Genomic DNA, 55,559 nt, shown 5'->3' with positions numbered 1-55,559 from the left:
CTGTGTCGGGGACCTGCCGCAGGGGGAGGTCAGGGACGTGGTGGTCAAGCCGTGCGATCAGCCCAACGGCGGCAGGGTGTTCGCCCGGTTCGCGGTGCCGGACGGTCCGTGGCTCGGCGACGAGGTGATGCGGAAACCTGCGGAGCAGGGGTGCTGGAATCGGTGGGTCGCCTCGAAGGAGCAGGTCAACCGGCCGTCACGCGTCTACGTCCTCCGGCCGAGCGAGGACGCTTGGCGACAGGACGACCGGACGGTCACGTGCCTGGTCGTGCCGCAGTGATCAGGTCGCGAAGAGCATGAGGAGCATGGCCGCGAAGAAGAGGATGACCAGGGCCAGGAGGGCGGTGCCGATGATGCCGCAGATCTGGCCGGCCTGGGCCATGCCGCGGTTGTTGTAGACGCCAGGGGAGGCGTCGATCTCGGCGAGGGCCTGGTTGCCGAGCCACCAGGCCACCGGCGAGAGGAACACGAAGCCGGTGCAGAGCGCGATCGCGCCGAGGACCAGCGAGACGGTGGCCTGCGAATGGTCCTGCAGGATGCCGTACGCCGGCCGGTCCGGGAAGCCAGGCTGGACCGGGTACGCCGGCCAGAAGGTGTGCGTGCGGTCCGTCGCGTCGGTGGGACGTTCGGCGAACGACATCATCGTGCTCCTCTACTCAGGGCCAGGCGCCGAGCAGAGGAGCAACGGCCGTCCTCAGCTCACGTCGATCAGTTCACCCAGGTCCAGCCCGGTGAGCTGGGGACGAACTTCCTTGGCTTCCCCTACGACGACGACCAGTAGCCCGTCGGTTCCCACATACCGCCGGTACGCCTCGGTGGCCTCGGCCGCGGTGGTGGCGGCGATCTGGGTCAGGTAGGTGTCGGCGAAGTCGATCGGTACGCCGTTCGCGATGTTGCTGCCGACCTGCTGGGCGACGGAATCGGCCTGCTCGTACCGCAGCGGGGCGGTCCGGATCAGGCTGTCCTTCGCCTCCTGGACCTCCTGCTCGGTCAGCCCGTCGCGGGCCTCCCGCAGGATCCGCAGCGCGTCACCGATCGCGGCACCGGTCACCTCGGTGCGGACGGCGCCTCCGAGGCTGAAGGTCCCACCCTTGCGCGGCGCCGCGAAGCTGGTCCGCGTGCCGTAGGTGTAGCCCTTCTCCTCGCGCAGCACGGTGTCCACCCGGGAGGTGATCGTGCCGCCGACGACGTGGTTCGCGACCGCGGCCGCACCCCACGCGGGGTCGCGACGGTCCGGTCCGGCGCAGCCGATCAGCAGCTGACTCTGGACCGATCCAGGCCGGTCGACCAGCACGACCCGGTTGCCCACGAGGTAAAGCGGCTCCGGCGTGTCCAGTGCGGTACTGGCGGTCGACGTCCAGCCACCGAAGGCCTCGTCGATGATGCCGGCCACGTCGACGCCGGTGGCGTCTCCCGCGAACAGCATCTGCGCGCGTTCCGGACCGATGTTGCGCCGGTAGAAGTCGGCGACCTGCGTGTTGGTCAGCGGGCGGATCGTGTCCGGGGTGCCCGCCGTCGGCCGGGACCGCCGCGTCGACGGGTCGAACAGGTGGCCCGAGAAGGCCTCGCGGGCCCGGTAGGCGGCATTCGCGCGCTCCTGGTTGATCTCGCCGAGCCGGATCGTCACGTGCCGGCCGACGTCGGCCTGGTTGAACGCGGGCCGGGTGACCGCCTCCGCGAGCAGTTGCACCGCCGGCGCCAGGTGCGACACCGGGACCGAGATCTCCACGTGCAAGGCGTCCGAGCTGACATCGACGCCGTACGCCGCTCCGTGCCGCTCCAGGGCCGCCGCGAACTCGTTGGCCGAATGCAGTTCGGTGCCCTCGTCGAGGGTGCGGGACATGATCGTGGCGACGCCCTCGAGCTCCCGCGGTTCGGCGATCAGCGGCATCGCGATCGTCACGCGGACCGTGGCGACGTACTGGCCGGGGCGATCGAAGACGTGCACCGGCGAGCCGGAGCTGGTCGTCGTCGTGGTGGCCTCGGGGAACGTCCACGGGCGCGGCGCACCGACGGCCGGTGGGGTGGTCAGAACCTGGTTCATGCCTGCTCTCCTGCGTTCTCCGACCGGCGGTAAGCGACCTGCACACGTCCGGCGGCGCGGATCCACTGCGCCGCGGCCGCCTGCACCTGCTCCACGGTCACTGCACGGACTTGATCGATCCGGGTGTTGATCCGGTTCGGATCGCCGAACAGCAGCGCGTGGTGGGAGATCTCGTCGGCCCGCCCGGCGCAGGTGGACAACTGCTCCAGCCAGTCCCGCTCCGCCTGTGCCTGCACGGTCGCCAGTTCGTCCTCGGTGACGCCGTTCTCGGCGAGCTTCTCGACCTCCTCGAGCAGCGCGTCCTCGACCTTCTGCAGGTCCACGCCGTCGGAGGCGATGCCGGTCAGCGTGCCGAACGACACCCCGCCGATCAGCGGCAGCGCACCGCCCGAGACCGACTGCGCGATCTGCTCGTCGCGGACGAGCCGCCGGTTCAGCCGGCCGCTCTGCCCGGCGGCGAGGACGTCGAGCGCGAGCCCGGCCGCGTCCAGCTCCGGCGTCCCGTCCATGGGCAGCCGGAACATCATCGTGATCAGGTCGGACGGTACGTCGGAGACGACGTCGTCGCGGTGGACTTCGGTGAGCGGCCCGATCGTGCCGTCCGGGGCGGCCGGCGGCTGCGGGATCGCCGGCAGGTGACCGAAGTACCGCTTGGCGGCGTCGAAGGCGTCCTCCACCGAGACGTCGCCGACGATGGTCAGGACCGCGTTGTTCGGGCCGTAGTACTTGCGGAAGAACGCGTGCACGTCCTCCACCGACGCCGCGTCCAGGTCGGCCATCGAGCCGATCGTCATGTGCGCGTACGGGTGGTCCGCCGGGAAAAGGAGCCGGACCAGCCGCTCGTACGAGTCGCCGTACGGGCGGTTGTCGTAGCTCTGCCGCTTCTCCTCCTTGACCACGTCGCGCTGGTTGTCCAGGTTCTCCTGGTTGACCGCGTCGAGCAGGTAGCCCATCCGGTCCGCCTCGAGCCACAGCGCGAGGTCCAGACCGCCGCTCGGCAGTGACTCGAAGTAGTTCGTCCGGTCGAAGAACGTGCTCGCGTTCAGACTGGCACCGGCGTTCTCCAGCAGGCTGAAGTGCTGACCGGAGGCGACGTTGCGCGATCCCTGGAACATCAGGTGCTCGAACAGGTGCGCGAACCCGGTCAGCCCTGTCGGCTCGTGGCGCGATCCGACGTCGTACCAGAGGTTCACCGCGACGATCGGGACGGCGCGGTCCGAGCTGACGACGACGCGTAAGCCGTTGTCCAGCGTCTGCTCCGCGATGGGGTAGGTCAAGGGCATGCCGCCACCCTACGTGGTCCGGAAATTCTCCGCCGGTGGTGTCGATCCGCGCCGGGGTCGCGCATCGGAGTGGTGAATGCTGGAACCGACAGACCATGAGAGAGGTGACATCAGTGGGCAAGTACCTGGTGATGATCTACGACGACGAGGCCAAGTGGGACGCGGCGGAGCCGTCGGTGACGGAGCAGAACCACAAGAACCACCAGGCCTTCGCGGAGGCCAACGGTCCGGCGCTGCGCGGCGGTGGGCAGCTGGACGGAAGCACCACGGCGACGTCGATCCGGTCCGACGGCAGCGGCGGGTACGTCGTCACCGACGGGACGTTCGCGGAGACCAAGGAGGTGATGGGCGGCTACTACATCATCGAGGCGGCCGACCTGGACGAGGCGCTCGCGATCGCCAAGCAGGTCCCGTCCCCGATGGGTGGCGTCGAGGTACGCCCGATCATCAACGGTGGCTGACTCGGTCTCCGCGGCGGTGGCGGAGGCCCACTCGAGCGAGTGGGCCTTCGTCCTCGCTGCCACCGCACGCGTCGCGGCCGATCTGGATCTGGCCGAGGACTGCGTGCAGGACGCATACGCCAAGGCGTTGGTGCATTGGCGCGAGCAGGGCGTGCCGCGGCGGCCGGGGGCGTGGCTGACGACAGTCGCGACGCGGCGCGCGCTCGAGTTGCGCAGGCGGGCCGACGTCGCGCAGAGGAAGCTCCCGCTGCTGATGCCGGATCCGGTCGAGGACTCCAACGGGGTGTTCCCCGACGATCGGTTGCGGCTCGTGTTCACCTGCTGCCACCCGGCGTTGGCTCAGGAGGCGCAGATCGCGTTGACGCTGCGGCTGGTGTGCGGGTTGTCGTCGGCTGAGATCGCGAGGGCGTTCCTGGTGAAGGAAGCCACGATGCAGGCCCGGATCACCCGGGCCAAGCACAAGATCTCGCGGTCGGGGATCCCATACCGCATCCCGCGGCGGCCGGACTTGCCGGAGCGCATCGACGCGGTGCTGGACGTCGTCCATCTGGTCTACACGGCCGGCCACACGGCAGCGGACGGGGAAGGGCTGACGCGGCCGGACCTCGCGCGGCGAGGGATTGATCTCGCTCGGATGATGCGGTTGCTGCTGCCGGACAGCGGGGAGGCGGCGGGTCTGCTCGCGCTGCTTGTGCTGACGGAGGCCAGGCAGGCTGCGCGGGTCGACGACGGCGGGCGGTTGGTGCTGATGGAGGACCAGGATCGCTCACTGTGGGACCGGGAGCTGATCGATGAGGGGCTGGCGCTGGTGCGGGAGGCGTTGAGCCGGTCGGTCGGACGGTTCGGGCTGATGGCGGCGATCGCTGCCGTCCATGCCGAGGCCGAGCGCTGGGAGGACACCGACTGGGCGGAGATCCTCGGGTTGTACGACGTGTTGCTGGCGCGCTGGCCGTCGCCGGTGGTCGCGCTGAACCGGGTGGTCGCGCTGAGCTATGTCGCCGGTCCCGAGGCGGCGTTGGCGGAGTTGACCGACGATCCGGCGCTGTCGACGTACCCGTATCTCGCCTCCACGCGGGCGGAGCTGTTGTGGCGGACCGGGCGGGTGGAGGAGGCGCGAGCGGCGTACGAGGAGGCGCTGGCGTTCACCAGCAACGCCGTGGAGGCGGAGTTCCTGCAACGGCGCATCACTCGAGGCGCTTGAGGACCTCGTCGTGCAGGCGGCCGTTGGTGGCGACGGCGTTCGCGCCGTTCGGGCCGGGGGTGCCGTCGACCGAGGTGAACGTGCCGCCGGCCTCGTCGACGATGATCGCCAGTGCGGCCATGTCGTACAGGTTGAGCTCGGGCTCGGCGGCGATGTCGACCGCGCCTTCGGCGACCAGCATGTACGACCAGAAGTCGCCGTACGCGCGGGTGCGCCAGCAGGACTCCATCAGCTCGGCCCACTGGTTCTTCTTGCCGAGCTTCTCCCAGCCCTTGAGCGAGGCGTACGACAGCGACGCGTCCTCGATCCGGCTCACGTCGCTGACCCGGCACGGCTGCGCGGACATCAGCGCGCGGCCGGTCCAGGCGCCGTCGCCGTACGACGCCCACCAGCGCTTGCCCAACGCCGGGGCCGACACCACTCCGACGACCACCTGGTCCTCGATCATCAGGCTGATCAGCGTCGCCCAGACCGGGACGCCACGGATGTAGTTCTTGGTGCCGTCGATCGGGTCGACGACCCATCGCCGGACGCCCCAGCCGGTGGTGCCTTCCTCCTCGCCCACGAACGCGTCCCGCGGCCGGGCCCGGGCCAGCGTCTTGCGCATCACGTCCTCGACCCTGCTGTCGGACTCGCTCACCGGAGACAGATCCGGCTTGGTGGCCACGTGCAGGTCGAGCGCCTTGTAGCGGTCCATCGTGGTCGAGTCCGCGTCGTCGGCCAGGATGTGGGCGAGCCGCAGGTCATCCGTGTGCGAGGGCATGCCGGAAGGCTAGCCCGTTCCCCCGCTCAGCGGGCGGGCTGTCCGCAAACGTTGCGGATCGGTTGCGACGCGAATTGAACCTAATCGGGTGATTGAACGTGCAGTAAGTAGCCCGTGCGGGCTACTAGAGTCGGACCACGTTCTATGACTGCCAGGAGGCGTCAATGTTCGAGCGCTTCGGGGACCTGCCGCTACACGTGCTCGTGATCCATCTGGCCGTGGTGGCGCTACCGATCGCAGCCCTGACCCTGATCGTCTTCGCGCTCGTGCCGCGGTGGCGGTGGTTCCTGCGCTGGCCGGCGTTGGTGCTGGGGCTCGGGGCGCTGGTCTGCGCGTTCGTGGCGAAGAAGAGCGGGGAGGCGTTCGTCGCCGCGGTCCCGTCGCTGGAACAGCCGGTCAAACTGCACCAGCAGCGCGGAGATCTGCTGTTCTGGTTCTGCCTGGCCTTCGCGGTGATCGCCGTGGTCGCGGTCCTGGTGCTGAGCGGGCCGTCGTCGCTGGCGAGCGGAAAGGGTGCCAAGGCAACCAAGAGCCGCCCGCTGGAGCTCGTCACCAGCGCCGCCGTCGTGGTCATCGGCGTTCTCGTCATCTACCAGACCATCCGCACCGGCGACGCCGGCGCCAAGGCCGTCTGGACGGGTCAGCTTCCGCCTAAGTAAGGTCCTGCTCCGGTACGGCCTGGGTGCGGCCTTCGCGGCTGGCCAGGAGGCGGCGGAAGGACGCTACTCGGTCGGGGTCGAGGCGGCCTTCGGCGACAGCTTCGTCGAGGCCGCAGTCGGGAGCGGACTCGGTGTGGGTGCAACCTCGGGGACAGGACTCGGTGACCTCGGCCAGGTCGGGGAAGGCATCGATCACTTTGTCCGGGTCGACGTGGGCCAGCCCGAAGGAACGGATACCGGGCGTATCGATCAGCCAGCCGCCGTCAGGCAGCCGGAGGACCAGCGTGTTCGTCGAGGTATGGCGCCCGCGGCCGGTCACCTCGTTGACGACGCCGATCGCGCGGTCGGCACCGGGAATCAGCCCGTTGACCAGCGTCGACTTGCCGACGCCGGAGTGGCCGACCAGGACACTGATCCGGTCCTGGAGCTGCTCCTGGAGGCCGGACAGATCGCCGCCTTGCTGCGTGGCCACCGACTCGACCCCCAGTGGACGGTAGATCGACAGCAGCGGATCCGGGTCGGCGAGGTCGGTCTTCGTCAGGCACAGCAACGGCCGCATACCCGCGTCGTACGCCGCGACCAGGAAGCGGTCGATCAGGCCGGTCCGCGGCTCCGGGTTCGCGACGGCGACGACGATGACCAGCTGGTCCGCGTTCGCCACCAGCGGCCGCTCCACCGGGTCGTCGTCATCGGCCGACCGGCGCAGCAGCGTCGTCCGCGGGAGTACCTCGACGATCCGGGCCAGCGAGCCCTCGTCACCGCTCGCGTCGCCGGCGAGCCTGACCCGGTCGCCGACGATCACGCCCGTGCGGCCGAGCTGCCGCGCCTTCATCGCGGTCACCTGCCGGTCGTCGACCCAGCAGGTGTAGCGGCCGCGGTCACGGGTGATCACGATGCCGGTGACGGCGTCGTCGTACGAGGGGCGGTCCTTGGTCCGCGGCCGGGTCCGGCGCTTCGGCCGGTCGTACCGGGCCTCCTCGTCGTACCGCGACATCAGCTCGTGAGCCCCGACCACATGTCGGGGAACTCGGGCAGGGTCTTCGCCGTGGTCCCGATGTTCTCGATCTCCAGCCCGTCCACAAGCAGGCCGACCACGGCGGCGGCGTGCGCCATCCGGTGGTCGTTGTAGGTCCCGAAAAGCCCACCGTGCAAGCGCTGCGGCCGGATCTCCAGCCCGTCGGCCATCTGCGTCACGTCCCCACCGAGCGCGTTGAACTCGTGCTCGAGCGCCGCCAGCCGGTCCGTCTCGTGGTTGCGCAGATGCGCGATTCCCCGAAGGTACGACGGTCCTTCCGCAAACGCAGCCACCGCCGCGATGACCGGGCTGAGCTCACCGACCTCACTCAGGTCGAGGTCGACGCCCTGCACCCGGCCGGTGCCGCGGATCGTCAGTCCGTCGTCGGTCCGAGTCACCTCCGCGCCGAAGCGCGTGAAGATGTCGCCGAGTTGACCGCCGGGTTGCGTGGTCTGCTCCGGCCAGCTGGTCACGGTGACCTCGCCGGCGGTGAGGACCGCCGCGGCCAGGAACGGCGCGGCGTTGGACAGGTCCGGCTCGATCGTGGTGTCCATCGCCCGAATGGGGCCGGGGGCAACGACCCAGCGGTTCGGTTCGCTGTCGTCGACCTGGACGCCGCGCTCGCGCAGCATCGCCACCGACATGTCCAGGTGCGGCTGGGACGGCACCGGCTTCCCGTCGTGGCGGATGTCGACGCCCTCGTCGTACCGGGCTCCGGCGAGCAGCAGGGCCGACACGAACTGACTCGACCCGGACGCGTCCAGCGTGACCTTCCCGCCACGGACCGAGCCCGCGCCGGACACGGAGTACGGCATCCTGCCGGTGCCCTGGTCGTCGATCTGGACGCCGAGCGCGCGCAGGGCGTCGAGGATGACGCCCATCGGGCGCTCCCGCGCGTACGGGTCGCCGTCGAACTCGACCACGCCGTCGGCCAGTGCGGCGACCGGCGGCACGAAGCGCATCACGGTGCCGGCGAGACCGCAGTCGACGGACGCCGGGCCCTTGAGTGAGCCCGGAGTCACTGTCACGGCGGAGCCGTTGTCCGCGATGCCGACACCGAGTGAGACGAGCGCGGCGCGCATCAGCGCGGTGTCGCGTGCAGCGAGCAGACCGGTGAGACGCGACGGGCCGTCGGCGAGCGCGGCCAGGATGAGGGCACGGTTGCTGATCGACTTCGATCCGGGCACCGTGACCCGGCCGCTGACCGGTCCCTGGGCCTTCGGTGCCGGCCAGCCCTGCTGCGTGCTCATCCCACTCCCTCGGCTCGGAACTCCTGCCCTGAGCCTAGGGCATCGCGGTGATACGACCTTCCAGCCTTCCGGGAGGTCAGCCGAGGTTCAGTTCTGCCTTCGCCAGTTTGGCGGCATGCTTGGCCTCACGGGCCAGCTGCTTCGTCTCCCGCTTCGCGGCCTTCGCGCCGCGTTTGGTCTCCCGCTTCGCCGCCCGCGCGCCGTGGGTGGCCCGCCAGGCGACGCCCGGCTTGCCCTCGGTGTCGACCGCGGCGAGCAGCAGACCGCCGAACAGACCCAGGTTCTTCATGAACTGGATCCGCTGCACACCCCGGGCCTCCTTGTCCTTCACCTGCCAGAACGGGTGCCCGGCGACCGTCACGGGGATCAGCGTGGCGGCCAGCACCGCGGCGCCCGTCCGCCGGCCCTTGCCGCTGGCGAGCGCGAGACCACCGAGCACCTGGACGACGCCGTTCAACCGAACCAGGTTGACCGTGGTCTCGGGGATGCGGTCAGCGATCTGCGCCGGTGCGACGTTCTTCACCATCGGCACCAAGCGGTCCGTCACCGGCTGGGCCTTGGGCACCAGCGGCTCCGGGTTCCGGATCGAGTTCACACCCTGCGCGACGAAGATCATCGAGAGCAGTGGCCTGGCCAGTGCACGCACGACAGTCATGCCTCCTTCATACACCACGTCCTGTACGCCGTCCGGTACCCAAGCCTGCGCGGTTCAGCCTCAGATCGGGCAACCATCCGGACCACAGGCGGCGTCGTCGGTGCCGGCGCCCGGGGCGGTGATCAGCGTCACCGGCTTGCGGTCCGCGTTCGCCCGGCGCAGCGCCTCCTGGAACACCTCGACCGGCTGCGCGCCGCTGACGCCGTACTTCTCGTCGATCACGAAGAACGGCACCCCGTTCGCGCCGTACGCCAGCGCCTGGGCCTGGTCGTCGGCGACGTCCTGGGCGTACGTCGTACTCGCGAGCACCTCGCGGACCCGATCGGACGGGAGGCCGACCTCCTCGGCGAGCTGCGTTAGCGTCGCGTGGTCGCCGACCGGTAGCCCGTCGGTGAAGTACGCCTTGAGCAGCCGCTCCTTGAGGCGGTCCTGCGTGTCGGCGGGCACCTCGCCTGCGGCCATCAGGTCGCGGGCCAGGTGCAGTACGCGGTGCGCGTCGACGGTGTTCGCGGACTTGGCCCGGTCGAGGTTGTACTCGAGGCCGAGCTCGGCGGCGATCTCGGTCACCTGGGCGTTGGCCTGCACACCCCACGCGCGGTCGCGACCGTACTTCTCACCCAGCCGGGTAGGCAGGTCGCGTGGATCGTCGCTCGTCGCGGACGGGTCGAGCTGGAAGCTGTGCCAGACGATCTCGGCCTTCTCGCCGCTGGACTCCAGGGCCTGCTCCAACCGCCGCTTCCCGATGTAGCACCACGGGCAGATGACGTCGGACCACACATCGATACGCATACTCCGAGCAACTCACCGTGATCGTCGGTCTATTCCCAACCAGACCCGAGTGTGATGCGTCCGACGCTGCGTGGACGAACAACTGGTGCGTGCCTTGCTGCAGGATCAGCATCCGGATCTGGCCGAACTGGAGCTCCGGGAGGTGGTCGGCGGCTGGGGCAACCAGATGTGGCGGCTGGGCGACGACCTGGCGGTTCGGATGCCACGGACCGAGGGGGCGCCGGAGCTGCTGCTGAAGGAGCACCGCTGGATGCCCGGCCTCGCCGCCCGTCTTCCGCTTCCCGTCCCCGTCCCGGTCCGCCTCGGCGAGCCGTCCGACCGCTTCTCCCGCACGTGGCTGATCACCACCTGGGTCCACGGAGAACCCGCGGACCATGCACCGATCACGGATCCGAAGGCGGCCGACGTACTGGTCGACTTCCTGCAGGCGCTGCACACCGGTGCGCCGGCCGAGGCACCGGTCAATGACCGAACCAGCCTGCCGGCCGGACTGATGGACTCCGACGAGGTTCGGGCGTACGCCGGCCGCGGGGACGAGATCCGTGCGGTCTGGGAGGACGCGATCGCAGCGCCCGAGTGGGACGGACCGCCGGTGTGGCTGCACGGCGACCTGCACCCGGCCAATGTGGTCGTTGCCGACGGCACCCTTGCCGGCGTCCTGGACTTCGGTGAGATCTGCGCCGGCGATCCGGCGAACGATCTCGCAGCCGCCTGGATCCTGCTCCCGGCCGGGGCCGCGGAGCGGTTCTTCGAGCGCTACCAGCCGGACCACGCAACGGTACGTCGGGCTCGCGGCTGGGCCGTGGTCCGGGCGATGTTCCTGATCGCGATGGGAATCAACGGCGACAAGGGCCTCCCAGGTGGCAAACCACACTGGGGCCCAGCCGGTGTAGCCGCCCTCGATCGCCTGCTGTGATCGTCGACCGGCTCGGCTGCTGACAGCGGCTCGTCCGTCATGTCAGCACGGTGGCCGTCCAGTGTCAGCGCGGTCTTCCAAGCTGGTCTCATCAACAGCTCGTCACCAGCGAATCAGGAAGGTACGACCATGCCGACTTTCAACACCCCCGAGCCGATCTCCGCAGTCCTCGACATCCCCGCGGGACGCATCCAGGTCATCGCCGCCGACCGGGCCGACACCGCCGTCGAGATCCTGCCGGCGAACTCCTCGAAGGGCCGCGACGTCAAGGCGGCGGAGGAGGCCAAGGTCGAGTACGGCGACGGCGTTCTGCGGATCGAGGTCTCGGCCAAGAACCAGTACTTCGGCCCTTCCGGCTCCGTCGCGGTGACCGTCCACCTGCCTGCGGGCTCCCAGGTCGAGGTGAACGCGGCCAGTGCCGAACTCCGAGCCGTCGGGCGGTTCGGCGACGTCGCGGTCAAGAGCGCGCACGGCTCGATCGACCTGGAGGACGTCGCGAGCGCCCGCCTCACCACTGTCGCCGGTGACGTCTCCATCGGCCGCCTCAACGGGCCCGCGGAGATTCGCACCAGTCAGGGTGACATCCGGATCGCCGAGGCCGTGAGCGGTGCGGTCGTACTGCGCACCGACGTCGGCGAGGTGGAGGTCGGCGCCGCTGCCGGAGTCTCGGCCTCCCTGGACGCCGGTACCACCACCGGCAGGATCAGCAACGCGCTCAAGAACGCCGAAGGCGACACCGCTCCGCTCACCATCCGCGCGACCACCACCGTCGGCGACATCGTTGCCCGCAGTCTCTGATCGCGATCGACGACGGACCCGACGCGGCCCGCACGCCACAGTGGTGTGCGGGCCGCGGGACGTCACCGGGCGGCTTGCTCGATCACCTGAGTGACGGCGGACGAGTGGGACAGGGCGACCAGGTGGGACGCGTCCGGGATCTCGACCGTCTTGGCGTGGGCGCGCTCGGCCATGAACCGTTCGGCCGCCGGCGGGATGGCGTGATCTCCGGTCGGGATCACGGCGTACTTCGGCAGACCGGCCGGAGCCGTTGTCGCGACCGGCTCGTCGAACGCGGCGGCGTTGATCGGACGCTGGGAGGCCCCGAGTACGGCGGCCTGCCGAGCCGGCAGGTCGGCCGAGAACACCCGGTGGAACGCCTCCGGCTTCACCACGAGGTCGACGCCACCGGAGTAGCTGATCGCATTCGTGGTGTCCGGTCCGAGCTCGCTGCCCGGGTACTTCGCGTTCAGCGCGCCGATCGTCTCACCGGCCTGCGGGATGAACCCGGCCACGTAAACGAGCGACTTGACCCCGCTGGTCCCGGCGAGCTCGCTGACCAGGGCACCGCCGTACGAGTGACCGACGAGCACCTTCGGACCCGGGACTGCGGCGAGGACGCCGATCAGGTACGACGTGTCGGCGGCGATCCCGCGGAGCGGCACGGCGGGGACGACCACGGTGTACCCGTCGCGCTGTAGCTTGCCGGTCACCTCCGACCAGCTCGCTCCGTCGGCGAACGCGCCGTGCAGGAGAACGATGGTCGGCTTCGGCTTGTGCTCGGTCTGAGCGGTGGCGGTGGTCGCGCCGGTCAGCAGTACTGCGGCGGTGGCGAGGAGTGCACCCAAGCGACGGAGCTTCATCGGGCCGCACCTGCCTCGACCGCGGTCGCGATGAAGTCGGCGACAGCCTTCGGCTGCGAGACGGCCACGGCGTGCGAGCCGTCGACCTCGATGGTGGTGGCCTTGGCGCGGGCGGCCATGATGCGCTCACCCTCCGGCGGGATCGCTTCGTCGCCGGTCGCGACCAGGACGTGTGCCGGCAGCCGCTTCCAGCTCGCCGAGCCGGCCTTCTCGTCGAACGCCGATGCGGCGATCGCCTTCTGGGTCCGGGCCAGGACGTCCGCGTCCTCGACGTCGGCGGCGAACAGCGCCGGGAACTTGTCCAGCGCGATGCTCAGGTAGGTCTCCTCGCCGCCCTCGGCGGTCGGCAGGGTGTGCGGCACCAGTCCGGCCGGGAAGTCGTTGGCGGGGAAGCTGCCGAGCAGGTCCTGCAGGCTCTCGCCCTCGTCCGGGAGGAACGCGGCCACGTACACCAGGCCGGTCACGTTGTCGGCCTCGTTGGCAGCGGCGGTGATCACCGCTCCGCCGTACGAGTGCCCGACCAGGACGACGGGCCCGTCGATCTCGCGGACCTGGGCGGCGACCCGGCTGCCGTCCAGCGCGGGACCGCGCAGTTCGTTGCTGACCGCCACGGCATTGATGCCGCGACTCGTGAGTTCGGCGATCACACCGGCCCAGCTGGAGTTCTCCGCGAACGCGCCGTGCACCAGGACGACGGTGGGGGTCTTGTCGGTCATTGCTCTCGATCTCCTTCAGGTTTGGCTTGGTAGTAGAAGGAAACCGCGCAGGCCCGCTCGGCCGGATCGACCGAACAACCGAACTTGCCAGCGGTGAACTCAGCCGTGGACGACGGCGGTGCACCCAAAACTCATGCGTTCGGGGGAGGAGTGAATCGCTCCAGCACCAGACGGGTCAGCTGGACCCGCGAGTTGACCCCGAGCTTGCCGAACGCGGACCGCAGATGGGTGCCGACGGTACTTGCGGAAACGACCAGCTCCTCGGCGGCGGACCGGTTGGTATGGCCCTCGGCGACCAGGAGCGCGACCCGGCGCTCCATCGGGGTGAGCGCGTCCCAGCCCTCCTGTGCCCGCGGCGGTACGGCGGACCACCGGCGGCGTCGTACTCCAGCAGCCTGGAGCACCGCCTGGATCCGGCCGGCCGGAGCGGTGGCGCCGAGTGTGGTCAGGGTGTCGAGGGCGTGTTCGAGGGTGGCGATGCCGGTCGAGCGGTCGCCGGACTCCAGTACGGCGCCGCCGTACAGCTCCTCGGCCTTTGCCAGCAGCAACGGCCGGTGCGCCGTACGCAGCATCTCGGTCGCCGCCGCCAGCCGCTCCAAGTCGTCGCCCGCAGCCACCAGTTCCAGCGCCCCGCGGTGCGCTGTCGACGGGGTAGCGGCCGCCTGTTCTGCCAGCCGGTCCTCGGCGCCCGCCTCGACGAGTACATCGGTCCGCTCGGGGAACTCCGGCGGTACGCCGCGCAACCGGGCGGCCGCCTTGGTATCGCCATCCGCGACCGCCAGTAAGGCGTTGATCGTTGGGTCGTGCCCTGCGAGCTCCCGTGCGTGGGTGAGCTTGCCGCGCTGCAGAGCGATCAGCGCGAGCACCTGATGCGCCACCGGAGCCAACGTGCTGTCGTGCAACTGGCTCATCCACCGCAGCCCGGTGTTGGCAGCCTGCTCCGCCTCGGCCAAGTTGCCCGACGCGTACTCGAGCCGCGCCTGCAGCACAGCCAACTGCGGCGCCACCCACGAGTCGCCGCCGCTCAGCAGCTCCCGCACCCGCTCCAACCCACCCGGCAACTCGTCAACCTCAGCGCGGCAGTACAACTCGCCGACCTCGACCAACGCATCCGGCAAGCTCCCCGGCCCGGCGGGCACTCGCCGAGCCTGCACGTAGTACTCAAGGGCACTCGCATACCGCCCGGCCGCCCGCTCCTCCTCCGCCGCGGCCACCAACAGCACTCCCTGAGCAACCGGGTCTTGCGGCGTGCCCGGCGCTTCTGCACCGGCCAGCACGCGGAAGGCCGCGAGGCGCTCGGCGAGCGGAGGCTCCGCGCCCGAGACGGTGAGGTCGCGGACGTCCAGGCGGTTGGTCGGCCATTGGTACGGCGCCAGGTGCAGGCGGACGGTGGCTTGGAGCGTCGGGGAGATCGGACCCCGGTAGAGCACGCTGCCACTGAGCAGGTCGTCCGCGAAGGCCTTGGCGCGCTCGTACTGCCGGGCCGCGAGGAGGATGCTCACGACCTCTTCACCGACCTCGGCGCGCAGCGGGTCGTCGACCAGGGTCAGGTCGAACGCCTCCTGGATGACCTCGGCGGCCGTAGTCGACATGGTCGCCAGCAGGCCGCGGGCCGCCTCGCGCAGAGTCGCGATCGCCGGGGCATCACCGGGCTGCGCGACTGCGAGGACGTGCGGAGCCGCAGCGGCCGCTCCTCGACCGGCCGACATGAGCTGACTGGCTATGGCCCCGTGCAGAGCTCTCTGAGCCGAGGGAGGTACGTCGGCCAGCGCAGCCGACCGCAGGAGCTCGTGGCGGAAGCGCAGTACCGAGCCGGCATCCGTGAGCAGACCGGACTGGATCGCCTCCTCGAGCGGATCGGCCAGTCTGGCCACCGGCTCGGCCATGAGTACGGCGACGTCCTCGAGCCGGAACTCGCTGCCGAACACCGCGGCCGTCCGCACCAGCGTCCGACTGAGCTCCGACAGTCCGCTGGTACGGCGCCGTACACCTTCGACCAGACCGGTGGGGAGCGGACCGGTCGTGTCCGATGCGGTGCCGAGGTACAGGCCGGCGATCAGCTGTTCGGCGAGGAACGGGATGCCCTGGACACCGGCCAGCTGGATGGCGAGGGACGGGTCGACCGGACCGTTCAGCAGATCGGCGGCGATGTCCTGGATGGCTTCCGCGGCGAGCGGTGCGAGGTTGATGGCGTGGATCGGGACCTGGCCGCGGACGGCGTCAGTCAGCTGGTCGGTCACGCCACCGAGGGACGGGCGAGTGGCCACGAGCCAGAGCAGCTGGGAGTCGGCCAGCCGGGCCGCGACCACGCGAAGTACGAAGGCGGTCAGCGGGTCGGACCACTGCGCATCGTCCAGCACGATGACAGCCGGCGTGCCGTCCAACCGGTGACCGATGAGGTCGGCCAAGCGTTCGGCGAGCCAGAGCGGCTGGGTGTTGAGGGTGGCCAGCTCCATGAACTGCGCTGTGTCGACCAGCGGCTCCTTGCCGGCGCGGAGTGCGGGTGCGAGCGAGGACAGCGGGCTGATGTTGTCGGTCTGTTGTGCGGACGCGCCGGCGACCAGGAAGCCATGCCGCACGGCCTGCTCGACTGTGGCGGCCAGCAACGCCGACTTGCCGATCCCGGGCTCGCCGGTGACGACGGCCAGCGAGGACTGCCCCTCAGCGGCTGCGCGCAGCGCGTCCAGCAGCCGTCCGAGCTCCGCCGAACGCCCACGCAACGGCCCCATGGTGGATTTGTACCACTCAGCCGCAGCGGCGGACGGCTAGCAGGGCGTAGGCGCGGGCCGCGTGGAGGACCTCGGACAGACGCACGTGCTCGTCGGTGGCGTGGGCGTACCGCACGTCGCCGGGACCGTACTGGAGTGTCGGGATCCCCGCCGCCGCATACAGCCGGAGATCCGAGCCGTACGGCGCTCCCTTCACCTCGGGAGTCATGCCACCCGCGTGAGTGGCTGCCTGCACCGTGTCCGCCAGCAGGGGATCTCCCTCGGTCAGCAACCCCGAGGCAAACTCACCTCCCGGCCAGCTCACCGCGACAGGATGCTCACGCAGCCAGTCATCCTTCGCGCACGCTTCGGCGATCGCCGCCTCGAAGGCATCCCGCGCCGCCGCCACCGACTCGCCGAGGCGTACGCCGTACCGGCCCTCGGCGACGAGTAGATCCGGGACGGTGCTGGCCCAATCGCCCGCCTCGACCCGACCGACGGACAGCGGGTTCGCCAGCTCGAGATGCGCCAGCAACGGATGCGGATCGCGGTTTCGCTCGGCCTCCAGGACCTGCAGCGCCGACTGGATCACCACGAACTTCTCGACCGCGCTCACCCCACGTGTCCGGGTCGAGCCGTGCGTCGCGAGCCCGGGGACCTCCAGCCGGAAGGTGAGCGATCCGGCGTTGGCCGGGATGACACAGCTCGCGGTCGGTTCGGCGATCAGGCACGCCTCGCCGGTGTGGCCGCGCGTCAGGGTCGCGAACGCGCCCGCGCCACCGTCCTCCTCACCGATCACGGTGTGCACCGCGAGCGGCTTGCGCAGCTCGATGCCCGAGGCAACGATGGCCGCGACTGCGCCGAGAATCGCGGCCACGCCACCCTTCATGTCACAGGTACCGCGACCCCACATCACCCCGTCCTCGATCCGTGCCGAGAACGGATCGCCGTCCGGCCACAACCCGAGCTCACCCGGCGGCACCACATCCACATGCCCGTTGAGAATCAGTCCCGGCGTGCCGTCTCCACCGAGCACCCCCACACAACCCCACGCCTCGTCCCGTGCGACCTCCATTCCGGGAAACTCCGGATCGGCGGTGATTGTCGGCAGGTCGATCGGCCACTTGTCGACAATCAGACCGAGCGTCGCCAACCGCTCCGCACACCACGCCTGGACGTCGCCTTCGGCCGGAGTACCGTCGACACTCGGGATGCGCACCAGGTCACGCAGACCCTCGATGACCCGCGGGTCGTCGACCCCGGCCAGCACCCGTCGCTCCACCTCACTCAGCATGCGCACATCATGCATCCAGCAGTTCGAACACTCGCTGCGCGCCCTCCCGGACCAGATCCTGCGAGAACTTCGAGCGTTCGTGGACGAACTCGGCGATCGTCGCGTACGCCGCCGCTGCGCACACCGCGACCGCCGCCCGCCCACCGGCCTTCAATGCCGCTTCCAGGAACAGTTCGTCGACTCCGGCCTGCGCACCATCGCGTGCCGCTGACGTCGCCAGCGAGACCAGGTCATACGCCCGCGACCCACCGCCCGCCGCCTCGATATCGACGATCCCGGCGATCCTCCCATTGTCGACAATCAAGTTGCCGACGTTGAGATCCCCGTGCACGAGATCGTTGTCGGGCAGGACCTCGCCACGGTGCGGCCGGCACAACTCGGCGTAGCGGTCGAGCAGCTCGGCGACCTCACCGCCGTACGCACGCACCCGGCCCCACACACCGTCCCAGTCCTCGAAGACGACGCCGCTCGACCACCCCGACCAACTCACACCGTCCTCGGGGACGAGTTCGCGCTGCAGTTCGCAGATCTCGATCAGTTGCCGGGCCAGCCGCTCGTCCAGTACCGATGCGTCGCGGAGCGGCTCGCCGGTGACGAACTCCTGCAGCTGGTACGGCGATCCGGCCACGGTCTCGCCCACAGCGAGCCAGGCCGGGGTCGGGTACCCGACCGTTCGTGCCCGGCCGACCAGTTCGGCCGCCCGCCGGACTCGCGGCGCCCAGCCCGGGTCGGCCGTCCACTTCACGACGACCGTGGTGTCGCCGTCGGTGAGCTCGTACGCGCTGGACTGGAGACCACCGGTCAGTTGCCGGACGAGCTGGTAACTGGTGCCTAGGGCAACGTTCAGCTCGGCGACAACTGACGCGGTGGTGTCCACTACGGCGTCAGCCGGTGCAGGTCGCGCGGGAACAGCGTGACCTCGCGGACGTTCTCCGCCCCGGTGAGCCGTGCGACGAAGCGCTCGAGACCGATCGCGAAGCCGCCGTGCGGTGGCATCCCGTGCTTGAACGCCTGCAGGAACGAGCTGTACGCCGGGTCGTCCGGCGACTCACCACGTGCCTCGAGGGCGGCAACGTAGTCGCTGTAGCGATGCAGACGCTGGCCACCGGTGACCAGCTCGACACCCTTGAAGAGCAGGTCGAACGAGTTGGACCAGCGCGGGTCCGACGGCTGCGGATGGGTGTAGAACGGCCGCTTCACCATCGGGTAGCCCTCGACCGCGACGAACTCGCTGCCGTGCTCGCGCAACGCCCACTCGCCGATCGCCCGCTCGTCCTTCGGTGCCAGGTCCGGCTCGTCCGGGTCCGCGCCGGCGATCTTCAGCGCCTCGCTGAAGTGCACCACCGGCACCTCGACCGGGATCTCCGGCAAGGCGACCCCGAGCCGTTCCAGCGCCGGCGTCGCCCGCTCGCCCACTGCGGCCAACATCCCGGCGACGGCCGAGCGCAGTACGGCGAGCACGTCGCGATGGCCCTCGATGAACCCGAACTCCGCGTCCAGCGACACGTACTCGGCCAAGTGCCGGACCGTGTCGTGCGGCTCGGCCCGGAACACCGGTCCGACCTCGAAGACCCGCTCGAACACCCCGACCATCGTCTGCTTGTAGAACTGCGGCGACTGCGCCAGGTACGCCGGGCCACCGAAGTAGTCCAGCGCGAACACGTTGGCCCCGGACTCGGTCGCCGTACCGACGATCTTCGGCGTCTGGATCTCGGTGAACTCCAGACCGTCCATGGTCCGGCGGAACCCGTGCAGCGCCGCGGCCGCGATCTCCCAGCCGGCCCGCACCGCCGGGTGCCGCAGCGCGACCGGCGCGTTGTCCAGTACGACGGGCAGCCCGGCGCCGACCGTGGGTCGCCAGAGCTCGATCGGCGGCGTCGCGGCTGGTTCGGTCAGCGCCTCGATCACCGGGTCGACGATCTCCGCACCGCCGGGTGCCTGCGGGTTGGCGGCGACCGTACCGGTCACCTGGACGACGGTCTCCTCGCCGAGTTCGTCCAGCTGTGCTTGGGTTTCCGGCGCCTTCACGACGATCTGGCTCAGGCCGGATCGGTCGCGCAGGATCAGGAAACTGACGGCGGCGAGCCGTCGTCTTCGGTGTACCCAGCCGGCCACCGTGACGGACTGGCCTACTGCTGAGGGGATCTCATGGCTGAGAATGCGCATCGCTGTTTCACCTCCAGGTCGTTTCTCGTACCCCGGAGGTGTGGGCGAAGGGGAATCTCGCGGTGCCACCACACCTTCACCGGATCGGGCACGTGCCCGAGTCCGGCCTCTTGCCGTGCATCCGCTCGGGAGTGTCTTCGCCACCGCTCCACGTATCGCCTTCACAGCTACCGGCGACTCTCTCGAACGTGGTGTACGGCGCTACTCGGTTCCGTCAACGCGAACCAGACCAGCGTACCGACCCCCACCCCCCACCACCAACCGACTTCCCACCCCGCCCACCCCCGCCCCTCCAGCACCCCGCCCGACCCCGACCGCCCCCACCACCAACCGCCCCCACCACCAACCGCCCCCACCACCAACCGCCCCCACCACCAACCGCCCCCACCACCAACCGCCCCCGGCCCCCGTCTGGTGGGCTGACCCATCCGCGTGCGGGTTGGCCAGTCGCACGCGGTTGGCCAACCCACGGTCTGATGGGTCAACCCATGGGAACGCGAGCTAGGAAGCGACCGACCCGACTGGCTCCCGCCCCCGGCCCCCCGCCCCCGGCCCACCCGGCCCCCGGGCCGCCCGGCCCCCGTCTGGTGGGCTGACCCATCCGCGTGCGGGTTGGCCAGTCGCACGCGGTTAGCCAACCCACGGTCTGATGGGTCAACCCATGGGAACGCGAGCTAGGAAGCGACCGCCCCGACCGGCTCCCGCCCCCGGCCCCCCGCCCCCGGCCCACCCGGCCCCCGGGCCGCCCGGCCCCCGTCTGGTGGGCTGACCCATCCGCGTGTGGGTTGGCCAGTCGCACGCGGTTGGCCAACCCACGGTCTGATGGGTCAACCCATCAGAACGGCAGGGGAGGCGGGGTGGGCGGAGGGGGTCGGGGTGGGGAGGGTTAGCGGCGGGTGGTGGAGGGTGGGATCTTGACGGAGTCGGTGTCCTCGCGGCCGCCGGCCTGGGCGTGCACGGTGATCGTGTTGCTCGAGCCGGTGCCGGGCAGCCATGCGGCCCACTGGGAGTTGAACGGCTTGCGGTAGTTGTCGGTCCAGCAGGTCATGCTGTTGACGTCGGACGACCGCGAGCAGGTCCACCCGAGGTTGAGCGCGGGCACGAACTGCAGGCTGCGGCCCCAGGTGATGTCCAGCGTCACCCGCCGGTCCGTGGCCCCGCTGAGCTGCAGGAACCGGTTGTAGAGGAACGGGTTCGGGTCGGTGCTCGGTGTCGGCGTGACGATCTGCAGCAGCGACTCGTCCGGCTGGATCCCCGGCAGTACGTCGGAGTCCGTGTCGCTCACCAGCCCGGCCGTCGCCGCCACCGTGAACGTCCGAGCCGCCGCCGGGCCGTCCTCGGGTACGTCGAAGTTCGCGGGGAGTGGAGCCGGCTTCGCGGGGGTGAGCGACGTACAGGTCTTCGTCGAGGCCGAGCACTTCCAGCCCGCGGGGTTGCCGGTGATCGGCCACTCCAGCGCCGAGCCGTAGCTCAGCTTCAGCGTCACGCTGGTCCGGTCCGTGCCCGGGGCAACGGTCAGGATGCGGTGGTGGACGTCCGGGTCCGCCTTGCCTGCGACGATCTTCAGCAGGTTCTCGTCGGTCCGCGGCGGTGCGGTCAGCGTGGCCGAGTCGTCGTCGTACAGGCGGCCGGTCTTGGCCGAGACGGTGAAGGTCCGGTCGGCCGCCGAGCCGCCGGTCGGCGTCGCGAACGAGACCGGCAGTGGCTGCGGCGCGGAGGAGTTGTCCGCCGTACACGTGCCGGCGGCCTCGTCACACGTCCAGCCGCGAGGGTCCCCGCTGAGCGGCCAGTGGAGTGCGGAGCCGTACTTCAGGCCGACAACGATCGGGTCGGCGTTCTGCGCCGGGGCCGTGATGGTGATGATCCACTGCTCGGAGGCCTGGCTTTGCACCCCACCGGCCCGCGTCGTGGGGCTGCTACCGCCGCGCGGCGCACTGATGGTCAGCAGGCCCTCGTCCAGGATCGGTGTCGTCGGCAACGGTGGAGTCGGTGTGGTCCCTGGCGGAGTCGGAGTGACGCCGGGCGTCGGCTCCGGTGACGTCGGCGCGGTCGTCGGGGGTGCGGTGGTCGGAGCCGTCGTCGGCTCCACGGTCGGTGGCTTGACCGTCGGCGGCGTGGCCGGTGGCACCGTCGGAGCTGTCCCCGGTGGCTGGGTGGGTTGCTGGCTCGGCGGATTGCTGATCGCCGCCGGGGGAGTGTCGTTGCCGGTCAGCGCCATCGCCGCGAGCACGGCCGCGACCGCGACGACCACGACCGCTCCGGCGCCGACCGCCGTACGCGTGCTGTTCTCGGTGGCCTTCTTCCAGCCCGTGGCCAGGAAGCCGACGAAGCCGACCTTGGCGCCGGACGCGGCGGCCAGGTAGCCGAGACCCGCGGTGCCCAGCAGGGCCGGGGCGAGCAGCGCCGGCAGCGCGCTGTTGACCTCGACCAGTTCGAGGTAGACCGCGGTGCACTTCGCGCAGTCGTCCAGGTGCTCGCGGACGTTGCGGTTCTCCCGCTTGGTCAGGCCGCCGCGGACGTACGCACCCAGACGCTCGGTGGTCCAGCGGCAGCGATCCCCGGCGACGTCGGCCAGGTGCTGCTGCAGGTAGGCCTGGCGCAGACCCTCGCGGGCCCGGTAGGCGAGCGCGGACACGCCGTTCGCGGTCAGGCCGAGCAGGGGAGCGATCGCGGCCGGCTTCTCACCCTCGACCTCGGTGTGCCAGAGCACGGCCTGCCACCGCTCGGGCAGGCTCGCGAACGCCTTGGCCGCCGCGCCGCTCTCGAAGCCGGTCACGGTCGGGTCGTCGAAGGTCTCCGGCTCCCGCTCGTACGCCGCGATGTCGTCGGTGGCCTGCACCTTGCGGCCGGACCGGATCCGGTCGACGTGCACCCGCCGTACCGTCGTCAGCAGGTAGGCGCGGAACGAGATGTCCGGGCCGCCGCCGGAGCGGAGCGCGTCGAGCACCTTGGCGAAGGCGTCGCTGGCCAGGTCGTCGGCATCGTTGGCCGGGACCAGTTGGCGGGCCATCCGCTCGGCCGCGTGGTGGTGCCGGCCGAACAACTCGCCGTACGCCTCGAGGTCGCCGTTGCGGACGCGAGCGATCAGTTCGGCGTCGCTCGGTCCTTCCGGCGTCTCCATCGGTCTCCCCCGTGGTCTGTGGTCACGACTGTCCGTACGACGGCGTCACCGTCTGTCACATAGTTGCCGAGGACAAGGCTCCCACGTGGGACGGGCTGTGCGCATCTTCCCGGCGCACCTTTCCTGACGAGGACGCCCACGCGGAAGTTACGCGAAAAAAGTTCTCCGAATCCGCGTCATGAACTTCGCGGCCCGCTGTCTCACCTCCGGAACGACGCTTCCGGCCGCCCGGTCGGGAGACTGACGGGGCTGTTTTTCGAGGAGGGCCATGTCGCTGTTCGCGGATCTCCGCAGACGGTTCGACCTGCGTCCGGCCAAGTCCCTGAACCTGGCGGGGTCGCCCGCACGGAACCGGCCGGAAGCGTCGTCTCCAACCGATCAACCGTGCGGGCGGAGGGAGCCGCACGGCACAGCTGGCCCCGACGCGATGAGCTGTCCCGAAAGAAGCACCGACCACAGCGCCTACCTCGCGATCGCCGAGGCGCTACGGGACGGTGCCGATGTCGTGCCTGCGAGCGACGAGGTCGGCCGCCAACTGGCGGCCGACGGAGTCTCGTTGCTCGAGGCACTTGATGGGCTGAGTGCGCTGTACCGCTCGATCGCCGGGGGCGAGCCGGCTTTCGCCGCGGTACGCGCACTCAGTTCCAGCTGGGCCGAGGCCTCCCTCGTCTACCTCCACTCGCTGTCCTGCGAGGACCCGCTGACCGGGCTGTCCAGCCTGGCGCACCTGCGGTCCCGGCTCGGCGAGCTCTACCGAGAGGCGGAACTCCGTGGAACTTCCGTACCGCAGACCCACGCACTGGTGGTTGTCGAGCCGCTCAATCCCCCGGGCACCACGCCGTTCGACCGCGAGCTCCGGCTGGTCGACGTGGCGGAGTGCCTGCGGATCGTCTTCTGCGGCGGTGACGTACTGGGCCGCGTCGGCTCACACCGTGCGGCGGCGCTCGTCGGCCGCGAGCCGAACCTGCCGGAGCAGGTCGCGACGGTACGAGCCCTGATCACCCAGTGGCGGCTGGACACCGACGTACCCCAGCTGGCCCGGATCTGGATCGAAGGACTGCCGAGCAGCGACGAGATGTCCGGGCGGGTGCTCGACGAACTGGCCAGACCTTAGGGACCTGCGTCCGGACGCCAACAGGGGGGTGCCCGGACGCATGAGACCGGCGGCGGATCGCTCATCACGGGGTGAGCGATCCGTCGTCGCTCGTCCCGTGGTCGTTGTCGGTGGCCCTGTCTAGGCTGGTGCCATGTGCGGAAGATACGCGTCCAGCCGGGACCCGTCGGACCTCGTCGTCGAGTTCGAGATCGAGGCCGGGAACGTGCGCGAGTCCGTGCAGGAGCTCGCAGACAACTACAACGTCGCGCCGACCGACCAGGTGATCGCCGTGGTCGAGCGGAAGAACCGCGAGCAGCCCGAGGACACGGTCCGCAAGCTGACCACGGTCAAGTGGGGACTGGTGCCGTCCTGGGCCAAGGACACCTCGATCGGCAACCGGCTGATCAATGCCCGGATGGAGACGGTGGCGGAGAAGCCGGCCTTCAAGAAGGCGTTCGCCACCCGGCGCTGCATCCTGCCCGCGGACGGGTACTACGAGTGGTACACGGCCGAGGAGAAGGTGAACGGCAAGCCGGTCAAGCAGCCGTATTTCATCCACCCGGCCGACGGCAGTGTGCTGGCGATGGCCGGGCTGTACGAGATCTGGCGGGACAAGTCGGTCCAGGACGCGGACTCCGACGAGGCCTGGCTGTGGACCTGCACGGTCCTGACCACCTCGGCCACCGACGACCTCGGCCGCATCCACGACCGGATGCCGCTCCTGGTCGAGCGCGAGCGGTACGACGCCTGGCTCGACCCGCTGTCGTCGGATCCCGACGACCTGCTCGACCTCCTGGTCCCGGCCGCGCCCGGCCGGCTGGAGGCGTACGCCGTGTCCAAGGCGGTCAGCTCGGTGAAGAACAACGGACCGCACCTGGTCGACCCGCTGCCGCCCGACGGCGCCGACCCGATCGACAAGCCACCGGCGCCCGAGGAGACCACTCTCTTCTGACCCACCCACCATCTTCCCTTCCCGCCCTCGGAGCAGCTGTCTTCTGACCCACCGCCCGAGCAGCGCCGATCCGTCGCCTTCTGATGACAGGATGGGCGCGTGACCGACGAACGGATTGTGGGGACGCCGCACGGTGAGGCCCGGATCGTGGCGCACCGGGCCCGGCGGCCGGTGGCGACGCTGGCCCTAGGTCACGGCGCCGGGGCGGGGATCGAGTCCGGCGACCTGGCCGCACTGGCCGCCCGGCTGCCGAAGCAGGACATCAACGTGTTCCTGATCGAGCAGCCCTGGCGCCGGGCCGGGAAGAAGCTCGCGCCGGCGCCGAAGATCCTGGATGAGGCGTGGATCGCGATCATCGGCCAGCTCCGGGTCCGCACCCCGCTGGTGATCGGTGGCCGCAGCGCCGGGGCCCGGGTGGCCTGCCGGACCGCGAGCAGCCTGGGTGCATCCGGCGTACTGGCGCTGGCGTTTCCGTTGCATCCGCCGGGCAAGCCGGGCAGCTCCCGCGTCGACGAGTTGCAGGGCGCCGGGCTGCCGACGCTGGTCGTGCAGGGGGAGCGGGACCCGTTCGGGTCGCCGGAGGAGTTCCCGCCGCTGACCGAGATGGCCGTCGTACCGGACGCGGAGCACTCGTTCAAGGTGCCGAAGCGGGCAGAGCTGAGTCAGCAGGAGGCGTTCGACCTGCTGGTCGAAGCTGTGTTCGAATGGGTCAGCCGCGAAGTGTCCGGATGATGGTCAGCGGTTGAACGCTCCGCCGCGCCCGCTCAGGCGGGAATGACGCTGCGGCGGGGGGTGTTGTGACGTACATGATGGCGACGAGTGTGGCTCCGGCGCGGGACGCTGGGCAGACCCCGGTATTCTCGATCACGATGCCGACTCCCACCACCACCGAGACACCCGAGCAGCGCACCGCGCGGTTCGAGCGCGAAGCGCTGCCCTTCCTGGACCAGATGTACGCCGCGGCGATGCGGATGACCCGTAATCCGTCCGACGCCGAGGACCTGGTGCAGGACACCTTCGCGAAGGCCTACAGTTCGTTCCACCAGTTCACGCCGGGCACCAACCTGAAGGCGTGGCTGTACCGGATCCTGACGAACACGTTCATCAACGGATACCGCAAGCGGCAGCGTCAGCCCACGCAGTCGCCGACCGAGGAGATCGAGGACTGGCAGCTCACCGCCGCCGAGTCCCACACTCCCGGTGGACTGAAGTCGGCCGAGGCCGTCGCTCTGGAGCATCTGCCCGACTCGGACGTCAAGGAAGCGCTGCAGTCCATCCCGGAGGACTTCCGCCTGGCCGTGTACCTGGCCGATGTCGAGGGCTTTGCCTACAAGGAGATCGCCGACATCATGGGTACGCCGGTCGGGACCGTGATGTCCCGGCTGCACCGTGGCCGGCGCCAGTTGCGTGAGCTGCTGGGCGACTACGCTCGGGATCGTGGCCTGATCCCCACGTCGGACGACAGCGCCGACGCGACCGCGGAGAAGGAGGAGTCGTGAGCTGCGGCGAGCACCACGACGTCGACTGCAGCGAGATCCTGCAGCGGGTGTACGTGTTCATCGACAACGAGCTCGAGGACGCCAGCACCGACGAGATCCGGCAGCACCTCGAAGAGTGCGCCCCGTGCCTGGACGAATACGACCTGGAACGCTGCGTGAAGAAACTCGTGCACCGTTCCTGCGGCTCCGACCACGCCCCGGATGCCCTTCGCCAGAAAATCCTTCTCCGGCTGACCCAAATCCAGGTGGAAACCACCATCATCACCACCACCGACTGAATCGCTGTTCGCCCGGTTTCCGCGGGGCCGGCGATCAGATCGAGTGATTTGTGAGTGCGTAGGTGTAGGGCTCGTCGCGCGCCAAGTGAGCCAGCAGCTCCTCGGCCTGCGTTTCGTGAATAGGCGAAAGCCCCGCGAGTGCGCCGGCCGCAGCGGTGGCATTTGCCGTCGCGGCGGAACGGTCACCGGTCGCGGCATTGATTTTGGCCAGTTCCAGAAGAATGCGGCCCTCCCGCAGCCGGTTCTCGGTCCGCCGGGAGAACCGCAGAGCCTCGTGGGCATGGTACTCACCCGTGTCGAACCGCCCTTGACCGGCGAAGGCCAGGGCGAGCGTGTGATGGCTCTCGTTGAGACCCACGTCGTCGTGGGCTTGTTCGGCCAGCAGAACGGCGCGCTGCACGGCGTCGACCGCGTCGCCGTACCGGCCGACCAGCACATGGGAGAACCCCGCGTTGACGTAGCGCTTGAACACCGAGCGCTGGTCGCCGTACTTCTGTGCCAGGGCGACGCCCTGCGCGAACGCCTGGTCGGCCCGTTCGTAGTCGCCGAGGCGGTCGTAGAGTCCGCCGACCGCGGTGTACGCGACGCCTTCCAGCGTGACGTCGCCGATTTCCTGGCTGAGCCGCAGCGACTGATTGCCGAATTCCAGCGCCTCGTCGATGCGACCCAGATGGCCGAGCACATACGTCAGCGAGGAACAGCACCGCGCCTGCCCGAGAATGTCGGCCTCCTGCCGGAACATCTCCAGTGCTGTGAACAGATGCGGAACGGCGGCTTCCAGGGCGCCGTTCTCGACCTCGGGGATCGCCCTGTCGTGCTGCAGCCAGGCGGCCGTCAGCGGCAGCTTCAGCTGCTCGGCGAGCTCGACCACGCCCCGGCCGAGCTCGCGCATCTCCACCCAGCGCCGGCGCGGCTCGAGGTAGCCGAACATCGCGAGCGCGAGCTCGGGGAACACGGCGGTCCCGGCGATCGACATACCGGCCGCCTGAGCGACTCTGTCCAGCAGGTTGCGCTGCTCGTCGTCGAACCACCGAAGCGCCGAGCCCATGTCCGTGAACGCCGGACGTGGCTCGGCCTGGACCACGGCCAGCGACAACCTGGGACTCTTCGGATGCGTCAGCCGCTGGCAGGCCCAAGCCGCCGCGATGTAGAAGCGAAGAACGCGGTCCAGACCGGCGTCGCGGTCGGCCGGGGTGAGGGATTCGTCGGCCAGTTCGCGGGCGTAGGCCCGGATGAGGTCGTGCAGGCGGTAGCGGTCGGGGGCCACGGACTCGAGCAGGTTGAGGTCGACGAGGCGTTCCAGGATCGCGTCGGCCCGGCGGAGCGGGACGCCGAGCAGGTGGGCGGCGACGATGGTGAGGAGATCCGACCCGTCCGGAACGCTGAGCAGGGGAAGGGCCTGCGCGGCCTCGCGGTCGAGCGCCCGGTCGCTGGTGCTGAGGAACTCCACCGAGCTGGCGATGCTCGCGCGTACGCCGGTCTCGTCGGAACCGAGGTTGTCGAGCCGGCGCTCGGCATCCCGGAGAAGGTCGACGAGATGCTGGATCGGCCAGCTCGGCCGTGCCGCGAGCCGACCGCCGATCAGCCGGACGGCCAGTGGCAAACGGCCGCTGAACGACGCGAGCCGCTCGACCGCGTCCGGTTCGGCCGCGACCCGCGACTGGCCGATGACCCCGGACAGCAGCTCGATCGACTCGGTCTCCGACAACGCATCGAGCCGGATCTGCCGCGCCCCGGGCAATGCGGCCATCGATCCGCGGCTGGTGATGATCGCCGCCGATCCCGGGCTCGCCGGCAGCAACGGCGTGACATGACGTACGTCGGTCGCGTTGTCGATCAGCACGAGCACGCGGCGACCCGCCAACTGCGAGCGCAACAGCGCGGCCGCTTCGTCCATGTCGTCAGGGATCAGCTGAAGGTCGAGACCGATGGACCGCAGCAACTGGCGAAGCGCATCCTCGGTCGTCATCGGCCGGCCCGGGCCGTATCCGCGGAGGTTGAGGTAGAGATGACCATCGGGATAGCTGCTGGTCAACTTGTGCGCTGCCTGAACCGCGAGGGCGGTCTTGCCGATACCACCCATGCCGGTCACCGCGACCAGCCCGACCGCGCCGGTGCGGATCCTGGCGGGATCCCGCAAAGCGGCCTGGACTGCTTCGATCTGAGCAGCACGACCGGTGAAGTCCGGCACGGCCGGAGGTAGTTGCCATGGCACCGGTAACTGGTCGGTCACACGCGGTGCCGGCGATGCCGGCGCCGCGGTCGGCACCCGCACCGTACGGCTCTTGCCGCGGGCAACGGCCAGGAACTCCTCGGCTTCGCCGGCGGTCAGGTCCAGGGCCACGGTCAGTGCCTGGACGGTTCCGATCCGGGGTCGCTGCCGGGTGCCGCGCTCGAGCACGCTGATCGCCTGCTCGCTCAACCCGGCCTTGGTGGCGAGAGCGGCCTGGGTCAGCCCGGCCCTGGTCCGGAATCCGCGGAGCAGATCGCTCAGGCTCCCGGCGGTCAGCCCACCCACCTCCTCACTCGTCCCTCACTCGTCGCAGCCCACCCGGCACCGTCGGTGCCGAACATCCGGAGCTAACTCTAGGAGGAACCGCCGACCCGAAGTGATCGCAAACCCAACAGTCGTTTGACGGTAGCATTCAGTATGCGACCGGGGACGCTCCGAATACAGACCTCGGTTAAAGCTGGTCTGATCCGAGCTGTGACCAAATTGCAAAGACCCCGGTTTTGGCCGGGGTCCTCGCTGTCTGTAGCCGCCTGAGTCAGGCGTTGGGGCGCTTGCCGTGGTTCGCGCCCTTCTTCTTGCGTGCACGGCGCTTGCGTCCGGTCTTGCCCATTCCTAAGCCTCCTTGAAACAACTGCAAAGAGTCACAGTCTCTCATACCACGCTGCGGTCGGTGGCACAGTGCGGCGAGTCATGCACTGCCTTACAGTGTTTCGGCGCACGTCGGTTGAGCAAGAATTAAAGGAAGAGTCAGCGATGCGCTGTCTAGCCCCCCTGAAGCCCCGCAACAGCCGGGATTCAAGACTACGCCGCTGGTCGGAGGTGACTATCATGGCGACCGACAGCTGGGACTGGTGAACTATGTCGTAGTGGAAGGCTAGAGGTGGCGCCCCAGTGAGAGCTTCACTGCTACGAGCAGCGGTGGCCGTGGTTGCCGTGTCCGCTCTGGCGGTGCTCGTCGTGTCTCTTACTCAGATCACCTTCAGTCTCACCACTCTGGCACTTGCACTCCTCATGCTCCTTGGCGGGGCCTTGCGGTTCAAGGTCCTGCCCAACCATCCGGCTGCCCTCGATTCCGTGGCGTTGGTAGCCGTCTTCGTGATCGCTGGACCATGGACCGCGGTCGCCGTGTCTGTGTTCGGGTACGTCGCACAGCTCCGGCAGCCGTCGCCTTTGGTCAAGCGCATCTTCAATCCGTCGTACCGCGTTCTCGCGGCCGCCGGGGGTGGTGCCGCCTATGCCCTGCTAGGTGGCCCTGTCGGCTCCGAGGCCCTCGACCACATCCCGACGACCGTCGTCGCGGCGATGGCCGGCACGATCGGCCATCAGTTGGCCAACGCACTGCTGCTCAGCCTGATCCTCTGGCTCGAGGGGCAGGTGCGGGTGGTCGACTTCCTCAAGTCGGTGATCGGGCCGACGTTCCTGCCGATGCTCGGGTACAGCGCTCTCGGCGTCCTGCTGGCGGTGACCTGGATCGGTGGTCTCGGCATCGCCTCGTGCCTGCTGGTCGTCGGGCCATTACTCGTTGTCCGCTGGGCGCTGTCGCAGTACCAGGCCGAACGTGCTGCCCAGGCGGCGACGATGCGAGCGTTCATCCAGGTCATCGAGACCAAGGACCTGTACACCCGCGGACACTCCGAGCGGGTCAGCGCCGGGGTCGGCATGCTCGGGCGCCAGCTGGGGCTGCCCGACGACCGCCAGAACGCGCTCGAGCACGCCGGACTGCTGCACGACGTCGGCAAGGTCGGCGTACCGACCAGCATCATCCGCAAACCGGGCAAGCTGGACGACGCGGAGATGGACGCGATCCGGCTGCACCCGGCCCGCGGGGTCGAGCTGATCGGCAACATCCCGTTCCTCGAAGAGGTCAAGTCGGCCGTCCTGCACCATCACGAGAAGTACGACGGGACCGGTTATCCGGCCGGCCTCAGCGGCACGCACATCCCGTTCTTCGCACGGATCATAGGCATCGTCGACGCGTTCGACTGCCTCACCTCGACCAGGTCCTACCGGCCCGCCCGCAGCGTCGACGAGACGCTGGCGATCCTCGTCCAGGACAAGACCACCCACTTCGACCCCGAGTTGGTCGACGCGTTCGTCCAGGTGATCCAGACCCAGGGCTGGAGCGCCGCGGCCGCGGACCAGCCGGCTCCGGACCAGAGCGTGCAGGTCAGCATCGACCACGACGATCTGAGTCTCGGCACCGGTGGCGGTGCGTCGGGCTCGGCGGCTGGACCGGCATGACCCAGGCCAAGGAGTTCGACGCTTTCGAAGCACGGCGCCTGGGCAGCGGCGTGGTGCTGTCCGTCGCAGGTGGTGCGGTGGGCCTGGTCGCGTTGATCATCACGGCCAGGCAGGGCGTGACCGGCTGGCCGTTCGTCATCGTCTTCGGTCTGCTGATCGCGGTCGGCGAGATGGTGCAGTTCCGCGTGGACCCCAGCCGGAACCGGGCACCGATCGCCACCAGCGCCTCGCTGGCCTACGTGATGCTCCGCGGACCGGCCGTCGAGGTCCCGCCAGAGGTTGCACAGATCGTCGCCGTCGCAGGCCTCGCGACGCTGGCCGGGATCTTCCCGCGGGCGATCGCCGGCCTGCCGTGGGATCTGGTCGTCTCCAGCCGCCGAGTCCTCTCGGTCGCGTTCGCCGCGGTCACCTTCGAGCTCGTCACGCCGGACAGCCTGTACTGGAACGGGTCGTGGACCCACGCCGTACTGCTGACCGGTGCCATGTTGCTGGCGGTGCTTTCGGCCGGTCTCACCGATGCTCTGGTCGGAGCCGGGCAGGACACCGAGCGGTACAACCGGCCGTTCCCCGCGGCGCTTCGCGACGAGCTCGCGGTGATGGGACGGATCGGTCTGGCGATGGGGATCAGCGGCATGCTGCTCGCCGCGGGTACGTCGTTGATCGGTCTGTGGGCGGTGCCGCTGGTCGTGGTGCCGTTGCTGCTGACCCAGTTCGCGTTCCGGCGGTTCGCGTCGGCGCAGCGGACGTACCGGACCACGGTGCGGTCGATGGCCCGCAGTACTGAGATCGCAGGGTTCAGCAGTCCGGGGCAGAACGCGCGGACCGCGACCCTGGCAGTGGCCATCGGCAACGACCTGGGTCTGACCCCGGCGCGGATGGAGGCCTTGGAGTACGCCGCTCTGTTGTCGGGCGTAGGGCAGTTGGCGCTGGCAGACCCCAGCCCGGGCGGCGCGAGCCTGCTGCGGACGCGGGAGGAGCGCCAGCGGGCGGCAGAGATCGGAGCCTCGGTGATCGAGCGGTCAGGGGTACTGGACCACGTCGCCGAGATCGTCCGGCACTCGAACGACCCGTACCGGCACGGTCGCGCGAGCAATGCCGACATCCCGTTGGAGAGCGGCATCGTGAATGTTTCCCTGGCCTACGAACAACTGGTGGGCGAGGGCAATGGACAGTCGCCGGCCAAGGCGATGGAGTCGATCGGGCTCGGGATCGGGGCGGAGTACGACCCGGTCGTGGTCGAGTCACTCAGGCGCGTCATCGGCCGGGGCTTCCGCTTCTAGGCGCGTCCGCAGCACCTGAAGAGCCGGATGGACGGGAGACGGCTCGAGGTCGTCCCACATCGGTGCACCGTCCGCGGGAATCCGGCCGGATCCGCCCATTCCGGCGTACAGGAGCAAGCCGGCACCGGCTGCGATCAGCACGTCTCCGGCGCTGACAGCCTGTCCCAGGCCCGGAAGTGCCACGGGTACGACGTCGCCCAGCCAAGGCAACCTGGTCGCCGCATCGGACAGTTCGTGGCGTGCATCGATCACCACGGAGGTGCCGATCCCCGCCCGGGCCAAGGCAGCCGGCGACACCGGCATCGCGCCGTTCAGGGCGACGACCACCGCGTTCGCGAAGAAACCCAACGCCAGCAGGCCGACGCCGGGATGCTTCAGGTTGAGCCGCAGGAACACGGCGATGCACACCGCGGACCCGATCAGCCCGACCGGGTACGCCGTACCTGCGAAGAGCGAACCGAGGAGCTGGCCGATCGCGGCCGCGGCCAGCCAGTGCACGCCGGCCAGGGAGTTGTGCGCCAGTCGTCCGAACCGTCCGCCGGTCGCGAGCGCCGCGAGAGCACCGAGCACCATGACGAGGAGGACCAGCAACACCCTCGCGATTCTGCCGTCCCGGCGGCCCGAATCCGGGCAAGCTGACCTCGCAGCGTGTCGACATGGCGGCATATGGTGACGGCGGCCTCATCGGCCGGAGCCGATGAGACCGCCGTCGAGGGTCCGCGCTAGGACTTGGCCGGCGACGCGCCGCCCTCGTCCAGGAGCTCGGGCAGGTCCTTCACGCCCGGGTCGCCGCGGTCCGCGACGTAGTCCGTCGGGTGCGTGGTGTCCTTGCCCTCCGGCACCTTGAGCGCCCGCAGGACGAGCGTCAGGACGACCACGATGACCAGGTTGAGCACGAACGCGGTCAGCGCGATGTAGGCCTGCTTGTCGGTGAACGGGATGTTGGCCAGCGAACCACCGAAGTGCTTCTTGGTCGCCGGGTTCACCACGTTGTAGGCCTCGAGGGTGCCGAACACCATCGCGACCGCCCAGCCGGTGAGCAGCGCCCAGCGGTGGAACCACTTGGTGAACAGGCCGATCACGATCGCCGGGAACGTCTGCAGGATCCAGATACCGCCGAGGAGCTGCAGGTTCAGCGCGATCGTCTTGTCCATCCCGAGGACGAACACCAGCGCACCCAGCTTCACCAGCAGCGACGCCAGCTTGGAGACCTTGGCCTCCTGGGCCGGAGTGGCGGCCGGCTTGATGAAGTCGCGGTAGATGTTGCGGGTGAACAGGTTCGCGGCCGCGATCGACATGATCGCCGCCGGCACCAGTGCCCCGACCGCGATCGCCGCGAACGCGATGCCGGCGAACCAGGACGGGAACTCCTGGTCGAACAGCCGCGGGATCGCCAGCTGCGGGTTGGCCAGGCCGTCCAGACCCTTGACGTCGACGTTCGCCTTGATCGCCATGAAGCCGAGCAGGGCGAGCAGACCGAGCAGCAGCGAGTACGCCGGCAGGATCGCCGCGTTCCGCCGGACGATGTTGCGGTTCTTCGTCGACAGCACCGCGGTCACCGAGTGCGGGTACATGAACAGCGCCATCGCCGAACCCAGCGCGAGCGTCCAGTACGCCGAGAACCCGGCCTCACCCGGGATGAACGCACCGACCGGCTTGCCCGTCGCCGGGCTGGTCGCGGTCAGCTTGTCCTCGGCGGCACCGAAGATCGAGTGCCAGCCGCCGAGCTCGTGCGGCAGGTAGATGATCGCGACGCCGATCACCAGGTAGATCAGGCCGTCCTTGACGAACGCGATCATCGCCGGCGCCCGCAGACCGGACGAGTAGGTGTACGCCGCCAGCACCGCGAACGCGATCAGCAGCGGCAGGTCCTTGGCCAGCGTGTTGTCGCCGCCGAGGCCCATCGTCTCGAACACGGCCTGCATACCGACCAGCTGCAAGGCGATGTACGGCATGGTCGCCAGGATGCCGGTGACCGCCACCGCCAGCGACAGCGCCTTGCTGCCGTACCGGCCGCCGACGAAGTCGGCCGGTGTCACGTAGCCGTTGCGATGCGACACCGACCACAGCCGGGACATGAAGATGAAGATGATCGGGTAGACCACGATCGTGTACGGCACCGCGAAGAAGCCGCTGATCGCACCGGTCGCGAACATCGCAGCCGGGACGGCGACGAACGTGTACGCGGTGTAGAGGTCGCCGCCGAGGAGGAACCAGGTGATGAACGTGCCGAAGCCACGGCCGCCCAGTCCCCATTCGTCGAGGTTGTCCATGTGACCGGCACTGCGCCAGCGGGCTGCCATGAAGCCCATCACGGTGACGGCGCCGAAGATCACGATGACGATGATCAACTGCACCCAGTCGACGTTGTTCACCGGTCCGCCTCCTCGTCCGCATCGTGCTGGTCCGGGTTCTTGAGCCCTTGGGCGGCCCGCCGCCGGCGTTCCTCCCGACTCACCAGCTGGTAGCAGATGCTGACCAGGATCGCCGAGATGAAGACCCACATCAGCTGGTACCAGTAGAAGAACGGGAAGCCCCACAGCCGGGGCTCATCCTTGGCGTAGGTGGAGACCAGGAGCGGTACGACGACCGCGACCGCCAGCAGAACGCCGGAGATCCAGTACGCGGGTCTGACCGCGGACAATCTGGACACAGCAAACCTCCTCGGGACACACGGCAGGCGCAACGGAGCACGCTACCGCTCGTCTGCACCACCGACTAGAGTTTCAGCGTGGTCCATGGATAACGAAAAGGCATGGTTGGTACGGCGGGTCGTGCTGTCCGTGCTCTTTCTCGTGGTGGTTGCCGTTCCGCTGTATCCGGAACTGTTCGGCCTCGATGAGGTCACGCCGTTCGCCCAGCTGGTCGCGTTCCGTCCCCAGGGGCTCGTCGTGGTCCTGCTGCTCGGTCTGCTGATGCTGGTACGGCGAGGATGGCGCATAGCCGCCGTACTCGTGGTGGCGCTGGCGTTGACCGGCGGGGCGCTGACGGTGCCGCGCCGGCTGTCCGCTGCGGATCCGCCGGCGGCGGACACGCGGGAGCTCACCATCATGGTCGCGAACGTGCTCGGTGGGGGCGCCAACGCGGGGGAGGTGGCCGAGCTGATCCGGCAGCGCCGGCCCGACCTGGTGTCGTTGCCCGAGGCACAGGTCGACGTACGCGAGGAGATCCGCGCGCAGCTGCAAGACCTGCAGTACAAGGGATACACCCAGCAGCCGTCGAAGGCGGTGGAGAGCGCCACCAGCGTTCTGGTCTCCGCGAACCTCGGCGCGGTGCGGTTCGCGACGGAACTCGGTACGGCGTTCGGGCACGTGATCGTGACCGGCGGGAACCTGGGCGACGTCAGGCTGATCGCGTACCACGGCTTCCCGCCGCTGCCGGACTCGATGCCGACCTGGAAACAGGACCTGCTCGTACTGCGGCGTTGGTGCACACAGGATCCGCCGACCGTCGTGGCCGGCGACTTCAACGCGACTCTCGACCACGCCGACTTCCGGCACGCCCTGGGCACGAACTGCCGGAGCGTCGGGCCGTCGGTGGGCAGCGGCCTGCAGGGCACCTGGCCGGCGGACCAACCGGCCGTGGCCCGGACGCAGATCGACCACGTCGTGGTGACCCGGTCGATCCAGCCCGGCCGCTTCGCGACGTACGCGATCGCGGGGACCGACCATCGCGCGGTGGTCGCGACGGTCGCCGTACCCAAGCCGGGCTAGGAACGCGGGTTGGCCGCCGGGCGGTAGATGTAGGGCTGGGAGGACTGGACCGCTTCGGTCAGCATCAGCAGCATGTCCGCACGGGCCTCGATCGGGCGGCCGAACAACTCGTCGTCGCCGGGGATCGGGAAGCCCTTCACACCGATCGCGAGCTGGCTCAGCAGCACGTGCAGGACGCCGCGGGCGTTGAAGACCGGGGGAGTCGGCCACTCCGGCAGGGTCTCGTGCATCAGCGGCTGCTGCGCCGCCGTCGCCGCGACCGGCTTCAGCCAGCGCTCGAGCTCGTCGCTGGTCAGCATGTTCCGGTGCAAGATCGTCATCACCGCGTGCGCGACCCGGTCGTGCTCCTCATGGACCCAGCGGTACTGCGTGTCCTTGACGATCCGGTCCGCGAGTACGTCGAGCAGCGCGCGCAGTACGCCGGCGTCGCAGTGCCGGGACCGCGCCAGCGCGCCGATCGCATCCGCGCCGTGGGCAACGGCATGCGCCCAGCCGCAGTCCGGGACGTACCCGCGCAGGTCGCGCTCCCGCAACAGCCAGGTGGCCAGCCGGTCGCCCCAGCGCATCACCACCTCGTCGTGCACCAGGAACTCGGCGTTGTCGCGGTGGATCACCTCCGCCAGCGTCAGCGCGGTGAACGAGCGGCGGAAGACGGTGTCGGTGCCGTCCTCCCCGAGCCCGTAGGCGAGTCCGGCGCACAGGCCGTCACCGAAGCCCGGCAGCAGGTCGTCGTACACCCCGCGCTCGAGCCAGGTCGCGAGCGTCGGATACGCGAGGGCGTCACGGACCTGCGGGTTGGTACTGGCGAGGCCGCGGACGAGCTCCTCGGTGAGGTCGGTCAGCGCACGGTCGCCCGGTACCGCGTAGTCCGCGGCCATCACGTCCTGCCAGTACGTCGACTCCACCGGAGCATCCTTTCATCTGTGGTGCCTGATCAATCAACACCCATCTCCACCTACTTGTCGAGCGCACCACCTGAGGAGCTGGTATAGGCCATCGGTAGCATCGGGGCGTGCCGTCTCTGAGCGATGTGGCGCGGAACCACACGACCCTGGACCAGGCCGACCTGGACCGCCTGCAACTGCTCGTCTCGGACTGGCAGATGCTGGCCGACCTCTCGTTCGCCGACCTGGTGCTCTGGCTGCCCGACACCGAGGGCCTCGGCTTCTGGGCCGGGGCGCAGATGCGGCCCACCACCGGGCCGACGGCGTACATGGACGACATCGTCGGCAGCTTCATCCCGCGCGGCCGCCGGCACCTGCTCGACCAGGCGTACGACGGCGGCCGGATCTGCCGCGAGGGCGACCCGGAGTGGCGCGACGACGTCCCGGTCCGGGTCGAGACGATCCCGGTCCGCCGGGGTACGAAGGTGATCGCGGTGATCGCCCGGAACACCAACCTGCTCGGCGTCCGCACCCCGTCCCGGCTCGAGATCGCCTACCTGCAGAGCGCCACCGACCTGGCCCGGATGATCAACGACGGCATCTTCCCGTACGGCGGGGAGCGGCTGCTGTCCACCACGCCACGGGTCGGGGACGGCTGCATCCGGGTCGATCGGCACGGAATGGTGACGTTCGCCAGCCCCAACGCGTTGTCGGCGTACCGCCGGATGGGACTCGTGACGGATCTGGTCGGGAGCCGGCTGAAGGAGGTCACCGGCGAACTGCTGCACAGCGGGCACAAGGTCGACGACGTGCTCGCGTCGGTGCTGACCGGTCGGGCGGCCAAGGAGATCGAGATCGAGAACTCCGACGCCACGCTGTTCCTCCGGGCGATCCCGCTGCGGGCCGACGGGCAGCACGTGGGCGCGCTGATCCTGCTCCGCGACGTGACGGAGCTGCGCAGCCGGGAGCGGGAGCTGGTCACCAAGGAGGCGACCATCCGGGAGATTCATCATCGCGTCAAGAACAACTTGCAGACCGTCGCCGCGTTACTCCGGATGCAGGGCCGGCGGATCAGCGTGCCGGAAGGCCAGGCCGCGCTGGCCGAGGCGGTCCGGCGGGTCGGGTCGATCGCCATCGTGCACGAGACGCTCTCGGAGTCGTTCGACGAGCACGTGGACTTCGACGACGTGGCCGACCGGGTCGCCGCGATGGTGGCCGATGTGTCGACCGTCGAGACGACCGTGGAGACGCGGCGATCGGGGAACTTCGGGGTACTGGACTCCGAGATCGCGACCCCACTGGCGATGGTGCTGACGGAACTGATGCAGAACTCGGTCGAGCACGCGTTCGGTACGCGGGACGGCGGCGAGGCCAGCGGGACGGTCGAGCTGGGCGCCGAGCGATCCGTCGGCCGGCTGCACGTGACCGTGGTGGACGACGGACAAGGCTTGCCGGCGAACTTCGACTCGGAGCTGTCCGGCAACCTCGGGCTGTCGATCGTCCGCACCCTCGTCATCGGCGAGCTGAACGGAACCCTCGAGTTCGGCCCGCGCCACGACGGCAAGCCCGGAACCCAGGTCACCCTGGACATCCCGGTCAAGGAGTAGCTGGGGACATCGAAAGGCCCCGCGGATCCCGCGGGGCCTGGCGTTCTGGGGCCTCAGGCGGTGCGGATGCGGGCGCGGGCGTTGCGGCGCTTGAGAGCGCGGCGCTCGTCCTCGCTCAGACCGCCCCAGACACCGTGATCCTGGCCGGCTTCCAGCGCCCAGGCGAGGCACTGTTCACGCACGTCGCAGCGACGGCACACCTGCTTGGCCTCCTCGATCTGCATGATCGCGGGCCCGGTGTTGCCGATGGGGAAGAACAGTTCCGGGTCCTCATCGAGGCAAACGGCCCGGTGGCGCCAATCCATGGCGGATCCCATCTCTCTCAGTAGTGGTCGTACGCTGTCGGGTAGGTCTGTGCCCGATCAGCAGTGCTGTACTCGTGATGCTTCTCGCACGGGGGGTTCGGGTGCGAGGTGCGTGTTGTGAACGTTTTCACGAACGAGACCATGTTCCCAATCTCAGCTGAGTGAAACAAGGGTTCTGGAGTTGTCGATCAGATCACAACACTTCCTTAACACTACGAACCGGTGCGCGATGGTTCGCCCCGTCCGGTAGCCGGACGGAGAAGATCATCCGCAATCACCCGTTCACTGCAAGTAACCGATCCAACCGCTCATTGGTTACGCACAACCTCGAAGCCCTTGTGGGGCTGGGGGTTCCGCGACCCGATCGGGCTCGCGGAAAGAGCAGGTGTTCGTCCCTTGCGCCCGAAGTACACCTCGGCATGGGGCATTAAGCTGGCGAAGTGCCGACCGACTCCCCAGCTGCCGCCGTACCGAGACCGCTCAAGCTAGCCGCGGCTGTGGTCGCTGCGGAAGGGCTTGTGCTCATCGTTCTGGGAATTGCCGAAGCATTTACGATCCATGGATCCCGGCTGGTGGTCGGACTGACCACCGCCGTCTTCTTCATCGCGTACGGCGCCGGCCTCGGCCTGGTGGCCCGTGGATTGTGGCGGGCCTCGACCTGGAGCCGAGGGCCGGCCGTGTTCGCCCAGCTGATCCAGCTGCTGGTCGCGTACAGCTTCTGGGGTGGGTCGACGAAGGCTGTTTCGGTCGCGCTGGCGCTCGCGGCCGTCGGCGTACTGATCGGACTGTTCCAGAAGGCGTCGACCCTGGCGCTGGCCGACGACCCGACCAAGGACCGTCCGGTCCTGTAGACGCCCTCTACTCCCTCAGCAGGCCTGTCCGGAGCTCGGTCAGGGTGCGGGCCAGCAGGCGGGAGACGTGCATCTGGGAGATGCCGATCTCCTCGGCGATCTGGGACTGCGTCATCCCGCGGAAGAACCGCAGCGTCAGGATCCGCTTCTCCCGGGTGTCCAGCTGGGCCAGCAGCGGTTTCAGCGACTCCCGGTACTCCACGCTCTCGAGCGCCTCGTCCTCGCCGCCGAGCCCGTCCAGGACCGTGGTGGCGTCGGCCTCGTTCTGGTCGGGAGCGTCCAGGGACAAGGTGTTGTACGCGTTCGCGGACTCCAGCCCCTCGATCACCAGGTCCGGCGACAACCCGAGTCGCTCGGACAACTCGGCGACCGTCGGCGCGCGGCCCAGCTCCTGGGTCAGCTCGGCGGTCGCGGCGGTCAGCGACAGCCGCAGCTCCTGCAGCCGCCGTGGCACCCGGATCGCCCAGCCCTTGTCCCGGAAGTACCGCTTGATCTCGCCCAGGATCGTCGGCGTCGCGTACGTCGAGAACTCCACGCCTCGATCGGAGTCGAAGCGGTCGATTGCTTTGATCAGGCCGATCGTGGCCACCTGGACCAAGTCGTCGTACGGCTCGCCGCGGTTGCGGAAGCGGCGGGCCAGGTGTTCCACCAGCGGCATGTGCAGGGCGACCAGGCCGTCCCGGGCCAGGGCGCGGCCGGGATCGCCCCCGGCCATCACCCGGAACAGCTCGGCTGTCCGGGTGCGCAGGTCTGTAGGTTCCTGGGGCTCGCCCAGTGAGCGGTCGTCGGTCACGCCTTCTCCGCGGCGGTGGCGGTTGCCGTCACGGTGATGGTGAGCCGGCCGTCGATGGTCTCGGCCGCCGCGGACTCGACCAGCGCTGTCAGCACGGTCCAGCCGAACGACGACGTGTCCGGCCGCCAGCCGTTCGGTACGACGGCGCTGGTCCGGACGGTGAGCTGCGGCGGGTCGATCTCGAAGACGCAGTCCAGTACGCCGTCGGAGGCCTGCGGCAGCAGCAGGGCGCACGCCTCGTCGACGGCGATCCGCAGGTCGTCGATCGCGTCCACGGTGAAGTCGTTGCGAGCCGCCAGGTTGCCGACCACCGACCGCGGGACGGCGATGTAGGCACTGTCCGCCGGGATACTCAGTCGGACCTCGGCGGATCGTCCGGTGCTGCTCACGCTGCCTCCCTCGTGTCCGGCGGCCGCTCGGCTCACCATGCCGTACATCTTCCACGCTCGAAGCGGTTGATGCACGGCGAACAGGCCGGCCCGTTCGCACGGGCCGGCCGGACCGGTGGGAATCACGGGTGCTCGTGCTCCGAGCGCAGCCGGGTCAGGAACGCCTTGGTGCGCTGGTGTTGCGGGTTGCCGAGCACGTCGCGCGGAGGACCGGACTCGACCACCACGCCGGCGTCCATGAACACGACGGTGTCGGCCACGTCGCGGGCGAACGACATCTCGTGGGTGACCACGATCATCGTCATCCCCTCGTCGGCCAGTTCCCGCATCACCGCGAGCACCTCGCCGACCAGCTCCGGGTCCAGCGCCGACGTCGGCTCGTCGAACAGCATCAGCTTGGGCTGCATCGCCAGCGCCCGGGCGATCGCCACCCGCTGCTGCTGACCGCCCGACAGCTGCGCGGGGTACGCCGCACCGCGGTCGCCGAGGCCGACGCGGTCGAGCAGGTCCTGGGCCCGGGCCCGCGCCTCCTTCTTGCCCTCGCCCTTGACCTGCGTCGGCGCCTCGGTCACGTTCTCCATCGCGGTCTTGTGCGGGAACAGGTTGAACCGCTGGAAGACCATCCCGATGTCGCGGCGCTGGGCCGCGATCTGCTTGTTCTTCAGGCGGTACAGCCGCCCGCCGCGGTCGTCGTACCCCATCAGGTCGCCGTCCACCCAGATCCGGCCGCCGTCGATCGTCTCCAGCTGGTTGATACAGCGCAGGAACGTGGTCTTGCCGGACCCCGACGGACCGAGCAGGCAGACCACCTGACCGCGGTTCACGTCCAGGTCGATGCCCTTGAGCACCTCGTTGTGGTGGAACGACTTGGTCACGTTGACCGCGTGCACCAGCGGCTCGGCCGGAATCTGCGCCGACTCGGCCTCAGCGGCTGCCGTCATCACGCACCTCCCGCGCCGGCCGGGCGGGCGGCCCGGGGTGCCCGGTTCCCGAAGCCGCGACCGAAGTGCCGCTCGAGGAAGTACTGGCCGATCATCAGCAGACTCGTCACGGCCAGGTAGTACAGCGCCGCGGCGACGGCGATCGGGAACGTCTTGTAGTACGTGCTCCCGATCGACTGCAGCTGGTAGAACAGCTCGCCGATCACCGGCACCGCGACCAGCAGTGAAGTGTCCTTGAGCATCGCGATCGTCTCGTTGCCGGTCGGCGGCACGATCACCCGCATCGCCTGCGGCAGGACCACCCGGCGCATCGCCTTGCCGTTGCTCATCCCGAGCGCCTGGGCGGCCTCGGCCTGGCCCGGATCGACGCTGAGGATGCCGGCCCGGGCGATCTCGGCCATGTACGCCGCCTCGGACAGGCCGAGGCCGATCACACCGGCGACCAGGCCGGTGAAGATCTGGTTGGCGTCCAGCGTGAACAACCGCCAGTCACCCGACATCCCGAGCCACTCGATGATCTTCCAGTCGAACGGCACCCCGAACGCGACACCCTCCTGGAACAAGATGCCCAGCGTGCCCATCGTGAACAGCAGGATGTAGCGCGGGATGCTGCGGAAGAACCAGGTGAAGACCCAGGCCACGCCGGCCAGGATCGGGTTGTCGGACAGCCGCATCACGGCCAGCAGCACGCCGCCGGCCACACCGACGATCATCGACAGCACGGTGACCAGCAGCGTGCCCTTCACGAAGCCGCTGATCACCTGCGACTGGTTCATCGCCTCGAAGACGAACCGCCACTCGAACGCCTTGTTGGTGAGCAGCAGGTGCAACAGCATCGCCGCCAGTACGGCGATGATGGCGATCGCGACCCACCGGCCCGGATGCCGGACCGGTACGGCATCGATCGCACCGGGCCGGTCGGCGGCCGACTCGGTGGAACGCGTTTCGCTATCGGTTGTCATCGCGGCTCACGGGTTGACGGCGAAGTCGCTGATCGCACCCGAGTCGTTGTTCCACTTGGCCAGCGTGCTCTTGTAGGTGCCCTCGGTCTGCAGCGCCTTCAGTGCCTGGACGATCGCGGCCGCGAACTCGGTCTGCGCCTTCGGAACCACGTAGCCGTACGGCGCCGCGTCGTAGATGTCGCCGAGCTGCTCGAGTTTGCCGTTGGTCTGCTTGATCGCGTACAGCACGACCGGGGAGTCGGCGAGCATCGCGTCGGCCTTGCCGGACACCAGGTCCGCGGTCGACTGGTCCTGCTTGTCCCGCGGCAGTGTCTTGATCGCCGGCTTGCCCTCGGCCTTGCACTTGGCCTGCCGCTTCGGCAGGTCGTCCTGCTCCTGCGTCGTACCCTTCTGGACCGCGATGGTCTTGCCGCAGGCGTCGTCGGCGTTGATGCCCTTCGGGTTGCCCTTCGCGGTCGCCCACAGGGTGCCGGCGTTGAAGTAGCTGACCATGTTGACCTGCTGCTTGCGCTTGTCGTTGATCGTGAACGACGAGACGCCGACGTCGTACTTGCCGCCCTGGACACCGGTGATGATGGTGTCGAAGCTGGCCGGCTGCCACTCGACCGTGACGCCGAACTTCTGCGCCACCGCGTTGAACAGGTCGACGTCCATCCCGACGACGGTCTTGCCGCCCTGCAGGGACTCGTTCGGCGGGTAGCTGGCGTCCACGCCGACCACGATCTTGCCGGCGGACTTGATCTTGGCCGGCAGTGAACCGCTCAGGTCGGGTCCACCACTGGACGGCGCGCTCGACGGGGCGCTGCTCGGCGCGCTGCCGGCGCCGTTGTTGTCGAGCGAGTCAGAACCACATCCGGCGGCCGCGAGAACCAGGACGCCGGACAACACGAGCGTCCTACGCAGGACAGACATCTAGTCCTCCAAAGCTGGGTGCCGGACGGGCCCGGCGCCATGTGTCCGCATCTTGACACAGGCCGATAGCCGGGGCGCACCGATGGGGGCCCAATGGAGACCTATTCGTAGTCCTGGCCCGCTGTCGCGCTGCGGCCCGTCGACCTCCCGGGCACGCAGCGTGACAATTCGGTCAGGTCGGCTCGACGTGGGTCGGGTCGAGCACCCGGCGCAGGAACGTCCGGGTGCGCTCTTGCCTCGGGTCGCCGATGACGTCCGCCGGCGGACCCTGCTCGACGATGACGCCGCCGTCCATGAACGCGACCCGGTCCGCCACCTCGCGGGCGAAGGCCATCTCGTGGGTGACCACGAGCATGGTCATCCCTTCGAGCGCGAGCTTGCGCATCACGGTGAGTACGTCGCCGACGAGTTCGGGGTCGAGCGCCGAGGTCGGCTCGTCGAACAGCATCAGCGCCGGATCCATCGACAGCGCTCGGGCGATCGCCACCCGCTGCTGCTGACCGCCGGACAGTTGCGCCGGGAAGGCGTCGATCTTGTCGCTCAGGCCCACCCGCTCCAGGTTGGCCCGGGCGACCCGGTCTGCCTCGGCCGGGCCGCGTTTCAGCACCGTCCGCTGGGCGATCGTGCAGTTGGCCAGCGCGGACAGGTGCGGGAACAGGTTGAACTGCTGGAACACCATGCCGATCTGCTGCCGCGCGGCATCCAGGTGACAGTCCGGGTCGGTGATGTCCTCACCACGCACGAACACCTGTCCCTGCTGGGGCTTCTCCAGCAGGTTCACACAGCGCAGAAGCGTCGACTTGCCCGAACCGGACGGGCCGATCACGCAGACGACCTCGCCCTGCTCGACGGTGAAGTCGATGCCGCGCAGGACATGGTTGCTGCCGAACGACTTGTGCAGGTCCCTGATCTCAACCACCGGTGCCATCAGCGCGTCCTCTCCGTCCTGGCCTCGAGCCGGCGGACCAGCAGGCCCAGCGGCAGCGTGATCAGCAGGTAGCAGAAGCCGGCCGTGACGAGCGGCGTCAGGTTGGCCTCGGTGTTGGCCAGGTCGCGGCCGAAGCCGGTCAGCTCGTACCCGTCCGCGGCGACACCGATCATGAACACCAGCGACGAGTCCTTGACCAGCAGGATGAGGTCGTTGGTCAACGGCGGCAGCACGATCCGGAACGCCTGGGGGAGCACGATCTTGCGGGTCGCCAGCCCGGCCGGCATACCGAGCGAGCGGGCCGCCTCGACCTGTCCCTTTGGCACCGCCTGGATGCCGGCCCGGATCACCTCGGCCATGTACGCCGACGCGACGATCCCGAGCGCCAGCCAGACCACGCCGTACGGGTCCCAGGGAATCGTCATGCCCTCGAACGCCAGCGGCAGCAGGCTGAACGCGATGAACACCACGATCGCCGGCAGGCCCCGGAAGAACTCGATGTACGCGGTCGCGATCCACCGGTACGGCCCGACCTGGCTCAGCCTCATCAGCGCCAGCACGGTGCCGCCGACCAGACCGATCACGAACGCGCCGGCGGTGTACTCCAGCGTCTTGACCAGCGCGGTGAGAAGCCCGTTCTGGAAGGCCTCCTTGATGAACTGCGGCTTGAAGAAGACGCTGACGATCTGGCCCCAGTCCGCGCTGAACGCGGCGACCAGGAGGAGAACGACGAGGACGGCGTACTGGATCCCGCGGGAGCGGCGAGCCCGTTGCCGCGGGCTCAACCCCCTCCGCTGAACAGTTTCGGTGGCGGAGCTCATTTCCTGTCGGCTCACTTCTTCGGCTCCACCCCGAACCACTTCTTGTAGATCTCGTTGTACTTGCCGTCCGACTTCGCGGTGGTCAGCAGGCCGTTGAACTTCTCCACCAGCTTCGGCCCGCTGCCGTCCTTGAGGGCGGCGAAGCCGTAGTGCTCACCGGTGTCGAACTCGGCCACCACGGCCATGTCCGGGTTGTCCTTGATGAAGTCGTACAGCAGGCCGTTGTCGTTGATGGCGGCGGCGACCCGGCCGGACTTCACGTTGTTCTCCTGCAGCGCCGAGTCGGGGAACGGGATCACCTTGTAGCCGTACTTGTCCTTGTTCTCGTCGGCGTACTTGTGGCCGGTGGTGTCGGCCTGGGAGCCGAGGTTCTTGCCGCGCAGGTCCTCCAGGCCCTTGATGCCGGAGTCCTTCTTGGCCATCAGCACCTGGGTGGCGTCCATGTACGGGTCGGTGATGCTGATCGCGGCCTGCCGCTCCGGCGTGATCGTCATCGCGCCCATGCCCATGTCGCACTTCTTCGCCTTGAACGCGGCGCCCGAGGTGACCTGCGCCCACTCGATGTTCACCACCTCCTGCTCCAGGCCGAGGTCCTGCGCGACCAGGTCGAGCAGGTCGACGTCGAAGCCGACGACCTTGTTGCCGTCCTTGTACTGGAAGGGCTTGTACGGCAGATGTGTGCAGACAGTGAACTTGCCCGGCTTGACCAGCGTGATGCCGGCCGCCTTCGCCTTGTCCTCGGATCCACCGGCGCCCGAGTCGTCGCTGCCACAGGCGGCGAGCGCGAGCGCGAGGACGGCGACCGTGGTGGCGGCGGCTGTCAGGCGGCTCTTGCGGAGGGTGGAGACGATGTTCATCGCGAATTCTCCTCGACATGGTGGGGGGAAACCGCATCCTGACACAACAGGCAGTCCGACGCCCGGCGTTCGTCTCGGAGCGAGACTGGATCGTCACCGGATGTGGGACCCCTCACAGCAGACCAGTAGGCCGTGTGGTTTACTCGTGCGCACGGGCGATCCCCTGTTGTCGAACACTTCCACCCACGTTTTGCGAAAGGGCTCTGATGGTCGCCCAGCCATTCTCACCAGAGGTTCCCGACCCGTACGCCGGTGATGCCGTCTTCGAACTGCATCGCGGTGGCAAGATCGAGGTCACCTCGTCCGTGCACGTCCGCGACGCCGCGGACCTGTCCAAGGCCTACACGCCGGGCGTCGCCCGCGTCTGCACCGCGATCGCCGAGAATCCCGCGCTGGTACGGCGCTACACCTGGAAGTCCAACGTGGTCGCGGTCGTCACCGACGGCACCGCCGTACTCGGGCTCGGCGACATCGGGCCGGCCGCCTCGCTACCGGTGATGGAGGGCAAAGCCCTGCTGTTCAAGGAGTTCGGCGGCGTCGACTCGGTGCCGATCGCGCTCGACTGCACCGACGTGGACGAGTTCGTCGAGACGGTGGTCCGGCTGGCTCCGACGTTCGGCGGCATCAACCTGGAGGACATCTCCGCGCCGCGGTGCTTCGAGATCGAGCGCCGGCTGAAGGAGCGCCTGGACATCCCGGTCTTCCACGACGACCAGCACGGTACGGCGGTCGTCGTACTGGCCGCGCTGCGGAACGCGCTCCGGGTCACGGACAAGTCGATCAGTGACATCCGCGTGGTCATCTCCGGTGCGGGTGCGGCCGGGGTCGCGTGTGCGCGAATCCTTTTGCAGGCGGGGGTTGGCGACTTGGCCGTCGTCGACAGCAAGGGTGTGCTGCACGAGGATCGCGCCGACCTGAACCCGGTGAAGCTGTCGCTGGCCCGCGACACCAACACCGGTGGGCTCTCCGGCCGCCTGGTGGACGCGCTCGACGGTGCCGACGTGTTCCTCGGCGTCTCCGGCGGGACTGTGCCCGAGGAAGCGATCGCCCGGATGGCACCGGGGTCGATGATCTTCGCGCTGGCGAACCCGAACCCCGAGGTGCACCCGGACATCGCCCACCGGCACGCCGCCGTGGTCGCGACCGGCCGCTCGGACTTCCCGAACCAGATCAACAACGTGCTCGCGTTCCCCGGCATCTTCCGCGGCGCCTTCGACGCGAACGCGTCCCGCATCACCGAGGGCATGAAGCTCGCCGCCGCCGAAGCACTGGCGAACCTCATCGCGACCGAGGACCTGCGCCCCGACTACATCATCCCGTCGCCCTTCGACCCCCGCGTCGCCCCGGCCGTCGCCGCCGCGGTAGCGGCAGCCGCCGAAACCGACGGAGTCGCCCGCCCCTGACTGGTCGCTGTCGGGTTATGTCACCGCTGGCGGGATAGTTTCCGGCCAGCGGTGACATAACCCGCTATCAACTGCGGACGATCATGCGGTCCCACCACTGGGCGGCTTGGTTGAGCATGGGGATGTCGTGGCCGCCGGACTGGATGTAACCGGTCATTGCCAGTCGGGAGTAGACCGCGGACATGGTGCCGCGGCCGGAACCGTCGTACCAACCGCCTCGGCGGATGTCGTCGTCACCCGTGCCGGGGAACGTGGTGCGGTCCAGGCCGAGCCAGGGGAAGTCGGCGGGAACCGCGAGCTGGGTGGCCTCGATGAACCGGTGCGTGTACTCGATCTTCGCGTCCAGCCCGTGCCAGAACTGTCCCGGTGCGAGCACGCTGCGCGGAGGAGCGCCACGCCAGTACGACGCCAGCCAGGCAGCCGAGTCCGGCACCTTGACCCGGTTGTCCCGGACCGCCTTCAACGCCGTACCCAGCTGGGCGATCGCGTTCGGGGACCAGCCGTAGGTGATCAGGTAGGGCTGCTCGCCGGTCTCCTCGCCGATCACGTACGTCGCTCCGTCCAACGGGAAGCCCGCGGGAGCGCCGGCGTAGATCAGGCTCGGATCGATCTGGGTCGTGCCGAGCAGGTGACGGGTGCCGGACGCGGCGGCGTCGTTGTAGGTGGCAGTGTGGAACCGGCCGTAGCCGGTAGCGAGTGCGCGGACCGCGGCGTACTGGTCCAGTGACAGCATCGACGGCGCCCAGTGCTCGACATCCCAGGTGCCCATGTTGCCGTCGTCACCGGCGACGAAGTGCGGGAAGGCGCCGACGTACCGGTCGTTGTGGAACGACGTGACGGCCTCTTCGCGGGTGTACTGCAGCGCGGCGACCCGGTCCAGCATCGCTCGGGCCGCGGTGTCGGCGGACCGGATCCGCGACGGGTCGCCGTGCCGGTGCTCGAGGTACTCGGCGTAGTCGACCAGAAGCTCAGCGCGTCCCGTCAATGTGCGGATGTCGCCGGTACGCAGCACCTTGTCGGGCTGCGTGGCGTACAGGTCGAGGAGCGCGGTCACGAAGGTCTCCAGGTTGGCGCGCAACCGCGGATCGCTCTGGAGGTACGGGCTTCGCAGGAACTGCAGAGCGAGGTCCGTGCTCATCTGGCCCGGCTTTCGCCCCAGGATGTAGTCGAGCAGCTCGTCGGCGGTCTGGCGCTGCCGCGGGTCGCCGGTGACGTCGTACATCGCGGCCAGCGCGGCGTGCGCATGCGACGCACCCTCGAAACCTGGGTCGGTGGCGACGCCGTCGGCAGTGATCTGAAGGTAGGCGCCGGTGACCTGTGCGGTCGGGGCGGCCGGGGCGGTCGTGGTCTGTCCGGTCAGCAAGGCGGCGGTCACACCCGCGACCACCAGTGCGCGTAGCATCGGGTCTCCTCAGGGGATTACGGTCATGGCCCTTATTGCCGATCCGGAGGCAGGTTAAACTCCGACACGCATGTGAGGGTCGAGTCGTGGAGGTGGCGACGGGGTGCGGATGGGCGAAATGGTGGCGCGGACCGGGGTCAGTGAGCGGTTGCTCCGGTACTACGAGCACCAAGGGCTGCTGAGGCCGCAGCGGCTGGCGAGCGGGTATCGCGAGTACGCCGAGAGCGACGTCGACGTGGTGGCCAGGATCCGGACCTTGCTGGCGGCCGGGTTGTCGACGGCGACGATCTCGCAGGTGTTGCCGTGTGTCACGGCGAAGCTGGAGCCGAGGTGCGAGGTGCTCATCGACCAGCTGCACCAGGAGCGCGACCGGATCACCGCCTCGATCACCGCACTCGAGGAATCCCGTCGCCTGCTCGACGGCGTGCTCTCCACTCCGACGGTGAATTCGGTAACTGACTCCGACTGAACCACTGGCTAGGGTGGTACGCATGCTTGCTGCCTACGCCGCAAAGTTCGACGCCGACGACCCGATCGCCGCTTTGGAGGTGGGGGAGTGCCCTGACCCGACGGTGCCCGAGGGCTGGGTGACGATCGACGTCCGGGCGACCGCGCTCAACCACCACGATCTGTGGTCGCTCAAGGGCGTCGGACTGGCCGAGCAGAACCTCCCGATGATCCTCGGCTGTGACGCGGCCGGGATCGACCCGGACGGCAACGAGGTCGTCGTGCACGCGGTGATCTCCGACCCGGCATGGAAGGGTGACGAGACGCTCGACCCGAAGCGGTCGCTGCTCAGTGAGCGCTACCAGGGAACGCTCGCGGAGAAGGTCGCCGTACCGGCTCGCAACGTCGTACCGAAGCCGGCCGGGCTGAGCTTCGAGCAGGCGGCGTGCCTGCCGACCGCGTGGCTGACGGCGTACCGGATGCTGTTCACCCAGTCGGGTCTGAAGCCGGGTGACACCGTGCTGGTGCAGGGTGCCGGCGGTGGTGTCGCGACCGCGCTGATCACGCTGGCGCGGGCGGCGGGGATCCGGGTCTGGGCGACCAGCCGGGACGACGGGAAGCGGGCGAAGGCGCTCGAGATCGGCGCGCACGGCGCGTTCGAGTCCGGTGCGCGGCTGCCGGAGCGGGTGGACGCGGTGATGGAGACGGTCGGGCAGGCGACCTGGTCGCACTCGCTGAAGTCGCTCAAGCAGGGCGGCACGATGGTCATCTCCGGCGCGACCAGCGGCCAGGCGCCGAAGTCGGCCGAGCTGAACCGGATCTTCTTCCTGCAGCTCAGGGTCCAGGGTTCGACGATGGGCACCCGGACCGAGCTGGCCGAGCTGCTCCAGTTCATGGCGAACGCCGGCATCTCGCCGCACATCGACTCGATCCTGCCGCTGGCCGACGCCCGCAAGGGTTTCACCAAACTCAATGAAGGTGACGTCTTCGGCAAGATCGTCTTCACTGTCTAGGTGCAACCTCTCATCCGCCGCGCCACCGTCGAGGACTCCGAGGCCGCGGCCTGGTGTCACTTGCTCTGCTGGCGGGAGGCGTACGCCGATCTGGTCCCGGCCGACCAGTTGCTCGAACGGACCAGCGACATCGACCGCCGGATCGAGCGTTGGGCGACCGCCGCCAAGAACGGATGGGTGCGCTGGCTCGCGCTGAACCCGGATCCCGCGGCCGGAGTCGAGGACCGCGTGGTCGGTTTCGCGTCGGGCGGGCCCAACCGGGACGACGACGCCCCGACTCCGCTCGAGCTGCAGGCCATCTACACCCGCCAGAAGTGGTGGGGGACCGGGCTCGGTGCCCGGCTGCTGGAGATTGCCATTGGCAAGGATCCGGCGAGCCTGTGGGTGTTCGAGGACAACCGGCGGGCCCGGACGTTCTACCAGCGCAACGACTTCGTCGAGGACGGCGCCCGCAAGCACGATCCGTTCTTCGGCCTCTGGGAGATCCGGATGGTCCGGCGCTGACGTTGCACGGCTGAAACATGCGCGTCGCAATGGGGCAATGAGGCGGGCGCACTCTGGTCCTACCGCGGGAAACCCCCGCGGGTCGATCCGCCCGATCGATGAGGGACCAGGAGGGCCCATGAGGCCGACCTTGACGGTGATCGCCGACCCCGCCGACCGCTGGATGACCCGGGCCGCGTGCGTCGGCCAGGCGCCGGCGTACGACGAGTCCGCCACGCACTGGGAGCAGCGCCGGGCCCAGGCCGTGTGCCTGAACTCGTGCCCGGTGATCGACGAATGCCGTGAATGGGCCCGCAGGACCAAGTTCACCGGCACCGCGGCCGGCGAGAAGTTCCTCTCCGGCCGCCGCCGCGGCAAGCCCGGCCCCCAGGAACGCCGCCGCGGCGCCCTGGTCGAGGCCGAAGAACAGCAAGCCAGCTGACCCCGCCCACCCGCCTCCCTCCCCGTCTGATGGGTCCACCCACCAGAGCGCGGGTTGGCGAGTCGCACGCGGTGGGCCAACCCGCGGTCTCGTGGGCTGACCCCCCGCTCGCCCGCCTCCCTCCCCGGTCTGATGGGTTGACCCACCAGAGTGTGGGTTGGCGAGTCGCACGCGGTGGGTCAACCCGCGGTCTCGTGGGCTGACCCCCCGCTCGCCCGCCTCGCTCCCCGGTCTGGTGGGTTGACCTATCAGAGTGTGGGTTGGCGAGTCGCACGCGGTGGGCCAACCCGCGGTCTCGTGGGCTGACCCACCGCTCGCCCGCCTCCCTCCCCGGTCTGATGGGTCGACCTATCAGAGTGTGGGTTGGCGAGTCGCACGCGGTGGGCCAACCCGCGGTCTCGTGGGCTGACCCACCGCTCGCCCGCCTCGCTCCCCGGTCTCGTGGGTTGACCCACCAGAGTGTGGGTTGGCGAGTCGCACGCGGTGGGCCAACCCGCGGTCTCGTGGGCTGACCCACGAGACGGGGACGGATCAGACCTCGACGAGCTCGTCGGCGCGCTCGGCGTTGGCGGGCTTGTCCGTCTTACGGAACGGCGAGGTCAACGTTGCGATGAGGTACTGCCGGTTGCGCACGGCCGCCACGATCGCGAGCACCAGGTAGATCCCGCTGATCACATACCGCCCGGTCTGACCCGGTACGGCGAACTGGATCGCGAACAGACCCAGCAGCGTCCAGGCCGCCCAGCGGGGGAAGCGCAGGCTCAGCAGTACAGCGATTCCGAGCAGCGTCTGCGTCGCGGTGAGCAGGAACTCCTCGATCTGCCGTCCGTCCAGGTGCAGCGCCATCGGTCCACCGCCGATGCCGTAGGCGATCGGGAGGCTGCCGATCAGCAGCGTCCACTGGTTCACCTTGGCCGAGATCAGCAGGCCGAGCGCGGCCGCGCCCTTGCCGCGCCAGGCGAAGAGCAGCGCGACGATGAACTCCGGCGCCTCCGAGGCCAGCGGAGCCAGCCACTGGACCAGCAGGAACTGATCGATCCCGAGTGCGTGGCCACCCTCGACCAGCGAGTCCGCGAACGGCTCCGCGGAGGCCAGGATCACCCCGGCCGAGACCAGGAACATGCCGATCACCGCGATCCGCCGCTGCACCGTCGGCAGCCCGCCGATCGTTGCCGCCGGCCCGATCAGGTCCGGCTCGTCGTCGTGCTCCGACATCGCGGCGCGGTACAGGTAGTAGGCGAAGAACGCGAGCAACAGGATGCCCAGCACCAGGTGGATCTCGCCGGTCACCGGGATGACGAAGGCGACCAGACCGGCGACGGCCAGGAAGCCGAGCTCGCGGCGGTACCCGGACTCGAGCACGAGTGCCTTGACCGACCGCCGGCTGCGCCGCGAGGCGACGTACAGGCTGAGGAGGACGACGCTGGACCAGCCGAGGCCGAGGAGCAACCGGTTCGAGCCGGTCATGTTGGCGGCGGCGAACTGCACGTAGTCCGGGTTGCTGCCCGCCGTGTGGGCGAAGTACAGGTCCACGGCGTACTCCGGGAGCACCGCGATGACCGCCAGCAGGGCGATCGCCAGACCGCCCGAGATGTCCACCTCCGCGGCCTCGGCCGCCCAGGCGAGTACGAATGACGCGGCGACCACGGCGAGGCCGAAGATGAAGATCGACGGCAGGGCCGAGGGGTGTGTGCCGGTGAGCCGGAGGGCGACCGCGGGGGTCGCCACCACGAGCAGCAGGAGCACAGGGCGGAGGGCTCGGAACATGGTTCCAGCCTGCCACCGTTTTGATACTTTCGCAATTGCGAAAGTGTGAGACCGTCCTCACCCCGGCCCGGCGGACTGCCGCACAGCCCCTTCAGCGGTCACAATGACTGCGCGATGACGACACCGTTTCCCGAACCTACGAAGGCCCAGCTGGACTCCGCCGCCGGCACCTTCGCGATGCTGTCCGCCCCGGTGCGGCTGCATCTGGTCTCATTGGCGGCTCAGGGCGAGTACGACGTGGGCACACTGGCCGAGCGGGTGGGCGTGAGTATCGCCACCGCCAGCCAGCACCTCGGCAAGCTCCGGCTGGCCGGCATCATCACCGCCCGCCGCGAAGGCCGCCGACACATCTACACCGTCGACGACCCGCACGTCCTGAACCTGGTCGACCAGATCTTCGAGCACATCGCTCCGGACGGCACCCTGGCTCCCGACCCACCGTTGCGGACCCGCCCGCCACACGCGGACTAGCGGCCGCCACACGCGGACTAAAGCACGTGCCGCAAGTACTGCTCGGGGTGACGCAGGTAGGCACGCCAGTTCTGCACGAGCTCGAGGTCTTCCCAGACCGTCTTCCGGATGCCCCAGTCGCCGGTCTCCAGGATCGTTGCCCCTGGCAAAGCGGCGATCACGGGGGAGTGGGTCGCACAGAGCACCTGCGAGCCCGACTCGGCCAGCCGGTTGAGTACGCCGACCACGGCGAGGCTGCTGGAGAACGAGAGAGCCGACTCGGGTTCGTCCAGGCAGTAGAACCCGCGCCGGGTGAAGCGGTCGTTGATCAGGGTCAGGAAGCTCTCGCCGTGGCTCATCTCGTGGAAGGCCACGTCCGCCGGGCCTGAGGGGCGAGGGTTGTCCTCGAGGTAGGTGTAGAACCCGTGCATGGTCTCGGCGCGCAGGAAGAAGCCGGCCCGCTTGCCGCCGACGCCCCGGGTCAACAGGAGTTCGTCCGCCAGTGGTGACTCGGTCGTCCGCGTGGTCAGCCGGGCTCCGGTGGAGCCGCCCTCGGGGGACAGGCCGTAGGCGACCGCGATCGCCTCGACCAGAGTGGACTTGCCAGTGCCGTTCTCGCCGACGAGGAAGGTGACACCGGGATCCAGGTCGAGACCGTCGGTCAGCAGTTGCCGTACTGCGGGAATCGTGTGCGGCCAAGGCCCGGACGGACGAACGCCCTCCGCCGCGGCCACCCGGCGTACGGGCTGCTCAGCGAGGGGCACTCGCTCACTCTAGAACAGCGTGAGGCTCAGTCGTCCTCGTCGTCGAGGCGGGCCAGCCAGGTGGCGAACCGCTCGATCGGGGTCTCGAACTCGGGGTTCAGGTCGACGAACTCGCGTAGCCGCTCGGCCACCCAGGCCAGCGTGACGTCTTCCTCGCCACGCCGGCCCTCGAGTTCCTCGATCCCTCGGTCGGTGAAGTACACGTCAGCTGAAGGCCTGCTTCAGCAGCGTGGACTGCTCGGCCTGGTGCGCACCCATCGAGCCCACCGAGGTCGCCGACATGGCCGGCCGGGACACCCGGTAGAACGGCTTGCCGCCCAGGTGCTCGGTCAGGTTCAGCGCCATGAACGGCCACGGGCCCTGGTTCGCGGGCTCGTCCTGGACCCAGCGGATCTCGGTCGCGTTCGGGTACTTCGCCAGCTCCGCGACGATCTCGTCGCTCGGCAGCGGGTAGAGCTGCTCGACCCGGATGACCGCGGTGCTGATCTTGTCCGGCTCCGCCTTCTTCCGCTCGGCCAGCAGGTCGTAGACGATCCGTCCGGACGCCAGCACGATCCGGTCGACCGTGCCCGCGGTGGCCTCCGCCTCGGCGTCGCTGATGATCGGCCGGAAGGTGCCGTGGGTGAGCTCCTCCGGCTGCGACACCGCCTCCTTGCGCCGCAGCAACTGCTTCGGCGTGAAGACGATCATCGGGTTGTGCTCCTCGCCGAGCGTGTGCCGGCGGAGCAGGTGGAAGTACGACGCCGGCGTCGACGGCTGAGCGACCGTCATCGCGTTCTCGGCACACAGCTGGAGGAAGCGCTCGACCCGGGCCGACGAGTGGTCCGGGCCCTGGCCTTCGTACCCGTGCGGCAGCAGCAGCACGACACCCGACTTCTGGCCCCACTTCGCCTCACCGGCGGAGATGTACTCGTCGATGATCGACTGGGCGCCGTTCACGAAGTCACCGAACTGCGCCTCCCACACGGTCAGCGCGTCCGGCCGGGCCACGGAGTACCCGTACTCGAAGCCAAGGGCGGCGTACTCGCTCAGCAGTGAGTCGTAGACGTGGAAGTTCGCCTGGTTCTCGTCCAGGTTCTGCAGCGGGACGTAGTCCTGGCCGTTGACCCGGTCGATGATCGCGGCGAACCGCTGCACGAATGTGCCCCGGCGGCTGTCCTGACCG

57 protein-coding genes (2 of these 57 cut by a window edge) are annotated in these 55,559 nt (G+C 69.2%); 22 read left to right on the top strand and 35 right to left on the bottom strand.

Features of this window, described 5'->3' with window-relative positions:
* On the top strand, window positions 1–280 hold the 3' portion of the coding sequence (locus tag ACIBG5_RS37950) for a hypothetical protein (RefSeq protein WP_396396631.1). Its footprint begins 398 nt before the window's first position; 280 of the gene's 678 nt are visible here — the last part of the coding sequence; the start codon falls outside the window, past its left edge; its stop codon occupies window positions 278–280.
* On the opposite strand, the gene ACIBG5_RS37945 is transcribed toward ACIBG5_RS37950, so the two are convergent.
* The 3 genes from ACIBG5_RS37945 to ACIBG5_RS37935 are packed head-to-tail and all read right to left on the bottom strand — an operon-like array spanning window position 281 to window position 3,327.
* Complete coding sequence (locus ACIBG5_RS37945; RefSeq protein ID WP_396396630.1) at window positions 281–640, bottom strand: DUF4190 domain-containing protein; 360 nt, start codon at window positions 638–640, stop codon at window positions 281–283.
* A gap of 54 nt (window positions 641–694) precedes the next feature.
* Window positions 695–2,044: a pitrilysin family protein gene (locus tag ACIBG5_RS37940; protein ID WP_360444573.1), complete on the bottom strand. Its 1,350-nt coding sequence runs from the start codon at window positions 2,042–2,044 to the stop codon at window positions 695–697.
* The gene (locus ACIBG5_RS37935) at window positions 2,041–3,327 is read right to left on the bottom strand and encodes a pitrilysin family protein (RefSeq protein ID WP_360444570.1); all 1,287 of its coding nucleotides are present in this window, start codon (window positions 3,325–3,327) and stop codon (window positions 2,041–2,043) included. The genes ACIBG5_RS37940 and ACIBG5_RS37935 overlap by 4 nt, the downstream gene beginning before the upstream one ends.
* 104 nt (window positions 3,328–3,431) lie before the next feature.
* Between ACIBG5_RS37935 and ACIBG5_RS37930 the strand changes: the two genes are divergently transcribed.
* Together ACIBG5_RS37930 and ACIBG5_RS37925 are read left to right on the top strand one after the other, a co-directional pair.
* Window positions 3,432–3,788, top strand: coding sequence for a YciI family protein (locus ACIBG5_RS37930; RefSeq protein ID WP_396396628.1), 357 nt, complete (start codon window positions 3,432–3,434; stop codon window positions 3,786–3,788).
* A complete protein-coding gene (locus ACIBG5_RS37925; RefSeq protein WP_396396626.1) occupies window positions 3,781–4,989 on the top strand; it encodes an RNA polymerase sigma factor in 1,209 nt (402 codons plus the stop codon). The genes ACIBG5_RS37930 and ACIBG5_RS37925 overlap by 8 nt, the downstream gene beginning before the upstream one ends.
* Here ACIBG5_RS37925 and hisN read toward each other — a convergent pair.
* Entirely contained in the window at window positions 4,973–5,752 is a 780-nt protein-coding gene (gene hisN / locus ACIBG5_RS37920) for a histidinol-phosphatase (RefSeq protein WP_396396625.1), read from the bottom strand. The two genes, ACIBG5_RS37925 and hisN, sit on opposite strands and share 17 nt — an antisense overlap.
* 164 nt (window positions 5,753–5,916) lie before the next feature.
* On the opposite strand from hisN, the gene ACIBG5_RS37915 reads away from it, so the two are divergent.
* A complete protein-coding gene (locus ACIBG5_RS37915; RefSeq protein WP_396396623.1) occupies window positions 5,917–6,411 on the top strand; it encodes a DUF2231 domain-containing protein in 495 nt (164 codons plus the stop codon).
* Here ACIBG5_RS37915 and rsgA read toward each other — a convergent pair.
* From rsgA to ACIBG5_RS37895, 4 genes are all read right to left on the bottom strand, one after another.
* Window positions 6,404–7,405: a ribosome small subunit-dependent GTPase A gene (rsgA, locus tag ACIBG5_RS37910; protein WP_360444555.1), complete on the bottom strand. Its 1,002-nt coding sequence runs from the start codon at window positions 7,403–7,405 to the stop codon at window positions 6,404–6,406. The genes ACIBG5_RS37915 and rsgA overlap by 8 nt on opposite strands.
* Window positions 7,405–8,676 carry a 3-phosphoshikimate 1-carboxyvinyltransferase gene (gene aroA / locus ACIBG5_RS37905; RefSeq protein WP_396396621.1) on the bottom strand — a complete coding sequence of 424 codons (1,272 nt, stop codon included), beginning with the start codon at window positions 8,674–8,676 and terminating at the stop codon, window positions 7,405–7,407. Before aroA ends, rsgA begins: the two co-directional genes overlap by 1 nt.
* Before the next feature lie 76 nt (window positions 8,677–8,752).
* Window positions 8,753–9,331, bottom strand: coding sequence for a DoxX family protein (locus ACIBG5_RS37900; protein WP_396396620.1), 579 nt, complete (start codon window positions 9,329–9,331; stop codon window positions 8,753–8,755).
* 60 nt (window positions 9,332–9,391) lie between these two features.
* The gene (locus ACIBG5_RS37895) at window positions 9,392–10,120 is read right to left on the bottom strand and encodes a DsbA family protein (RefSeq protein ID WP_396396619.1); all 729 of its coding nucleotides are present in this window, start codon (window positions 10,118–10,120) and stop codon (window positions 9,392–9,394) included.
* A gap of 70 nt (window positions 10,121–10,190) precedes the next feature.
* Between ACIBG5_RS37895 and ACIBG5_RS37890 the strand changes: the two genes are divergently transcribed.
* Window positions 10,191–11,036 carry an aminoglycoside phosphotransferase family protein gene (locus ACIBG5_RS37890; RefSeq protein WP_396396617.1) on the top strand — a complete coding sequence of 282 codons (846 nt, stop codon included), beginning with the start codon at window positions 10,191–10,193 and terminating at the stop codon, window positions 11,034–11,036.
* Between the two features lie 129 nt (window positions 11,037–11,165).
* The gene (locus ACIBG5_RS37885) at window positions 11,166–11,834 is read left to right on the top strand and encodes a DUF4097 family beta strand repeat-containing protein (RefSeq protein ID WP_396396615.1); all 669 of its coding nucleotides are present in this window, start codon (window positions 11,166–11,168) and stop codon (window positions 11,832–11,834) included.
* A gap of 62 nt (window positions 11,835–11,896) precedes the next feature.
* On the opposite strand, the gene ACIBG5_RS37880 is transcribed toward ACIBG5_RS37885, so the two are convergent.
* The 7 genes from ACIBG5_RS37880 to ACIBG5_RS37850 form a co-directional block, all read right to left on the bottom strand.
* A complete protein-coding gene (locus tag ACIBG5_RS37880) occupies window positions 11,897–12,676 on the bottom strand; it encodes an alpha/beta fold hydrolase (protein ID WP_396396613.1) in 780 nt (259 codons plus the stop codon).
* On the bottom strand, window positions 12,673–13,392 hold the full coding sequence (locus ACIBG5_RS37875) for an alpha/beta fold hydrolase (protein WP_396396611.1): 720 nt from the start codon (window positions 13,390–13,392) through the stop codon (window positions 12,673–12,675). Before ACIBG5_RS37875 ends, ACIBG5_RS37880 begins: the two co-directional genes overlap by 4 nt.
* Window positions 13,393–13,523: 131 nt before the next feature.
* Entirely contained in the window at window positions 13,524–16,121 is a 2,598-nt protein-coding gene (locus ACIBG5_RS37870; RefSeq protein ID WP_396396610.1) for an ATP-binding protein, read from the bottom strand.
* A 16-nt stretch (window positions 16,122–16,137) separates the two neighbouring features.
* Window positions 16,138–17,394 carry an ArgE/DapE family deacylase gene (locus ACIBG5_RS37865; RefSeq protein WP_396396608.1) on the bottom strand — a complete coding sequence of 419 codons (1,257 nt, stop codon included), beginning with the start codon at window positions 17,392–17,394 and terminating at the stop codon, window positions 16,138–16,140.
* Window positions 17,395–17,401: 7 nt separating this feature from the next.
* Entirely contained in the window at window positions 17,402–18,271 is an 870-nt protein-coding gene (locus tag ACIBG5_RS37860; protein WP_396396606.1) for a phosphotransferase family protein, read from the bottom strand.
* On the bottom strand, window positions 18,271–19,560 hold the full coding sequence (gene aspS, locus ACIBG5_RS37855; RefSeq protein WP_396396604.1) for an aspartate--tRNA(Asn) ligase: 1,290 nt from the start codon (window positions 19,558–19,560) through the stop codon (window positions 18,271–18,273). Before aspS ends, ACIBG5_RS37860 begins: the two co-directional genes overlap by 1 nt.
* A gap of 886 nt (window positions 19,561–20,446) precedes the next feature.
* The gene (locus tag ACIBG5_RS37850; protein WP_396396603.1) at window positions 20,447–22,681 is read right to left on the bottom strand and encodes a sigma-70 family RNA polymerase sigma factor; all 2,235 of its coding nucleotides are present in this window, start codon (window positions 22,679–22,681) and stop codon (window positions 20,447–20,449) included.
* A 427-nt stretch (window positions 22,682–23,108) separates the two neighbouring features.
* Here ACIBG5_RS37850 and ACIBG5_RS37845 point away from each other — a divergent pair, with 427 nt between their 5' ends.
* The 5 genes from ACIBG5_RS37845 (at window position 23,109) to rsrA (ending at window position 26,506) form a co-directional block, all read left to right on the top strand.
* On the top strand, window positions 23,109–23,795 hold the full coding sequence (locus ACIBG5_RS37845; protein ID WP_396396601.1) for a hypothetical protein: 687 nt from the start codon (window positions 23,109–23,111) through the stop codon (window positions 23,793–23,795).
* 133 nt (window positions 23,796–23,928) lie between these two features.
* On the top strand, window positions 23,929–24,729 hold the full coding sequence (locus ACIBG5_RS37840) for an SOS response-associated peptidase (RefSeq protein ID WP_396396599.1): 801 nt from the start codon (window positions 23,929–23,931) through the stop codon (window positions 24,727–24,729).
* A gap of 99 nt (window positions 24,730–24,828) precedes the next feature.
* Window positions 24,829–25,461, top strand: a complete 633-nt coding sequence (locus ACIBG5_RS37835; protein ID WP_360444507.1) for an alpha/beta family hydrolase — start codon at window positions 24,829–24,831, stop codon at window positions 25,459–25,461.
* Window positions 25,462–25,598: 137 nt separating this feature from the next.
* Complete coding sequence (locus ACIBG5_RS37830; protein WP_131358482.1) at window positions 25,599–26,228, top strand: sigma-70 family RNA polymerase sigma factor; 630 nt, start codon at window positions 25,599–25,601, stop codon at window positions 26,226–26,228.
* Window positions 26,225–26,506: a mycothiol system anti-sigma-R factor gene (gene rsrA, locus ACIBG5_RS37825; protein ID WP_131358479.1), complete on the top strand. Its 282-nt coding sequence runs from the start codon at window positions 26,225–26,227 to the stop codon at window positions 26,504–26,506. Before ACIBG5_RS37830 ends, rsrA begins: the two co-directional genes overlap by 4 nt.
* Window positions 26,507–26,540: 34 nt before the next feature.
* Here the strand turns inward: rsrA and ACIBG5_RS37820 are convergent, their stop codons facing one another.
* On the bottom strand, window positions 26,541–29,024 hold the full coding sequence (locus ACIBG5_RS37820; protein WP_396396598.1) for an NB-ARC domain-containing protein: 2,484 nt from the start codon (window positions 29,022–29,024) through the stop codon (window positions 26,541–26,543).
* 250 nt (window positions 29,025–29,274) lie between these two features.
* Window positions 29,275–29,349: a 50S ribosomal protein bL37 gene (locus ACIBG5_RS37815; RefSeq protein ID WP_369759046.1), complete on the bottom strand. Its 75-nt coding sequence runs from the start codon at window positions 29,347–29,349 to the stop codon at window positions 29,275–29,277.
* Window positions 29,350–29,630: 281 nt separating this feature from the next.
* Here ACIBG5_RS37815 and ACIBG5_RS37810 point away from each other — a divergent pair, with 281 nt between their 5' ends.
* Both ACIBG5_RS37810 and ACIBG5_RS37805 read left to right on the top strand, forming a co-directional pair.
* The gene (locus ACIBG5_RS37810) at window positions 29,631–30,980 is read left to right on the top strand and encodes an HD-GYP domain-containing protein (RefSeq protein WP_396396596.1); all 1,350 of its coding nucleotides are present in this window, start codon (window positions 29,631–29,633) and stop codon (window positions 30,978–30,980) included.
* A complete protein-coding gene (locus tag ACIBG5_RS37805; RefSeq protein ID WP_396396594.1) occupies window positions 30,977–32,260 on the top strand; it encodes an HD-GYP domain-containing protein in 1,284 nt (427 codons plus the stop codon). The genes ACIBG5_RS37810 and ACIBG5_RS37805 overlap by 4 nt, the downstream gene beginning before the upstream one ends.
* Here ACIBG5_RS37805 and ACIBG5_RS37800 read toward each other — a convergent pair.
* The 3 genes from ACIBG5_RS37800 to ACIBG5_RS37790 form a co-directional block, all read right to left on the bottom strand.
* The gene (locus ACIBG5_RS37800; RefSeq protein WP_396396592.1) at window positions 32,222–32,854 is read right to left on the bottom strand and encodes a DUF5317 domain-containing protein; all 633 of its coding nucleotides are present in this window, start codon (window positions 32,852–32,854) and stop codon (window positions 32,222–32,224) included. The genes ACIBG5_RS37805 and ACIBG5_RS37800 overlap by 39 nt on opposite strands.
* Window positions 32,855–32,982: 128 nt before the next feature.
* Window positions 32,983–34,635: a monocarboxylate uptake permease MctP gene (mctP, locus tag ACIBG5_RS37795; RefSeq protein ID WP_396396590.1), complete on the bottom strand. Its 1,653-nt coding sequence runs from the start codon at window positions 34,633–34,635 to the stop codon at window positions 32,983–32,985.
* Window positions 34,632–34,913, bottom strand: coding sequence for a DUF3311 domain-containing protein (locus ACIBG5_RS37790; RefSeq protein WP_396396588.1), 282 nt, complete (start codon window positions 34,911–34,913; stop codon window positions 34,632–34,634). The genes mctP and ACIBG5_RS37790 overlap by 4 nt, the downstream gene beginning before the upstream one ends.
* Window positions 34,914–34,998: 85 nt before the next feature.
* Here ACIBG5_RS37790 and ACIBG5_RS37785 point away from each other — a divergent pair, with 85 nt between their 5' ends.
* Window positions 34,999–35,973 (top strand): endonuclease/exonuclease/phosphatase family protein, encoded by a 975-nt coding sequence (locus ACIBG5_RS37785; RefSeq protein ID WP_396396587.1) that lies wholly within the window; start codon window positions 34,999–35,001, stop codon window positions 35,971–35,973.
* Here the strand turns inward: ACIBG5_RS37785 and ACIBG5_RS37780 are convergent.
* The gene (locus ACIBG5_RS37780) at window positions 35,970–36,878 is read right to left on the bottom strand and encodes a DUF2785 domain-containing protein (RefSeq protein ID WP_131516197.1); all 909 of its coding nucleotides are present in this window, start codon (window positions 36,876–36,878) and stop codon (window positions 35,970–35,972) included. The genes ACIBG5_RS37785 and ACIBG5_RS37780 overlap by 4 nt on opposite strands.
* Before the next feature lie 107 nt (window positions 36,879–36,985).
* On the opposite strand from ACIBG5_RS37780, the gene ACIBG5_RS37775 reads away from it, so the two are divergent.
* Window positions 36,986–38,464 (top strand): histidine kinase N-terminal domain-containing protein, encoded by a 1,479-nt coding sequence (locus ACIBG5_RS37775; protein ID WP_360444474.1) that lies wholly within the window; start codon window positions 36,986–36,988, stop codon window positions 38,462–38,464.
* A 53-nt stretch (window positions 38,465–38,517) separates the two neighbouring features.
* Here ACIBG5_RS37775 and ACIBG5_RS37770 read toward each other — a convergent pair whose 3' ends face one another.
* On the bottom strand, window positions 38,518–38,769 hold the full coding sequence (locus tag ACIBG5_RS37770; protein WP_012922773.1) for a WhiB family transcriptional regulator: 252 nt from the start codon (window positions 38,767–38,769) through the stop codon (window positions 38,518–38,520).
* A gap of 572 nt (window positions 38,770–39,341) precedes the next feature.
* Here ACIBG5_RS37770 and ACIBG5_RS37765 point away from each other — a divergent pair.
* Window positions 39,342–39,620, top strand: a complete 279-nt coding sequence (locus tag ACIBG5_RS37765; RefSeq protein WP_396396585.1) for a hypothetical protein — start codon at window positions 39,342–39,344, stop codon at window positions 39,618–39,620.
* 7 nt (window positions 39,621–39,627) lie between these two features.
* On the opposite strand, the gene ACIBG5_RS37760 is transcribed toward ACIBG5_RS37765, so the two are convergent.
* The 8 genes from ACIBG5_RS37760 to ACIBG5_RS37725 form a co-directional block, all read right to left on the bottom strand.
* Window positions 39,628–40,413 (bottom strand): RNA polymerase sigma factor SigF, encoded by a 786-nt coding sequence (locus ACIBG5_RS37760; RefSeq protein ID WP_396396584.1) that lies wholly within the window; start codon window positions 40,411–40,413, stop codon window positions 39,628–39,630.
* Window positions 40,410–40,802: an anti-sigma regulatory factor gene (locus ACIBG5_RS37755; protein WP_131358455.1), complete on the bottom strand. Its 393-nt coding sequence runs from the start codon at window positions 40,800–40,802 to the stop codon at window positions 40,410–40,412. Before ACIBG5_RS37755 ends, ACIBG5_RS37760 begins: the two co-directional genes overlap by 4 nt.
* 122 nt (window positions 40,803–40,924) lie before the next feature.
* On the bottom strand, window positions 40,925–41,743 hold the full coding sequence (locus ACIBG5_RS37750) for an amino acid ABC transporter ATP-binding protein (protein ID WP_396396582.1): 819 nt from the start codon (window positions 41,741–41,743) through the stop codon (window positions 40,925–40,927).
* Complete coding sequence (locus ACIBG5_RS37745) at window positions 41,743–42,705, bottom strand: amino acid ABC transporter permease (protein WP_360444459.1); 963 nt, start codon at window positions 42,703–42,705, stop codon at window positions 41,743–41,745. The genes ACIBG5_RS37750 and ACIBG5_RS37745 overlap by 1 nt, the downstream gene beginning before the upstream one ends.
* A 6-nt stretch (window positions 42,706–42,711) precedes the next feature.
* Window positions 42,712–43,617, bottom strand: a complete 906-nt coding sequence (locus tag ACIBG5_RS37740) for an ABC transporter substrate-binding protein (protein ID WP_396396580.1) — start codon at window positions 43,615–43,617, stop codon at window positions 42,712–42,714.
* Window positions 43,618–43,789: 172 nt separating this feature from the next.
* A complete protein-coding gene (locus ACIBG5_RS37735; protein WP_396396578.1) occupies window positions 43,790–44,545 on the bottom strand; it encodes an amino acid ABC transporter ATP-binding protein in 756 nt (251 codons plus the stop codon).
* Window positions 44,545–45,330, bottom strand: coding sequence for an amino acid ABC transporter permease (locus ACIBG5_RS37730; protein ID WP_396396576.1), 786 nt, complete (start codon window positions 45,328–45,330; stop codon window positions 44,545–44,547). Before ACIBG5_RS37730 ends, ACIBG5_RS37735 begins: the two co-directional genes overlap by 1 nt.
* A 47-nt stretch (window positions 45,331–45,377) precedes the next feature.
* Window positions 45,378–46,223, bottom strand: a complete 846-nt coding sequence (locus ACIBG5_RS37725; RefSeq protein WP_396396574.1) for an ABC transporter substrate-binding protein — start codon at window positions 46,221–46,223, stop codon at window positions 45,378–45,380.
* A 206-nt stretch (window positions 46,224–46,429) separates the two neighbouring features.
* Here ACIBG5_RS37725 and ACIBG5_RS37720 point away from each other — a divergent pair, with 206 nt between their 5' ends.
* A complete protein-coding gene (locus ACIBG5_RS37720) occupies window positions 46,430–47,626 on the top strand; it encodes an NADP-dependent malic enzyme (RefSeq protein ID WP_396396573.1) in 1,197 nt (398 codons plus the stop codon).
* Window positions 47,627–47,693: 67 nt separating this feature from the next.
* Here the strand turns inward: ACIBG5_RS37720 and ACIBG5_RS37715 are convergent, their stop codons facing one another.
* On the bottom strand, window positions 47,694–49,028 hold the full coding sequence (locus tag ACIBG5_RS37715; RefSeq protein ID WP_396396572.1) for a hypothetical protein: 1,335 nt from the start codon (window positions 49,026–49,028) through the stop codon (window positions 47,694–47,696).
* A 109-nt stretch (window positions 49,029–49,137) separates the two neighbouring features.
* Between ACIBG5_RS37715 and ACIBG5_RS37710 the strand changes: the two genes are divergently transcribed.
* The 4 genes from ACIBG5_RS37710 (at window position 49,138) to ACIBG5_RS37695 (ending at window position 51,413) form a co-directional block, all read left to right on the top strand.
* Entirely contained in the window at window positions 49,138–49,497 is a 360-nt protein-coding gene (locus ACIBG5_RS37710; protein ID WP_396396571.1) for a MerR family transcriptional regulator, read from the top strand.
* 22 nt (window positions 49,498–49,519) lie between these two features.
* Complete coding sequence (locus tag ACIBG5_RS37705; RefSeq protein ID WP_396396570.1) at window positions 49,520–50,488, top strand: zinc-binding dehydrogenase; 969 nt, start codon at window positions 49,520–49,522, stop codon at window positions 50,486–50,488.
* Window positions 50,489–50,992: a GNAT family N-acetyltransferase gene (locus ACIBG5_RS37700; RefSeq protein WP_396396569.1), complete on the top strand. Its 504-nt coding sequence runs from the start codon at window positions 50,489–50,491 to the stop codon at window positions 50,990–50,992. It abuts the gene before it with no gap.
* A 118-nt stretch (window positions 50,993–51,110) separates the two neighbouring features.
* Window positions 51,111–51,413 carry a WhiB family transcriptional regulator gene (locus ACIBG5_RS37695; RefSeq protein WP_396396568.1) on the top strand — a complete coding sequence of 101 codons (303 nt, stop codon included), beginning with the start codon at window positions 51,111–51,113 and terminating at the stop codon, window positions 51,411–51,413.
* A gap of 531 nt (window positions 51,414–51,944) precedes the next feature.
* Here ACIBG5_RS37695 and ACIBG5_RS37690 read toward each other — a convergent pair.
* The gene (locus ACIBG5_RS37690) at window positions 51,945–53,180 is read right to left on the bottom strand and encodes a sodium:proton exchanger (RefSeq protein WP_396396567.1); all 1,236 of its coding nucleotides are present in this window, start codon (window positions 53,178–53,180) and stop codon (window positions 51,945–51,947) included.
* A 114-nt stretch (window positions 53,181–53,294) separates the two neighbouring features.
* On the opposite strand from ACIBG5_RS37690, the gene ACIBG5_RS37685 reads away from it, so the two are divergent.
* On the top strand, window positions 53,295–53,651 hold the full coding sequence (locus ACIBG5_RS37685; protein ID WP_360444425.1) for a metalloregulator ArsR/SmtB family transcription factor: 357 nt from the start codon (window positions 53,295–53,297) through the stop codon (window positions 53,649–53,651).
* Window positions 53,652–53,668: 17 nt separating this feature from the next.
* On the opposite strand, the gene ACIBG5_RS37680 is transcribed toward ACIBG5_RS37685, so the two are convergent.
* The 3 genes in view from ACIBG5_RS37680 to ACIBG5_RS37670 are tightly spaced (at most 26 nt apart) and all read right to left on the bottom strand, a layout consistent with a single transcriptional unit that may run on beyond the window.
* Complete coding sequence (locus ACIBG5_RS37680) at window positions 53,669–54,394, bottom strand: AAA family ATPase (protein WP_396396566.1); 726 nt, start codon at window positions 54,392–54,394, stop codon at window positions 53,669–53,671.
* 26 nt (window positions 54,395–54,420) lie between these two features.
* The gene (locus ACIBG5_RS37675; protein WP_165554028.1) at window positions 54,421–54,597 is read right to left on the bottom strand and encodes a DUF6104 family protein; all 177 of its coding nucleotides are present in this window, start codon (window positions 54,595–54,597) and stop codon (window positions 54,421–54,423) included.
* Between the two features lies 1 nt (window position 54,598).
* Window positions 54,599–55,559: the final stretch of a multifunctional oxoglutarate decarboxylase/oxoglutarate dehydrogenase thiamine pyrophosphate-binding subunit/dihydrolipoyllysine-residue succinyltransferase subunit gene (locus ACIBG5_RS37670; RefSeq protein WP_396396564.1), read on the bottom strand. It continues 2,855 nt past the right edge of the window; 961 of the gene's 3,816 nt are visible here — the last part of the coding sequence; its start codon lies off the right edge, out of view — the gene reads right to left on this strand; the stop codon is at window positions 54,599–54,601.

It is taken from the genome of Kribbella sp. NPDC050241 (genome assembly GCF_044459685.1).
Classification (GTDB): domain Bacteria; phylum Actinomycetota; class Actinomycetes; order Propionibacteriales; family Kribbellaceae; genus Kribbella.
Note: the sequence above shows the minus strand (reverse complement) of the source record. Positions and strands in the feature narration are given on the sequence as shown.

Excerpts from the sequence above, each read along its gene's own strand:
- ACIBG5_RS37940 (WP_360444573.1), bottom strand. The coding sequence starts at position 2,044 with ATGAACCAGGTTCTGACCACCCCACCGGCCGTCGGTGCGCCGCGCCCG.
- ACIBG5_RS37770 (WP_012922773.1), bottom strand. The coding sequence starts at position 38,769 with ATGGATTGGCGCCACCGGGCCGTTTGCCTCGATGAGGACCCGGAACTG.
- ACIBG5_RS37885 (WP_396396615.1), top strand. The coding sequence starts at position 11,166 with ATGCCGACTTTCAACACCCCCGAGCCGATCTCCGCAGTCCTCGACATC.
- ACIBG5_RS37785 (WP_396396587.1), top strand. The coding sequence starts at position 34,999 with ATGGATAACGAAAAGGCATGGTTGGTACGGCGGGTCGTGCTGTCCGTG.
- ACIBG5_RS37710 (WP_396396571.1), top strand. The coding sequence starts at position 49,138 with ATGGGCGAAATGGTGGCGCGGACCGGGGTCAGTGAGCGGTTGCTCCGG.
- ACIBG5_RS37900 (WP_396396620.1), bottom strand. The coding sequence starts at position 9,331 with ATGACTGTCGTGCGTGCACTGGCCAGGCCACTGCTCTCGATGATCTTC.
- ACIBG5_RS37685 (WP_360444425.1), top strand. The coding sequence starts at position 53,295 with ATGACGACACCGTTTCCCGAACCTACGAAGGCCCAGCTGGACTCCGCC.
- ACIBG5_RS37705 (WP_396396570.1), top strand. The coding sequence starts at position 49,520 with ATGCTTGCTGCCTACGCCGCAAAGTTCGACGCCGACGACCCGATCGCC.
- ACIBG5_RS37690 (WP_396396567.1), bottom strand. The coding sequence starts at position 53,180 with ATGTTCCGAGCCCTCCGCCCTGTGCTCCTGCTGCTCGTGGTGGCGACC.
- rsgA (WP_360444555.1), bottom strand. The coding sequence starts at position 7,405 with ATGTCGCGGTACGACGAGGAGGCCCGGTACGACCGGCCGAAGCGCCGG.
- ACIBG5_RS37845 (WP_396396601.1), top strand. The coding sequence starts at position 23,109 with ATGAGCTGTCCCGAAAGAAGCACCGACCACAGCGCCTACCTCGCGATC.
- ACIBG5_RS37805 (WP_396396594.1), top strand. The coding sequence starts at position 30,977 with ATGACCCAGGCCAAGGAGTTCGACGCTTTCGAAGCACGGCGCCTGGGC.
- ACIBG5_RS37735 (WP_396396578.1), bottom strand. The coding sequence starts at position 44,545 with ATGGCACCGGTGGTTGAGATCAGGGACCTGCACAAGTCGTTCGGCAGC.
- hisN (WP_396396625.1), bottom strand. The coding sequence starts at position 5,752 with ATGCCCTCGCACACGGATGACCTGCGGCTCGCCCACATCCTGGCCGAC.
- ACIBG5_RS37865 (WP_396396608.1), bottom strand. The coding sequence starts at position 17,394 with ATGCTGAGTGAGGTGGAGCGACGGGTGCTGGCCGGGGTCGACGACCCG.
- ACIBG5_RS37895 (WP_396396619.1), bottom strand. The coding sequence starts at position 10,120 with ATGCGTATCGATGTGTGGTCCGACGTCATCTGCCCGTGGTGCTACATC.
- ACIBG5_RS37725 (WP_396396574.1), bottom strand. The coding sequence starts at position 46,223 with ATGAACATCGTCTCCACCCTCCGCAAGAGCCGCCTGACAGCCGCCGCC.
- ACIBG5_RS37695 (WP_396396568.1), top strand. The coding sequence starts at position 51,111 with ATGAGGCCGACCTTGACGGTGATCGCCGACCCCGCCGACCGCTGGATG.
- ACIBG5_RS37935 (WP_360444570.1), bottom strand. The coding sequence starts at position 3,327 with ATGCCCTTGACCTACCCCATCGCGGAGCAGACGCTGGACAACGGCTTA.
- ACIBG5_RS37850 (WP_396396603.1), bottom strand. The coding sequence starts at position 22,681 with ATGGAGACGCCGGAAGGACCGAGCGACGCCGAACTGATCGCTCGCGTC.
- ACIBG5_RS37915 (WP_396396623.1), top strand. The coding sequence starts at position 5,917 with ATGTTCGAGCGCTTCGGGGACCTGCCGCTACACGTGCTCGTGATCCAT.
- ACIBG5_RS37870 (WP_396396610.1), bottom strand. The coding sequence starts at position 16,121 with ATGGGGCCGTTGCGTGGGCGTTCGGCGGAGCTCGGACGGCTGCTGGAC.
- ACIBG5_RS37720 (WP_396396573.1), top strand. The coding sequence starts at position 46,430 with ATGGTCGCCCAGCCATTCTCACCAGAGGTTCCCGACCCGTACGCCGGT.
- aspS (WP_396396604.1), bottom strand. The coding sequence starts at position 19,560 with ATGCGCATTCTCAGCCATGAGATCCCCTCAGCAGTAGGCCAGTCCGTC.
- aroA (WP_396396621.1), bottom strand. The coding sequence starts at position 8,676 with ATGAGCACGCAGCAGGGCTGGCCGGCACCGAAGGCCCAGGGACCGGTC.
- ACIBG5_RS37945 (WP_396396630.1), bottom strand. The coding sequence starts at position 640 with ATGTCGTTCGCCGAACGTCCCACCGACGCGACGGACCGCACGCACACC.
- ACIBG5_RS37830 (WP_131358482.1), top strand. The coding sequence starts at position 25,599 with ATGCCGACTCCCACCACCACCGAGACACCCGAGCAGCGCACCGCGCGG.
- ACIBG5_RS37715 (WP_396396572.1), bottom strand. The coding sequence starts at position 49,028 with ATGCTACGCGCACTGGTGGTCGCGGGTGTGACCGCCGCCTTGCTGACC.
- ACIBG5_RS37750 (WP_396396582.1), bottom strand. The coding sequence starts at position 41,743 with ATGACGGCAGCCGCTGAGGCCGAGTCGGCGCAGATTCCGGCCGAGCCG.
- ACIBG5_RS37745 (WP_360444459.1), bottom strand. The coding sequence starts at position 42,705 with ATGACAACCGATAGCGAAACGCGTTCCACCGAGTCGGCCGCCGACCGG.
- ACIBG5_RS37840 (WP_396396599.1), top strand. The coding sequence starts at position 23,929 with ATGTGCGGAAGATACGCGTCCAGCCGGGACCCGTCGGACCTCGTCGTC.
- ACIBG5_RS37875 (WP_396396611.1), bottom strand. The coding sequence starts at position 13,392 with ATGACCGACAAGACCCCCACCGTCGTCCTGGTGCACGGCGCGTTCGCG.
- ACIBG5_RS37880 (WP_396396613.1), bottom strand. The coding sequence starts at position 12,676 with ATGAAGCTCCGTCGCTTGGGTGCACTCCTCGCCACCGCCGCAGTACTG.
- ACIBG5_RS37740 (WP_396396580.1), bottom strand. The coding sequence starts at position 43,617 with ATGTCTGTCCTGCGTAGGACGCTCGTGTTGTCCGGCGTCCTGGTTCTC.